At 48.0% G+C, this 46,203-nt stretch carries 46 protein-coding genes and 1 tRNA gene (1 of these 47 running past the window's edge); 22 read left to right on the forward strand and 25 right to left on the reverse strand.

The features are described from left to right. The 5 genes from AC27IB_RS08685 to AC27IB_RS08705 form a co-directional block, all read right to left on the reverse strand. A protein-coding gene (locus AC27IB_RS08685; RefSeq protein ID WP_487120336.1) for an FtsK/SpoIIIE domain-containing protein crosses the window boundary here: on the reverse strand, positions 1 to 499 show its start. Its footprint begins 4,619 nt before the window's first position; 499 of the gene's 5,118 nt are visible here — the first part of the coding sequence; it begins with the start codon at positions 497 to 499; the stop codon falls past the left edge of the window. A gap of 2 nt (positions 500 to 501) precedes the next feature. Next, complete coding sequence (locus AC27IB_RS08690) at positions 502 to 1,821, reverse strand: hypothetical protein (RefSeq protein WP_487120338.1); 1,320 nt, start codon at positions 1,819 to 1,821, stop codon at positions 502 to 504. Then, positions 1,805 to 3,673, reverse strand: coding sequence for a hypothetical protein (locus AC27IB_RS08695; protein WP_487120340.1), 1,869 nt, complete (start codon positions 3,671 to 3,673; stop codon positions 1,805 to 1,807). The genes AC27IB_RS08690 and AC27IB_RS08695 overlap by 17 nt, the downstream gene beginning before the upstream one ends. 409 nt (positions 3,674 to 4,082) lie before the next feature. Then, positions 4,083 to 4,976 (reverse strand): hypothetical protein, encoded by an 894-nt coding sequence (locus tag AC27IB_RS08700; protein ID WP_487120342.1) that lies wholly within the window; start codon positions 4,974 to 4,976, stop codon positions 4,083 to 4,085. Further along, on the reverse strand, positions 4,960 to 5,100 hold the full coding sequence (locus AC27IB_RS08705; RefSeq protein WP_487120344.1) for a hypothetical protein: 141 nt from the start codon (positions 5,098 to 5,100) through the stop codon (positions 4,960 to 4,962). Before AC27IB_RS08705 ends, AC27IB_RS08700 begins: the two co-directional genes overlap by 17 nt. A 74-nt stretch (positions 5,101 to 5,174) precedes the next feature. Between AC27IB_RS08705 and AC27IB_RS08710 the strand changes: the two genes are divergently transcribed. From AC27IB_RS08710 to AC27IB_RS08725, 4 genes are all read left to right on the forward strand, one after another. Then, entirely contained in the window at positions 5,175 to 5,480 is a 306-nt protein-coding gene (locus AC27IB_RS08710; protein ID WP_487120346.1) for a hypothetical protein, read from the forward strand. 174 nt (positions 5,481 to 5,654) lie between these two features. Further along, positions 5,655 to 6,104 (forward strand): SLATT domain-containing protein, encoded by a 450-nt coding sequence (locus tag AC27IB_RS08715; protein ID WP_487120347.1) that lies wholly within the window; start codon positions 5,655 to 5,657, stop codon positions 6,102 to 6,104. 6 nt (positions 6,105 to 6,110) lie between these two features. Next, positions 6,111 to 7,205 carry a nucleoid-associated protein gene (locus tag AC27IB_RS08720; protein ID WP_487120349.1) on the forward strand — a complete coding sequence of 365 codons (1,095 nt, stop codon included), beginning with the start codon at positions 6,111 to 6,113 and terminating at the stop codon, positions 7,203 to 7,205. After that, on the forward strand, positions 7,202 to 8,191 hold the full coding sequence (locus AC27IB_RS08725) for a GTP pyrophosphokinase (RefSeq protein ID WP_487120351.1): 990 nt from the start codon (positions 7,202 to 7,204) through the stop codon (positions 8,189 to 8,191). Before AC27IB_RS08720 ends, AC27IB_RS08725 begins: the two co-directional genes overlap by 4 nt. Before the next feature lie 116 nt (positions 8,192 to 8,307). Here the strand turns inward: AC27IB_RS08725 and AC27IB_RS08730 are convergent. Further along, positions 8,308 to 8,384 (reverse strand) — tRNA-Arg (locus tag AC27IB_RS08730). Positions 8,385 to 8,561: 177 nt separating this feature from the next. On the opposite strand from AC27IB_RS08730, the gene AC27IB_RS08735 reads away from it, so the two are divergent. The 3 genes from AC27IB_RS08735 (at position 8,562) to AC27IB_RS08745 (ending at position 13,227) form a co-directional block, all read left to right on the forward strand. Continuing rightward, complete coding sequence (locus AC27IB_RS08735) at positions 8,562 to 9,893, forward strand: hypothetical protein (RefSeq protein ID WP_487120353.1); 1,332 nt, start codon at positions 8,562 to 8,564, stop codon at positions 9,891 to 9,893. Between the two features lie 164 nt (positions 9,894 to 10,057). Then, positions 10,058 to 10,450: a c-type cytochrome gene (locus AC27IB_RS08740; protein ID WP_296047305.1), complete on the forward strand. Its 393-nt coding sequence runs from the start codon at positions 10,058 to 10,060 to the stop codon at positions 10,448 to 10,450. A 167-nt stretch (positions 10,451 to 10,617) separates the two neighbouring features. Beyond that, positions 10,618 to 13,227 (forward strand): EAL domain-containing protein, encoded by a 2,610-nt coding sequence (locus tag AC27IB_RS08745; protein WP_487120355.1) that lies wholly within the window; start codon positions 10,618 to 10,620, stop codon positions 13,225 to 13,227. Here the strand turns inward: AC27IB_RS08745 and rep are convergent. Continuing rightward, a complete protein-coding gene (rep, locus tag AC27IB_RS08750; protein WP_487120357.1) occupies positions 13,224 to 15,239 on the reverse strand; it encodes a DNA helicase Rep in 2,016 nt (671 codons plus the stop codon). The two genes, AC27IB_RS08745 and rep, sit on opposite strands and share 4 nt — an antisense overlap. Before the next feature lie 153 nt (positions 15,240 to 15,392). Here rep and ubiK point away from each other — a divergent pair, with 153 nt between their 5' ends. Continuing rightward, positions 15,393 to 15,653: a ubiquinone biosynthesis accessory factor UbiK gene (gene ubiK / locus AC27IB_RS08755; protein ID WP_296047312.1), complete on the forward strand. Its 261-nt coding sequence runs from the start codon at positions 15,393 to 15,395 to the stop codon at positions 15,651 to 15,653. Here the strand turns inward: ubiK and ubiA are convergent. Beyond that, complete coding sequence (ubiA, locus tag AC27IB_RS08760; RefSeq protein WP_487120400.1) at positions 15,650 to 16,519, reverse strand: 4-hydroxybenzoate octaprenyltransferase; 870 nt, start codon at positions 16,517 to 16,519, stop codon at positions 15,650 to 15,652. The two genes, ubiK and ubiA, sit on opposite strands and share 4 nt — an antisense overlap. A 153-nt stretch (positions 16,520 to 16,672) precedes the next feature. On the opposite strand from ubiA, the gene AC27IB_RS08765 reads away from it, so the two are divergent. Continuing rightward, positions 16,673 to 17,077: a flagellar basal body-associated protein FliL gene (locus tag AC27IB_RS08765; protein WP_487120359.1), complete on the forward strand. Its 405-nt coding sequence runs from the start codon at positions 16,673 to 16,675 to the stop codon at positions 17,075 to 17,077. 24 nt (positions 17,078 to 17,101) lie between these two features. Here the strand turns inward: AC27IB_RS08765 and glpG are convergent, their stop codons facing one another. The 8 genes from glpG to AC27IB_RS08805 form a co-directional block, all read right to left on the reverse strand. Beyond that, positions 17,102 to 17,965 (reverse strand): rhomboid family intramembrane serine protease GlpG, encoded by an 864-nt coding sequence (glpG, locus tag AC27IB_RS08770; protein WP_487120361.1) that lies wholly within the window; start codon positions 17,963 to 17,965, stop codon positions 17,102 to 17,104. A gap of 2 nt (positions 17,966 to 17,967) precedes the next feature. Beyond that, positions 17,968 to 18,279 (reverse strand): thiosulfate sulfurtransferase GlpE, encoded by a 312-nt coding sequence (gene glpE / locus AC27IB_RS08775; protein WP_487120363.1) that lies wholly within the window; start codon positions 18,277 to 18,279, stop codon positions 17,968 to 17,970. A gap of 7 nt (positions 18,280 to 18,286) precedes the next feature. Further along, positions 18,287 to 19,312, reverse strand: coding sequence for an L-threonine 3-dehydrogenase (gene tdh / locus AC27IB_RS08780; protein WP_296047321.1), 1,026 nt, complete (start codon positions 19,310 to 19,312; stop codon positions 18,287 to 18,289). Beyond that, positions 19,309 to 20,505: a glycine C-acetyltransferase gene (locus AC27IB_RS08785; protein WP_487120365.1), complete on the reverse strand. Its 1,197-nt coding sequence runs from the start codon at positions 20,503 to 20,505 to the stop codon at positions 19,309 to 19,311. The genes tdh and AC27IB_RS08785 overlap by 4 nt, the downstream gene beginning before the upstream one ends. A gap of 158 nt (positions 20,506 to 20,663) precedes the next feature. Further along, complete coding sequence (locus tag AC27IB_RS08790) at positions 20,664 to 23,114, reverse strand: bifunctional diguanylate cyclase/phosphodiesterase (protein WP_487120367.1); 2,451 nt, start codon at positions 23,112 to 23,114, stop codon at positions 20,664 to 20,666. 4 nt (positions 23,115 to 23,118) lie between these two features. Then, positions 23,119 to 24,306 carry a hypothetical protein gene (locus AC27IB_RS08795; RefSeq protein ID WP_487120369.1) on the reverse strand — a complete coding sequence of 396 codons (1,188 nt, stop codon included), beginning with the start codon at positions 24,304 to 24,306 and terminating at the stop codon, positions 23,119 to 23,121. After that, on the reverse strand, positions 24,303 to 24,770 hold the full coding sequence (locus AC27IB_RS08800) for a substrate-binding domain-containing protein (RefSeq protein WP_296047329.1): 468 nt from the start codon (positions 24,768 to 24,770) through the stop codon (positions 24,303 to 24,305). Before AC27IB_RS08800 ends, AC27IB_RS08795 begins: the two co-directional genes overlap by 4 nt. A gap of 156 nt (positions 24,771 to 24,926) precedes the next feature. Further along, positions 24,927 to 25,991, reverse strand: coding sequence for a glycosyltransferase family 9 protein (locus AC27IB_RS08805; RefSeq protein WP_296047332.1), 1,065 nt, complete (start codon positions 25,989 to 25,991; stop codon positions 24,927 to 24,929). Between the two features lie 85 nt (positions 25,992 to 26,076). Between AC27IB_RS08805 and AC27IB_RS08810 the strand changes: the two genes are divergently transcribed. Together AC27IB_RS08810 and coaD are read left to right on the forward strand one after the other, a co-directional pair. Then, positions 26,077 to 26,799, forward strand: coding sequence for a 3-deoxy-D-manno-octulosonic acid kinase (locus tag AC27IB_RS08810; RefSeq protein WP_296047334.1), 723 nt, complete (start codon positions 26,077 to 26,079; stop codon positions 26,797 to 26,799). 69 nt (positions 26,800 to 26,868) lie between these two features. Next, entirely contained in the window at positions 26,869 to 27,351 is a 483-nt protein-coding gene (gene coaD / locus AC27IB_RS08815; protein ID WP_296047335.1) for a pantetheine-phosphate adenylyltransferase, read from the forward strand. 10 nt (positions 27,352 to 27,361) lie between these two features. On the opposite strand, the gene mutM is transcribed toward coaD, so the two are convergent. The 9 genes from mutM to radC form a co-directional block, all read right to left on the reverse strand. Beyond that, complete coding sequence (gene mutM / locus AC27IB_RS08820; RefSeq protein ID WP_296047337.1) at positions 27,362 to 28,177, reverse strand: bifunctional DNA-formamidopyrimidine glycosylase/DNA-(apurinic or apyrimidinic site) lyase; 816 nt, start codon at positions 28,175 to 28,177, stop codon at positions 27,362 to 27,364. After that, positions 28,177 to 28,653 carry a hypothetical protein gene (locus tag AC27IB_RS08825; RefSeq protein WP_487120373.1) on the reverse strand — a complete coding sequence of 159 codons (477 nt, stop codon included), beginning with the start codon at positions 28,651 to 28,653 and terminating at the stop codon, positions 28,177 to 28,179. The genes mutM and AC27IB_RS08825 overlap by 1 nt, the downstream gene beginning before the upstream one ends. 89 nt (positions 28,654 to 28,742) lie before the next feature. Then, on the reverse strand, positions 28,743 to 28,898 hold the full coding sequence (gene rpmG / locus AC27IB_RS08830; protein ID WP_012516577.1) for a 50S ribosomal protein L33: 156 nt from the start codon (positions 28,896 to 28,898) through the stop codon (positions 28,743 to 28,745). A 12-nt stretch (positions 28,899 to 28,910) separates the two neighbouring features. Next, a complete protein-coding gene (gene rpmB, locus AC27IB_RS08835; RefSeq protein WP_265608356.1) occupies positions 28,911 to 29,147 on the reverse strand; it encodes a 50S ribosomal protein L28 in 237 nt (78 codons plus the stop codon). 215 nt (positions 29,148 to 29,362) lie between these two features. Further along, positions 29,363 to 31,480, reverse strand: a complete 2,118-nt coding sequence (locus tag AC27IB_RS08840; protein WP_487120375.1) for a YjbH domain-containing protein — start codon at positions 31,478 to 31,480, stop codon at positions 29,363 to 29,365. A gap of 2 nt (positions 31,481 to 31,482) precedes the next feature. After that, positions 31,483 to 32,211 (reverse strand): capsule biosynthesis GfcC family protein, encoded by a 729-nt coding sequence (locus AC27IB_RS08845; RefSeq protein ID WP_487120377.1) that lies wholly within the window; start codon positions 32,209 to 32,211, stop codon positions 31,483 to 31,485. Beyond that, the gene (locus tag AC27IB_RS08850; RefSeq protein ID WP_487120379.1) at positions 32,211 to 32,906 is read right to left on the reverse strand and encodes a YjbF family lipoprotein; all 696 of its coding nucleotides are present in this window, start codon (positions 32,904 to 32,906) and stop codon (positions 32,211 to 32,213) included. Before AC27IB_RS08850 ends, AC27IB_RS08845 begins: the two co-directional genes overlap by 1 nt. 81 nt (positions 32,907 to 32,987) lie before the next feature. Next, positions 32,988 to 33,353 (reverse strand): hypothetical protein, encoded by a 366-nt coding sequence (locus AC27IB_RS08855; protein ID WP_296047383.1) that lies wholly within the window; start codon positions 33,351 to 33,353, stop codon positions 32,988 to 32,990. 172 nt (positions 33,354 to 33,525) lie between these two features. Then, on the reverse strand, positions 33,526 to 34,206 hold the full coding sequence (radC, locus tag AC27IB_RS08860; protein ID WP_487120382.1) for a RadC family protein: 681 nt from the start codon (positions 34,204 to 34,206) through the stop codon (positions 33,526 to 33,528). Between the two features lie 147 nt (positions 34,207 to 34,353). On the opposite strand from radC, the gene coaBC reads away from it, so the two are divergent. The 11 genes from coaBC (at position 34,354) to AC27IB_RS08915 (ending at position 45,663) form a co-directional block, all read left to right on the forward strand. Then, on the forward strand, positions 34,354 to 35,571 hold the full coding sequence (gene coaBC, locus AC27IB_RS08865; protein ID WP_296047390.1) for a bifunctional phosphopantothenoylcysteine decarboxylase/phosphopantothenate--cysteine ligase CoaBC: 1,218 nt from the start codon (positions 34,354 to 34,356) through the stop codon (positions 35,569 to 35,571). A gap of 59 nt (positions 35,572 to 35,630) precedes the next feature. Further along, positions 35,631 to 36,221, forward strand: coding sequence for a nucleoid occlusion factor SlmA (slmA, locus tag AC27IB_RS08870; RefSeq protein WP_296047392.1), 591 nt, complete (start codon positions 35,631 to 35,633; stop codon positions 36,219 to 36,221). A gap of 95 nt (positions 36,222 to 36,316) precedes the next feature. After that, positions 36,317 to 36,886, forward strand: coding sequence for a TetR/AcrR family transcriptional regulator (locus tag AC27IB_RS08875; RefSeq protein WP_487120385.1), 570 nt, complete (start codon positions 36,317 to 36,319; stop codon positions 36,884 to 36,886). A 94-nt stretch (positions 36,887 to 36,980) separates the two neighbouring features. Beyond that, positions 36,981 to 37,307, forward strand: a complete 327-nt coding sequence (locus AC27IB_RS08880) for a DUF1820 family protein (protein WP_296047396.1) — start codon at positions 36,981 to 36,983, stop codon at positions 37,305 to 37,307. 37 nt (positions 37,308 to 37,344) lie between these two features. Beyond that, entirely contained in the window at positions 37,345 to 37,836 is a 492-nt protein-coding gene (locus AC27IB_RS08885) for a hypothetical protein (RefSeq protein WP_487120387.1), read from the forward strand. A gap of 77 nt (positions 37,837 to 37,913) precedes the next feature. Next, positions 37,914 to 38,612 carry a hypothetical protein gene (locus AC27IB_RS08890; RefSeq protein WP_487120389.1) on the forward strand — a complete coding sequence of 233 codons (699 nt, stop codon included), beginning with the start codon at positions 37,914 to 37,916 and terminating at the stop codon, positions 38,610 to 38,612. 4 nt (positions 38,613 to 38,616) lie between these two features. Next, the gene (locus AC27IB_RS08895; protein ID WP_487120391.1) at positions 38,617 to 40,020 is read left to right on the forward strand and encodes a Y-family DNA polymerase; all 1,404 of its coding nucleotides are present in this window, start codon (positions 38,617 to 38,619) and stop codon (positions 40,018 to 40,020) included. A gap of 2 nt (positions 40,021 to 40,022) precedes the next feature. Then, complete coding sequence (locus tag AC27IB_RS08900; RefSeq protein ID WP_487120393.1) at positions 40,023 to 43,082, forward strand: error-prone DNA polymerase; 3,060 nt, start codon at positions 40,023 to 40,025, stop codon at positions 43,080 to 43,082. A gap of 112 nt (positions 43,083 to 43,194) precedes the next feature. Beyond that, positions 43,195 to 43,989 (forward strand): type 2 periplasmic-binding domain-containing protein, encoded by a 795-nt coding sequence (locus AC27IB_RS08905; protein WP_487120395.1) that lies wholly within the window; start codon positions 43,195 to 43,197, stop codon positions 43,987 to 43,989. Between the two features lie 137 nt (positions 43,990 to 44,126). Continuing rightward, positions 44,127 to 44,672, forward strand: a complete 546-nt coding sequence (locus tag AC27IB_RS08910) for an acyloxyacyl hydrolase (RefSeq protein ID WP_296047416.1) — start codon at positions 44,127 to 44,129, stop codon at positions 44,670 to 44,672. 193 nt (positions 44,673 to 44,865) lie between these two features. After that, on the forward strand, positions 44,866 to 45,663 hold the full coding sequence (locus AC27IB_RS08915; protein WP_296047419.1) for a type 2 periplasmic-binding domain-containing protein: 798 nt from the start codon (positions 44,866 to 44,868) through the stop codon (positions 45,661 to 45,663). Positions 45,664 to 46,203 lie beyond the last annotated feature (540 nt).

The following is a 46,203-nucleotide window of genomic DNA, read 5'->3' on the forward strand; positions in this document are numbered from 1 at the left end:
ACAATTCATGTAAGCACTCGATGAGTAATTTATCAGCCAGTGAGAGTGAGCTACACTCCTCTGCCGAATAATGAACCATGTATTCGACAACTTTCGCACTTTGGTCTTGTCCACCTGCACTGTGTAAAAAATCGGCGTCGCGAATAGTGTAAAAGTCTTTCGTGCTCTGAGAGTCACTTCCTTCGCGAGTCTCAAGGTAGATCAACTTTCGGATCGATTGGTCGTTTCTTGCTAGTGTAATAGTGCTTTTTTCAGCAATCCGGTAGGACTCATTACAAGCAAGTTCGGCGTCAAAAGGCACAAGAAGGGATACATCCTCGAGCTTTCCCTTACTTCTAAAGTGATCAAATGCGTCAATAAACTCTTGGTATACCTCAAGACTAAAATTCTTTAAACGCAATGTTTGACGTGCATCTTCAGCATTATCTAATCGCTCGCTAACTACTCGAAGGCAGGTTTTTGCTAATATTTTTGAAACTATTGAAGAAGATACCTTCATTCTTACCCCCTGAAACTAATCATCTGCGTTGCATCAGAATAAGTCGTCAACAACCCTGAAGCTTTCATTTGTATCGCCAATCCTTGCTCATTTTCTTCAAATATAGTGCCGTCAAAATCTTCCAGAAGACCGCTACTTTTTGCAGCGCCTCTTGAAACAACAATTCCTAATTTCTGATAAATAGTTTTATCTACAAAGTCATAAAAAGGGATTTCATCCTCGTGGGGTACAAGAGCGGCTACAATCGTTTCAAATGCAGTCACTTTCAGCGTGAAATATCTACTACCGGTATAGGCATTAATAAGACCAACAGCAGTTGCTGTGCTTGGAAAAAAACCTCGAATATTACTTTTCTGGCCTGCACTCAATCCTGAATACCCAGGTTGTTCATCAAGTGCATTCTTTATAGTATTAAAAGCAAATTGAAACTGGCGCCTGGCGAGTCTTCTAACCGAAGTTGCGGACACTGCGCAGTCACACACAATTGGTTCCGGTTGTTCCTTACCTGAAGCAACACAGCTTCTGCGATACTGCATTATCGCTAACCACAATGCAGACCAATTTACCAATGCTTCAACCTTTCCTACTGTGGTCAATTTCGAATGTTCTAGAATATTCAAAAGCCCATCACGATAGACATCTTCAAAATCATCAATGTTAGCTCTGCTGGCTGATTCAACATCATCTTGTTTTGATTTTACTGAGTAGATAGCGTCTTGCTCCTTGCCCTTGACCTCTTTCTTAATCCCACGAAAGAAACCTGCAAGTTTATGCAATGCCGAATTACTAGCTAGCGAATATAGATTTCTAAAGCCATCTCTGATGCGACTCAGACGTGCGTCATCCGGGTCTTCTCTCAGTATCTTATGCAGCAATGAACCGCCACCTCGCATCCAAACGCGCTCTATACTCTTGCTCGATTTTTTTATATCCCAGTGAATCAAAGTTTCAGTAAAGGGAAAGAAAGGCTTTCTTGTCCAGCCTGAGTCAGTTGTTTTTTTAACATTGGGAGGCTGAATTTGAAGGCTGGAGAATAGTTTTCCTAGCACTTCGTATGCTTCATCTCCCTGAAGAATGCTGGCTATTTTGTCTTTGAATTCTTCGTTTACGCCGTATGCAAGCTGGCGTGCGATATGATGTCCAAATTTTTCAGGCTCTGGCACGCGGTCTTTCGACAACATATCGTCCTTATTTACACCATAGATAAAATTCAGAAGCTCGACGCCAGCGGATGAACCGGCATTATCTATATTCAAAATTCCACCGAAAATTTCGTAACTTAAATTTGTTCCTTTCAATTTCGACTCATTTGCGCTCGACATAAACAACACTCTCCTTTTCATCCAAGATTACTGCATAAGTGCCTGACTCACTTACAACATGGATAACATCCTCTTCAGCATCGATGCTTTCTGCCAGTTCACCAAGAAAATCAAGAATCATACGAATATCATTTTGATAAAAAACTGATGGAACATGCCCTTCCGATGCTCGCATCAGACAATCAAACATGGACAAATCCATTATCAGCTTCTTAGGCTCATCTGAACCATGTAAACGAATCAATAGAACAATTGACCTCGAAAGCCAATCAACTGATTTGTAGAGGGCATCAGCATCATCGTTGAGATTCCATTGCTTTTCCAAGGGTTTTAAATCAATGTACTGTGGGGAAATGGCACCGGCTAGAATCCCCCCATTTGCGCCCATTCTGCCAAACGCAGGATCCAGTAACTCTAAGGTACTTTTTGTCTCTCCGACCCGAATTCCCTGAATATGCCTGAGCCCTGCGACAACGCGTGTTTTCAGCCTTCCAAATTCGATTCCGGTAATTTCCTCATTGATGATTTTGTTAAATAAATCTCCAAATCGAAAACCCAGTTTTTCTAACGGATTTTGCTCGTAGCCAATACCATAGAAAAAAGCTCTTCTTCTTAACGTTCGAATAATCTCTCGAGAAAGATTAGCTTCTCTGACTCGATCATTTTTGGAAGTCGCATTCATTATGACCTGGTCTATACCCTGAGCCGCATCGATATTTGCCGTAACACCTTTTTCCAGCTTCGCGCTGAATTCCAAGTCAATCTGATGGGGTTCAAATATTCCTATTTCATTTATAAGTAGATCGTCTGTTGATCTTGTTGCACAAAGGCCCGGATCAATTTTGGTTAACTTCTTAAGAGTTTTTATAGAACTTAGCTGCTCTTTCGATAGTGATTCAGGGCGTTCAAACAGTAAGTTATAAAATGAATAACCACGAGCCCAGCCATACTTTCCAGACTTCTGGTGAACCGTATTACAATTCAATCCGCCAGTAAGCATATAAGCAACTATCATCAGCATTTCTCTGATCGTAATTACTGTATCTGCCCTCTCTAAAGTTTTGAAAAGTAAATTGACTTGCTCAAGAGGAAGCTGCTTATTTTTTTCACTTCGATCATCAAGAAGGTTGCGGTTGTGCAGAATCGGGCAACGCTGTTTACTTTCACAATTCTCACAACTCCTCCAACGTCGCATGTCCAACCAGAACTTAAACGCTTTCTTAAATAACGAATCGTCAGCAGATTCACCAGCAACCGATTGATAGTTAAGATTAACAACGTGAATATCATTATCGTTGGAGCACAAGCCATCGTGAAATGAGCTTTCAAAACGCTCCCGAATGGATTTCCCCCTAACCCCGGAGCCAGCCGTTGCGAGCGCAGCCCTTAACCTACCCTCATTAGCACAAAGAACAGTAATTGAAGAGTCATCCTCAAGCGCCTCTTCAAGCCTGGAAGCAGCCACATCAATAGCCAGCTCAGAAAAATCTTTGAAAATGCGGAATTTATTTCTGGTGCCAGAAAGGCTGGTTTCGATTTGTTGTAAGCCATCACATTTTTCATTAATGAGCTTTCGAGACTCATCTTCTTTTTGTTCTTTTGCTAAAGATTCCTCAACGCAAAAGTGTTCAAGAAGGCGTCTGCACAAATGTGTTTTACCGTGTCCCGCATCACCGGTCAGGACAATGGCGTTTGCACCATCTTTACAAGCTTTTACAAGGTAAGAGAAAGCTTTCGTTTCAATATTGAAAGAATCGTTTGAAGATGCATGTTCTTCATAAATCTGGTCATGTCCCGGATCAAAAGGCAAATAGCGATTTAGCCGGGCTACCAGCTTATTAGTTGTTGGCATGTAACTTCCTTATACACAGATACTGAATCTACCTGAACTATGATAAACACTAGGACGGCAAACTTACCAGCAAAGATGGTTAATTGACTGATTTAATAGACTAATTACTTTAATTTTTCACTTTAAGGCTCTCTACTTTTTATGGATATTTACAGCCGTTCGTTATATTTAAAGGATTGGTTCAGATAAACATTTTCACTGGAAAAATAGAAGTGTAAGATTTTCATCTTTATCAAATACTCTACCCGTTGCGAGTGAGATTTCTTTCGCTTGAGTGCATTTAAACAACTTAGACAAGCTTAGTATGTTTCTCCAGTCGGCAAAGTAGCGCATAAACACAAGGTCGCGAGAATTGAATCTGATATCAATTTAACTTTTTGTGAAGATAATAATAAATGATCGCAGTTCCCTAACTTCGTTCGTCATTTTGTCCATCAAATGGGATCAACCATTGACAACCAGTTATCTCCCTGAACACAGACATTGTAAGCACTGCATAAACCAGTTTGAACCCTTCTAGCTCGTAAGGCCCATATTCACTCATTCGATTTTCAAACGCTGTCTTCAGGTGGCCAATTCCTTCAGCCTCTCTCATGGCTGAGTTAATCCGTTTTGAAAAATTAACGATAAGTTCTTGGTTACCTTCCGAGATGCGAGGTTCCGCTGATTCTATCATTTCGATCAGACTAAAATTTTCAATCTTTTCTGGTTCGCTACATGCTTGCGAGTAAGTGCCTGCCTTAATGTAAGTGTTTTTGTGATGTCCATCCAACTCGCTAGCGCGCCTGAAGTTAGTGTTAGCAATTATTGAGCCTGCCCTTTTGAGATTCACCAATTCGCTAACATCTACGATAGAAGGAGCTGCGTAAAGAACTAAAACACAATTCCCAAATTTTTTTTCTATATGAGAAAGCAAAGCATGTTGTTGCTCGTACAGCTCATAACGAAAGTACTTTTGATTCCACAAGTGCCACTCAGAGCCTGTTGACTTCGTAATATATTCCGGGCGTTTATACTGAAATAACAAATTAACTCTCATTGCAGGTATATTCTTTACCTGTCGGCAAAGATGTACCTCCATTTCATTGGCGACATGCCTTAACTGAACTCCTGAAAATTTGGGGGTAATCCAGAATGGATATCCCAAGGCGCGCCACATAAACCAATTTCTAGAATAGGCAACGGAATCCGTCCCTAAAACTCCTTCTTGTACTTGGCCGAGAGGAAAGTAGATAGATGTTTTTCTATCAAGCTCATTATTGAAATAACTTTCAAAAGTCTTTTCTTCATATTTTGCATCCATTCAATCGTTCTCCATTTGCGTTTTGAATATGTATAACGCCATGTTTGATGGCGACTTGTGCGTGAGGTGTGCCATCAACCTTTTTGTTCATTTTAAAAGCTTTTATTTCTTTCATTTTACTCATTAGGCTAACTGAACATAACCCATCCAAGGAAGCGTTCGCAAGTCCCTACATGACCATTAACACCAAGAATTCTAATGGTGACCTTCCCCCTGAATCATCGCCAATTTCAGCAAATTGGTGGGGCAGTGATCACGCCCTGGCGTGAATTACGCCGTTTGAAGCTTGTTGATGACAACAAGCCAGAACTGGCAGCGATCCACTCAGCCGCCGATAACGGCAATTTTGCTGATTACCTAGAGCTGATGGGCGGATTATTCGTAAAACGCACTGATCAAGACATCAGGCCGTTATATAAGGAGGAAGTGAACCCAGAAACGGGCCAGATTAAGCAAAGCTGGAATCGGACTCATAACCAAAAAATTGAAGGGAATCATCCATAAAGGGCAAGAAATACTCACACGCTTGCATACCTGGCAAGTTGAATATGTGAGCCAGCGACGCTGGCGGCGAATTAGCTTTTACTTGGAGTTCTGTAAATAAGTGTACTGGATAGACTTTTATCGTTCATTCAAAGTACTGTATGATGGAATTTAAGGAAGGAATACCAATTCAATATGATGGAAAATATGTCAGAGCTAGAATATTTAGAATCAGAAATCGGATGCAAGATTCAAATAATTAAAGACAAAGTAAAAGCTCAGAAATACCTCAATATCTTATTTAAATCCTTAGCAATAGCGCTAGGAGCTGCTGTAACGATATCAATCGGTCTTGATGTTTCAGAAGAAAGCAAAAGCCTACAAAAAAATTTCGCCCTAATTGTAGGAGGCATTCTGACTTTTGTGACAGGCTGCGACTCAGCGTTCAATTTCAAGGGCCTTTGGATAAGGCATAAAACAACACTTCTTTCGTTATACCAACTAAAAAATGAGCTTGACTACCTAAAAGCAAAAGGCGAAATCCCTGATATTGACGAATTATTTGATAAATACCAGAAAATCTGGGAACAGGGCAGTTCAGATTGGCTTAAGGTTGTACGTGAAAAAGTAAAAAATACAAAATAGGCATAAATGAGCGTGAAATTAATAAATCTCAAAATAACTAAAATTGCTATACATCAGATCTTTAGACGAAATGAATTGGTCGAAAAAGTTGAACCTATAAAAGGCGAAGAGCTAATACGATTTGATGATGAAGCTTTGGGTACTTTTAAAGATCGAGTAACTTCGGCACTTGGTGAAGACTCTAAAGCTGTAGAAATGGCCATTGTTGATGATGGCCCGACTTCAGTGGTGCAGGTAATTGACACATTAATCACGGCTGCTGATAATGAGTTCATCAACGAATCTTATAAAATTGCGCATCAACTTGCAGACGCTCAGACGCAACGCAGGTACACTGGAGGAATAGTAGTAGTATTCAAAGGTTCGTATGGCACTTCCGAATTACCTTTCATTGGGATTATGAAAGCCGACTTACATAGCGCATATGAAAAGATACAGGATCCCCATACTAGGCAAATAACATTATCGTATGTTACAGAAGCTCTTCTTACACCAGCAACTAAGTTATATAAAACTGCAGGTTTCTTTCAACTGCCTAATACCCCACCAACAGGTCAACTCAAAGATAAATATAAGGTTTTAATATGTGATACACAAATTTCACAAATTGATGGAAAGGTTGCAGCTCAGTATTTCTATTCGGGTTTCTTAGGGTGCGGATATCCTGACTCTAGCGCAAAAACCACAAAGAAATTTTTTGATATTACACGTGAATTTATTTCAGAACTGGATATCGACCAAGAGAGGAGAAGCTCACTTCTAAATTCACTTAACTCGTACCTCAAATATGAGAATAAATCTGTCGTTGATCCTAATGAGTTTTCTACAAGGTATTTCGAAAATGAGGAACGAGCTGCATATACAGAAACTTTAGAAGTAAAAAAACTGCCCGCAGCAGCCTTTACAAAGGATACTTTGCATATTGAAAGCAAATTAAAAGTGCGAAAGTTAGAGTTTAAAAAACAGGTTAAGATAATCGCCCCAGCAAAAGACTTTGGAGAACTAGTAATTTTTGAAGAATTCAAACAAGAACCAGAAGATGCATCCTCGCCTATTTGGACTAAAGTAATTATTAAAGATCAAATCACTACACAAGAATGACCGAAGAAGAGTTTTTACAGCAGTGGAACGAAGATAAACCATCATTCGTTGAATGGGGAAATTTCGTCGTATCTGAAATATGTGAAGCTCTAAAATCTGATGCTCCAAATTATGATACTTTTTTGAAACAGCCTTGCTCACCTCGCATAAAAGACGATGCATCTCTTATCGATAAGGCCTTTTACAGAGAAAATAAAAATTACACGACCCCATATGAGCAAATAGAGGACAAGGTTGGCTGTAGATTTGTTGTCTTACTTATAGAAGACATATATCTAATAACCGACATTATTGAGCGCTCCACGATGTGGTCAGCAATTCAATGCAGAAACTTTGGCATCGAAAGAGATAAATCACCTCTTCTTTTTACCTATCAATCAGTTCATTATATTCTTCGACCAAGAGAGGACATGTCTTTAAATGGTATCCATATAAGCGCAAATATTGCTTGTGAAGTTCAAATCAGGACGTTACTGCAGCATGCTTATGCCGAGCTAACCCATGATGCAGTTTACAAAGCTAAAACAGTAGTCAATCCAACTGTACATAGAACCGTAGCTAAGAGCATGGCTCTAATCGAAACTACCGATGAGTTTTTTTCGACTGTCAACCGTGAGCTGCATTCTACTCCTGTTGAACAGCTTAATTTTCAGAGTTCCCTAGATACACTATATGAACTTTTAACCGGGTTGGCTTCCACCCCTGCCCAAAAATCTTCATTAACAGTTCTTGATGAGTTCAGTGATTTCTTGAGCCAAGACTTAATAGACAAAATAGACTCATTCTTCAAAACTAATAAAGAATTGTTGGATTTAATAACCATTAAGCGAGAACGTTATCCGTTATTTTCTCAATCTATAGTGTTGTTTATCATGTGGTTAATTAAGCGACACAAACATAAAGCAATCGATCATTGGCCAATAGATAAAAGAGTATTGGAAACTCTAGCTTCAGACATGGGTCAATCGCTAGACATCTACCCCTAATATTCTATTTAAGCCCGTCAAATTAAACACAAACAAATATTGGTCCGCGTCGCATGCTACATATTTCAAAAAGAGAATTTTTAGAAGAAGAGAATCGGGCTGAAGCCATTTAAAAATGGCGCACCCGATAGGATTCGAACCTATGACCTTTGCCTCCGGAGGGCAACGCTCTATCCAGCTGAGCTACGGGTGCGTACTTTGCAAACGGCAAGGAACCGTCTTGAGTGGCGCATTATAGGAGTTCATCTGGTTAATTTACAGTAAAAAATGAAAATGCTGGTGTTGATGTTTAAAAAACCGCCAAATTTGGCTTTTGCTTCACGTTCTGAATTGGCTTAGTCTGGTTTTAACAATAAAGGATGTTAAGTGTATGTCTCGAATTTGGCGGGTTATTTTGTGTGGTTGTCTAAGCGCTGTGGTTTCACTTTGTGCGCTGGCTGATGAGCAAAGTGATTTGGATTTTTACCATAACGTATTTAGCGCCCCGCCGCTATTACCACAGCCCTTTGAGCCAGGCTGCGTTAAACCCGATTGTAATGCCTGGTTGATGCCCGGTAGGTCGATGACTCGTGCTGAGCCTAACCCGGCGTATTTTACTGTTGCGCAATCTGGCACTTCTGCCGGTTGGGAAGAACGGGTCGCGAGCAACTGGCATTATTTTACTATCCCTGCCTCACTGGGCAAAATTACCCTGATTGATTTTGGCGCTACGCCCGATGGCACGGGTTACCGTTATCTGGCTAACGCCAATACCCAGGATGTACTTTATGAGCCCTGGAGCTCTTCTAAAATTATGGCTTTTGCCGGGGCGCTGACAACGATTGGCCGGGCAGTGAGTGCTTCAACTCTGGTGGGTGATGTAAAGCTGGGCGATCTGATCACCAGTATTAACAGTTATGCGCCGTCGGGTAAGGCAGATGGCAACTCCAACGCTATAGCCACCTACTTTGCGAATATTGCCGGGCGGGAATTTTTAACCGGCTTGTTTCATGATAAATGGCTTAATATGAATAATCCGGCTATTCGCTTTCGGGGTGCCTATGGCCCTACTGCGTTTGCTCCGAGTTCAGCTGCCTGGCGGTTCGATTTACGAGAAAAGCTGACGGTGGAGTCGTTTGAAGAAGCCAGTGACGATCCTTTTTATCAGGCTTACCGCTGTGATGAGTGCGGCTTAACCGGCAATAAGCCGATGACAACGCTAGCTCAGGCCGAGTTTTTAAAACGCCTGGTTACCCATAATTCAGAGCCACAGACCCGCTTACCGGGCTTTATGCCTTCTCACCTTGAAATGCTGTTATACGGTGATGGCCACAGTAATTCGGTGGTCGATGCTGGCGGTATGCAGGCCGGTATCGGCGTTCTGTTGGCCCGGGCCATTGCTGATGCGCTGGCACCAGGCTCTAATGCCTCGGCAAATGAGGTTCTGGATGAACAGACTGGCGGCAGATGGCGCATTTTTCAGAAAATTGGCGCCGGGCCCAGCGAAACACGCGGCCAAAGCGAAACCGTATTACTGGCTCATGTGGTGCTGCTATTTAATGAAAGCCCCGCGCGGGAGTTTACCCTGGCGGTTCAAACTGAGGTAGAAGGTAACAGTGAAGCCGGTGTTGGCCGCGCTGGCAAAAAAATGCAACAGTTGCTGAATATTGCCATGGCGCAATTACTGGGCGAAAAGTCATCTGAATTGCCCGCCACTCAGTAAAAATGGATGCACGTAAGCGACAAACCGGCCAAAACAGCGCTTTTTATTAGCTTTTTGTCGGATAAGGACTAATCAATTAGTCTCAAACAGTTGTCGCGGCTGGATTAACCTTTATAATCATGCGGATTATTTATTTTTCAGACCAAAATTGCCTGGAGACGATTGTGAAATTAAAAACGTGGTTAGGTATGGGCGCTGTAGTACTGGCAGCTTTTGCGGTAAACGCTCAGGAAATGTCAGACGAGGCGATCAAAGAGCGTATTAAGCCAGTTGGCTCTGTGCACGTTGCAGGCGCTGCGGCCGCTGCACCAGCGGGTGCATTGTCGGGTGAAGACGTATTTAACAAAGCTTGTGTTGCTTGTCACGCTGCTGGTGTACTGGGTGCACCTCGTGTAAACAACGCGGCTGACTGGGCACCTCGCCTGGAAAAAGGTTTAGACGCTGTATTAGCTAATGCGATTAACGGCTTCAATGCAATGCCGCCTCGTGGTACCTGTGCCAGCTGTAGCGATGACGATATCAAAGCAGCCATTGAGTACATGACCGAAGAGCTATAACGCTCGGTAACACTAACAACCTGCATGTTTTGCGCAACTTCGGCGCATTTCGATACCAAAACAGCAGGTTGTTGGTGAGTACATTCCCTCCAAAGCTCTGGCAAAATTAGCCACAATAGAGTAAGTTATTCGTTTTACTCTAGCGGATTGCCGGCTGCTGTTTTTTTATGTCATCTGAGTCCACAAAATATGAGTTGTCAGAAGCGGAATTAAGAGAGCTTATCCCGCAGCTGCAGCAATTAACTGATAAATACAAACGTGCTGAGAGAGTTCAAAAAGCGCTGTTTAATATATCAGAGCTGGCCAGTTCCGTTAGCAACCTGTCACGCCTCTACCCTGCTATTCATGAAATCATTGCCGACTTTATGGATGCGGAAAACTTCTTTGTTGCCTTTTACTCGCCTGATACCACTATGGTGGACATGGCCTATTTTGTTGATGAGTTCGACGAACAGGTCGTTAAACAACTGCCCGCCGAAGAACTGAAGAAAGGCCTTACCGGTTATATTCTTGAGTCGGGTAATCATGTTTTCTATCGAAATGAAAACCAGGACGAGTTTGATAAAGACGTTAAAGTTGAGCTGATTGGCAGTCAGCCCCACCAGCTGTTAGGTGTACCGTTAAAGCGCGGTAGCCAGGTCATTGGGGCCATGGTAGTACAAACCTACGACGATAACGTAAGTTACACCCAGGAAGATCTGGAAGTGTTGCTGTTTGTCTCCCAGCATATTGTTACCACCGTCGACCGGGTGAAAAACCGCGAGCTTACCGAGCGCACTATTCGTGAACGTACCCGCCAGTTACGCCAGATAAACGACGATCTACAAGAAGAAATTCTTGAGCGCCAGAAAGTGGAAGCGCTGCAGCAGGCACTGTTTGAAATCTCTGAGCTGTCGGCAAACGCCAGCCGCGATATGGACTCCTTTTATTCCAGCTTGCATGAAATTATTGCCCGGCTGATAAGTGCGCCTAACTGTTATATAGCCATTCTGGATGACACAAAGCAGTTCCTGAACTTCCCGTATTTCAGCGATACCCAGGACGAAGCGCCGGGTACCCGCCCCTTAGGCTTTGGCTTAACTGAATTTGTTATTCGCCGGGGTCAGGCAGAACTGATTGATCCGTCGCGTATTTTATCGCTTACCGAAGACGGCGAAATCGACGTGACGGTTGCTCAGCGTATATTAAAACAGGCTAACTCCTGGCTGGGCTCGCCGCTGATTATCGATGGCGAGGTTTACGGTGTTATCGCTGTACAAACCTATGGTAAGTCGGCCAAATACACGCCTCGTGACTTAGAGCTGATGCGCTTTGTGTCGCACCATATTGCCGTGGCACTGGAGCGTAAATTCCGGGCTGAAGCCATGCATGCCTACAGCGAGCAGTTGGAAGAACGGGTAAAAGAGCGCACTACCGAACTTAACCGGGCCAATGATGTGCTGCGTCAGCAAATAGAAGAGCGTAAGGAAATTGAGCTTAAGCTGATCCACGACGCGCACCACGATACCCTCACCGACCTGCCCAACCGTTCGATGTTTGCCAGCCGCCTGGAACTGGCCATTGCCAATAAGCAGCGCCGTCCGGAAAACCTGTTTGCCGTACTGTTTATCGACTTAGACCGGTTTAAAATTATTAACGATACCCTTGGTCACCATGCCGGCGATGAGTTTTTAATTGAGGTGTCGAAACGTATTACCAAGTGTATCCGGGGCCACGACTTACTGGCCAGACACGGTGGCGACGAATTCGTGCTGCTGCTGGATAACTTTGATTTTACTTCTGATGTGGAAGAGATTTCTGCGCGCATTATCGACTCTATCTCAGAGCCGTTTATTCTGGACGACAAAGAAATGTATTCCGGGGCGAGTATCGGTATTGCCCATGTGGAAACCTACTACCGCAGCGCCGATGAGGTGATCCGCGATGCCGATGCTGCCATGTATCAGGCCAAGTCGCTGGGCCGTGGCCGACTGGTGATATTCGACAAGAGTATGCGTGAGCGCCTGCTGGAAGAACTGGAGCTGGAAAACGAGTTTCGCCGTTCACTGCGCGACAGGGAGTTTGAGTGCTATCTGCAACCGGTTATCAACCTCAATACCAAGCAGCCGCTGTATCACGAGATTTACGTGCGCTGGATCCACCCAACACTGGGCAAAATCTCCCGCGAACAGTTCCGTCAGGTAGCGGAGCAAAGTGGTTTGATTCTGGAGCTTGATCTCTACCAGTTACGTGCGGCCTGTGAATTACTCGGCAACTGGCCGGATGCCGGGCTGGTTGACTACGAGCCGAAAATTGCCGTAAATGTGTCGATTAACCATTTGTTGCAAAGCTCGCTGGTACAGAAAATTCTGAATGTCATCAGCGAAGCGGGCGTCTCGCCTGCCGCATTGGTATTTGAGTTTGATGAAAACGATCTGAACCGGCGCTCACAGTACATTTTACCCGCCATTAAAAAGCTTAAACGTGCCGGTGTCACACTGGTGCTGGATAACTTTGGTAGCGGCCTGGCCTCGCTGAGCTATTTGTTTTCTTACCCGTTTGATTACATCAAGATTGATCACCGGTTTATTAAGTCGCTGCCGCGCTCACTGCGCAACTTAAAGCTTATTCAGTCGGTCATGCTGATTTCCGGTCACCTCAAGTTCGATGTGATTGCCGAAGGGATCGACAGCTATTCGCAGCTTGAGGCATTAACCGAAATTGAATGTATTTACGGCCAGGGCAAGTACCTGGAAAGCTCGCAGTTACTGCCGGCACTCAATCAGTCGAGCGCCTAAGACTTACCCAGCATCTCGCGGATATTGGCAATGCTGGCCTGGCCTTTTTGCTGGCGCTCCTCAGCCGTTGCCTTGCGTTTTTTCTCTTCCCATTCCAGATCGTCGGTAGGTAATTCATACAGAAAACGGCTGGGCTCAGGCTGAATAATTTCGCCAAACTGACGGCGCTCTTTCGACAAGGTAAAAATCAGCTCGCGCTGGGCACGGGTGATCCCAACATAGGCCAGGCGGCGCTCTTCTTCTACGTTGTCTTCATCAATGCTGCTCTGGTGCGGCAGCAGGCCTTCTTCCATGCCCACCAGAAACACAATGGGAAACTCCAGACCTTTTGAGGCGTGCAGTGTCATTAGCTGCACCTGGTCGGCTTCGGCTTCTTCTTCGCCGCGCTCCATCATGTCGCGTAAGATTAGGCGGTTGACCACCTCTGGCAAGGTCATGGGCGCATTCAGCTCGTCGCCTTCGAGCATGTCGGTTACCCAGCCAAACAGGGTACTCACGTTGGCCATGCCCATTTCAGCGGCTTTGGGGCTGGTGCTGTGCTCATATAACCACTCTTCGTAGCTCATGGCGCGGATCATGTTTCTGAGTACCGCTGTTGTATCGCCACGTACCGCTTCGTCGGAGAGTGACACAATCCAGCGCGCAAAGTTATGCACCGCTAAATAGCCTTTACCGCTCAGCACCGAATTAAGGTTGTCGTGGCAGGCCGCCTCAAACATCGACACACCCAGCTCGTTAGCGAAGTTACCGAGTTTTTCCAGCGTGGCGCGGCCAATCCCCCGGCTGGGCGTATTGATCACCCTTAGCAGGGCGTTGTCATCATCCTGATTTACCAGCAGTCGCAGGTAAGCCATGATGTCTTTTACCTCGGTACGGCCAAAGAACGACATACCACCGCTGATTTTGTAAGGAATACGGTTACTCATGAGTAGCTTTTCAAACAAGCGGCTCTGGTGGTTACCCCGGTACAATATCGCGTAATCTTTAAATTGCGTTCGCTTGGTAAATTTATGGGCCAGCAGTTCGGCTACTACCCGTTCGGCTTCGTGTTCTTCGTTTTTCGCCATTAACACCCGCAACGGCTCACCGTATTCCAGCGCCGAAAACAGGGTTTTGTCGAACATGTGCGGGTTGTTCTGAATAAGAATGTTAGCGCAGTGCAGAATACGCCCGGAGGAACGGTAGTTTTGCTCCAGCTTGATCACTCTTAAACGGGGAAAGTCTTCCTGCAATAAGCTCAGGTTTTGCGGCCGGGCACCACGCCAGGAGTAAATCGACTGGTCGTCATCGCCTACCACGGTGAACCGCGCACGTTCGCCCACCAGCAGTTTTACCAGCTCGTACTGACTGGTGTTGGTATCCTGATATTCATCCACCAGCAGATAGCGAATTTTGTTTTGCCATTTGCTGCGGGCTTTTTCATCCACTTTGAGAAGCAGGGTGGGCAGCATAATTAAATCATCAAAATCCAGCGCATTGTAGGCACGCAGATGGTTCTGATACTGCTGATAATACTCGGCAAATTCTTTTTCCCCCTGGCTAACCGCGCTTTTCAGCAACAGCTCCGGGGTTAACAAATCGTTTTTCCAGTTAGAAATACAACTTTGCAGTAACTTGAGCTGATCTTTGTCGCCGTCGAGGGTGTCGGCGGTCAGGTCGTTTAGCAGTGCCATACTGTCTTTGTCGTCAAACAACGAAAAACCGGCTTTTAAGCCCAGCGCCTTTACTTCCGACTTGATGATATTTAAGCCCAGCGTATGGAACGTTGACACCTTCAGGCCACGGGCTTCCACTTTACCCAACGTTTGCGCTACCCGCTCTTTCATTTCCCGCGCCGCTTTATTGGTAAAGGTAACCGCCGCTATGTAGCGCGCCGGCATATCGCACTGGCGCACCAGGTGCGCTATTTTGTTGGTGATCACCCGGGTTTTGCCACTGCCGGCACCGGCGAGTACCAGGCAGGGGCCGGATACAAAGGTAACAGCAGATTCTTGGGCGGGATTAAGCTTCATTAATGGGTATTCTCAACAACAAAAGGGATTGGCAACGGTAAAAGCGGTATTGTAATCGACCCATGCCCAGAATCCGAGTACTGATTGTATTGCATCGCGGTGGAAGTGTTTTAGAATAACCCGGCCAATTTATGTATTTGCCAAGGAAAAGCCATGTTAGATCCTAAAAAACTTGAAGATATTGCACGCCAGATTGCCGATTCGGTTCCCCCCGGCGTAAAAAACATGGCCGAAGAAGCCGAAGGTAAAATTAAGCAGGTCCTGCAGGCGCAATTATCCAAGCTCGATCTGGTTACCCGTGAAGAGTTTGACATTCAAACCCAGGTACTAATCAAAACCCGTGAAAAGCTGGAAGCCATGGAAGTCCGCCTGGCGGCTTTGGAAGCCGAACAAGCGGCCAGTAAAGACGCTTAGTTCAGCAGAATTAAATCCACAATCAGCCCCAGCGCAACCACTAAGCCAACATAGTGATTATCTAAAAAGGCCTTAAAACAGGCCTCGCGCTGGCGGTGACGAATATTGTAATGCTGATGAATAAACAACGCAGCCGCGCCCACCAGGCCTAAATAGGCAAACAGCCCGAGGTTGTTGAGCATAAACACGGCTGCCAGCAGCAGCAGGGTTATCACCTCCAGCAGTGCCACAATCAGTTTATCCATGCGGCCAAACAAAATGGCACTCGACTTAACGCCAATAATCACGTCGTCATCGCGGTCTACCATGGCGTACATGGTGTCGTAAGCAATAGTCCATAGCAGGTTGGCAATGAATAACAGCCAGCCCCACTGGGGGATATCGCCTCTTACCGCCATTACTGCCATGGGAATGGCCCAGCCATAGGCAGCGCCCAACACAGCCTGAGGCAAATAAGTATAACGCTTCATAAACGGGTAAGCCGATGCCAGCAGCAGCGCCACCGCAGACAATAAAATAGTCGGCCAGCTCAGCTGCAGCACAATTAAAAACGCCACGAGGATTAGCGCGCCAAACAGCTGTAAAGCTTCTCGTTCGGTGACATGCCCGGCTACCAGCGGGCGCTCATTGGTGCGCTTTACTGCACCGTCGACATGCCGGTCGGCGTAATCGTTAATAACGCAGCCTGCCGAACGCATCACCACTACCCCCAGCGCAAATAACATCAGTTCTTTTACCGGCGGCATACCACCTGCGGCGAGCATTAATGCCCACAGCGTTGGCCACAGGAGTAAATAGATCCCAATGGGCTTATCGAGCCGCATGAGTTTGGCGTAGTGAGGAAAATTTTGCAGGGTCAGCGTCATGTTTTGGCATACCAGCGCGCAGTGAAGACGCCGGAAGTTTAGCATTTGCAGCATTGCCGAGACAATCCACCGTGGGCCTTTAGTCTAAAGTAGGTTGTGCGCAATGGTTGTCTCAACTAGAATTTAGCTAATTGAATTTTATGGATAACCTTAATGAAGCAGTTTTTTCGGCTGATTGTGTTGCTTGGCATTCTTTCGCCTTTTTCAAATGCTACAGCACAAGAGCAACCGTCTTATGCCTACATTGGTATTGAGCCTGAGATTGTCACGAACTATCTGGGTCCGAATGCCACCAAACTGGGCTATGTACGGGTGATGATCGAAATTATGGTGTCTGATGTTGACCAGCTCGAACTGGTAGAGCACCACATGCCGCTGTTGCGTGCGACTGCCATTGAGATTTTTGGCCGCCAGCCGGAAGAGAAGGTGAAATCACTCACCGGCCGCGAAGATATTCGCCGCGCGGTGCTGGCCGCCCTGCAGGATCATATGCTGCAGGAAACCGGCGCCAAGGTGATTAAAGAGATCATCTTTACCAAGTACCTGCATCAAAAATAACGGCCTGATTGGATGGTTGGTGAATTACCGGGAAGTCGGTTTACCGCTTCCCAGGGTAAGCAGCCAGGCCATCACGCAGCCAGAGATCAGGCCGGCAGTATGCGCTGCGTTGGCCATATTAACCCATAGCACATCGGCAAAGCCTAACACCAGCCAGACCAGCATAAAGCCAACAATGGCTTTGGGCAGATAGAGCCCCCACTGCGGTCGTAACCAGCCGGTTATCCACACAAAGCCCACCAGGCCATACACCACACCAGAAAGCCCGCCGAAATTAGGCCCCGACACGAGTAGCTGTGCCAGATTACTCACCAGTGCGGTCACCACAAACAAAATAATGATAAAGCTGCTGCCAAACTGTCGCTCTACCTGCGAGCCGAGCATACTCCACCACAGCAGGTTAAAAATGAAATGCAGCACACTAAAATGGATAAAGGCAGGCCCTAGCAGGCGCCACCATTCATGATTCTGCAACAGATTGCCAAGCGGCATAATCATCAGTGCGGCAGCAATAGGCTGGAATAATCCAACCAGTGACGCCGCGAAAATGAGGGTACACAGAATAAGAATAATGCCGGTCACCGGTGCCCGGCGCAATGACACCAGCCAGCGGCGTATACTGTTGCCTTTGCCCTGCTCTACCGGTACGTCGGTGCGATCAGAATGCTGCCAGGCCGCCTGCTGATAAATGGGATCATTGGGGGTTTGAATAAACGCCTGGCAAATTTCCATGGCGCGCGCGTGATCAGCGTCGTTATCCAGCACCAGCAGATACTGGTCTTCCTCAGGGACATGATGAACCTGCACCGGGATCTGCTGGGATTTCAGGTAACTGGCCAGCGAGTCAGCATAGCGTAGCTGACTGATTGCAATCAGTGGTTTTGCCACAACTAGTCGTTAACCACCGGTTGGCCCAGACGCCAGCTCTCAAAGCCACCGTCCATGCTGTATACCTTTTCGTAGCCCTGCCCCGCCAGAAACTGCGCGGCTTGCTGGCTGCTTACGCCGTGGTAACACACCACCACGACCGGCGCCGTTTTAGGCGTGGCTTCCATAAACGCAGCCAGATTGTCGTTCGACAGGTTTATCGCGCCTGCCATGTGAGCTGCCTGAAAGGATCCGGCATCGCGGATATCCGCGATAACCAAATCGTCTTTCTGTTCGGCAACGTCAGCAATAGAAATGTGTTGGAATGGTTGCATAATACTCTTATTGCCAGTTAAGAATGACTTTTCCTGACTCTCCGGAGCCCATTACATCGAAGCCTTGCTGAAAATCATCAATAGCAAACTGATGCGTAATAATGGGGGAAATGTCCAGGCCACTTTGCAGTAAACTCGCCATCTTATACCAGGTTTCAAACATTTCCCGGCCGTATATTCCTTTGATCACCAGGCCTTTAAAAATAACCTGATTCCAGTCGATGGCGACGTCCTGCGGCGGAATACCAAGCATGGCAATTTTACCGCCGTTGTTCATGTTATTGAGCATATCGCGAAAGGCAACCGGGACTCCAGACATTTCTAGGCCGATGTCAAAGCCTTCGGTCATGCCCAGTGACTGCATCACGTCTTTGAGTGACTCCTCGGCAACGTTTACCGCGCGGCTAACGCCCATTTGCTCCGCCAGCTTAAGCCGGTAAGGGTTTACATCGGTGATCACCACATGTCGCGCGCCTACGTGACGGGCAACGGCAGCCGCCATAATGCCAATGGGGCCGGCGCCGGTAATCAGCACATCTTCGCCCACCAAATCAAACGATAGCGCGGTGTGCACGGCGTTACCAAAGGGGTCAAAAATAGACGCCAGGTCGTCTGAAATATTGTCTGGAATTTTAAACGCATTAAACGCCGGGATCACCAGATACTCGGCAAAAGCCCCGGCACGGTTTACGCCCACACCTTCGGTATTGCGGCACAGGTGACGTCGGCCTGCCCGGCAGTTGCGGCAATGACCGCAGGTAATATGGCCTTCGCCAGATACCCGGTCGCCTACTTTAAAGCCTTGTACTTCCTGGCCCATGTCGACCACTTCGCCCACATATTCATGGCCAACCACCATGGGTACCGGAATGGTTTTCTGCGCCCAGTCATCCCACTGATAGATATGCATATCGGTACCGCAAATAGCGGTTTTACGAATTTTGATCAGCAGGTCGTTATGCCCCATTACCGGCTTATCGGTATCCAGCATCCAGATACCACGGGTTGGCTGCTGTTTTACCAACGACTTCATGCAATGACTCCCAGTTCACGACCCACTTCAATAAATGCCTCAACGGCTTTATCAACATGCGCCAGCGTATGAGCAGCCGACATCTGAGTACGAATACGCGCCTGGCCTTTAGGCACTACCGGGAAGGAGAAGCCAATAACATAAATGCCTTTTTCGAGCAGCTTTTCGGCCATCTGGTTGGCCAGTTTGGCATCCCCCAGCATGACCGGAATGATGGCGTGGTCTTTGCCTGCCAGGGTAAATCCGGCCTCGGTCATGCGGTTGCGGAAGTGTTCGGCGTTACGCCACAGCTGGGCACGCAAGTCGTGGCCATCGGCCATCATATCGAACACTTTCAGCGAAGCGGCCACAATAGGCGGCGCCACTGAGTTAGAAAACAGATACGGACGCGAACGCTGGCGTAACCATTCAATTGCCGCTTTACTGCCCGAAGTGTAACCACCTGAAGCACCGCCTAACGCTTTGCCTAAGGTACCGGTAAACAAATCAACCCGTCCCAGTACGTCACAGTATTCATGGCTGCCGCGGCCATTGTCACCCAGAAAGCCGGTAGCATGGCAATCATCTACCATTACCATGGCATCGTATTTATCGGCCAGGTCACAAACGCCTTTCAGGTTGGCAATGATACCGTCCATCGAAAATACGCCATCGGTTGCGATAAGGATAAACCGGGCGCCGTCTTCGCGAGCCTGCTTTAACTGTTCCTCCAGCGCCTGCATATCGTTGTTAGCATAGCGGTAACGTTTGGCTTTACTGAGGCGCACGCCGTCGATGATACTGGCGTGGTTAAGGGCATCCGAAACAATCGCATCTTCCGGGCCTAATAAGGTTTCGAATAAGCCGCCGTTGGCATCGAAGCACGACGGATACAAAATAGTGTCTTCAGTGCCCAGGAACTCACTGATTTTGGCTTCCAGTGCTTTGTGGATGTCTTGCGTACCGCAGATAAAACGCACAGAAGCCATACCAAAGCCGTGCGACTCTAACCCCGCCTTCGCCGCTTCAATCAGCGCCGGGTGATTTGCCAGGCCCAGATAGTTGTTGGCGCAAAAGTTAATCACGTGGTCACCGCTTTGCGTTGCTATGTCGGCTTGTTGCTGGGTGGTGATCACCCGCTCTACTTTGTACAGCCCATCCTCACGGGTGGCGTTAAGCTGTTGTTCGAGATGAGAAATAAAAGATGCTGACATGCGAGCACTCCTGGCCGAATGGGTTTGATAAAAGTGGCGTATTGTACCGAAGAGGCTGTGATACTGCCTATGCCGGGCCGCCTGGCCGGATGTTTCTCCCCACGCCAGGTGTAAACTTTTAAAGACGTTCTGCCACACATCCTAAACGTGAGGCTAACTTAGAGCTGCCAGCGCCCCATATAGACTTTGGTTTGCAGCACTTCCCACAATGCGGTTTCTTCTATGGGTTTACTGATGTAATAGCCCTGTCCGTACTGACAACTCATGTTGGCCAGCTGGAACAGCTGCTCCGGTTGCTCTATGCCTTCTGCGACGATCTCAAGCCCCATACTCCGTACCATACTAATGGTGGAACTAACGATATTGCGATCGCTTTCGGTTTCGAGCATGCCGGCGATAAAAGAACGGTCAATCTTAATAATGTCACTGGGGATCATTTTCAGATAGCTTAATGACGAGTAGCCGGTACCAAAGTCGTCTACGGCAATCTTGCAGCCCAGCGCTCGTATTTGCTGAATGACTTCCACTGCCCGTTCTATATCGGCCACCAGCACGGTTTCGGTAAGTTCCAGCTCAATATTGTGCGGATCCACCTTGTGCAGGTCGATAAGCTCCATCAGGTAAGGTTGCAGCGCACTGTTAGCAAATTGAGCGGCCGACAGGTTGATAGCAATTTTGACATTACGATAGCCATTTTTTTCCAGCCTCGACAATAATTCGATAGAGCGCTCCATCACCCAGAAATCCAGTTCAGACATCATGGAGGTATTTTCGAGCAGGGGCAAAAAGTCGCCCGGCGGCACCAGCCCTCTTACAGGGTGGTTCCAGCGTAGCAAGGCTTCAAAGCCGGTTAACCGTTTAGTGGCCAACTCTATTTGCGGTTGTAGCGCAATAAAGAACTGTTGTTCTTTTAAGGCAATCCGCGCTTCACTTTCTAACTCCACCTGCTTAACGATTTTCTGGTTCATCGACGGATTGAAGAAGCGGTAGCTTGAACCCCGCTCCAGTTTGGCTTCATACATGGCGGTGTCGGCCTGGCGCATAAGCTCCAGGGCCCGGGTTTTAGACGTGGTGGTGTAAGCCACACCAATACTGATACTGATATAGAAGGTCTGCTCACTAATGACCATGGGCTCAACGAACACTTCAATGAGCTTCTCGGCCACAATGTTAACCTGCTCTATTTTATCGAGGCCGGTTACCAGAATAACAAACTCATCGCCGCCAAAGCGGGCAATCAGATCATTCTCTCTTATGACGCTGGAAAGGCGCTCACCGGCGAGTTTGACCACTTCATCACCAAAGTGATGACCATGGCTGTCGTTAACCTTTTTAAAGTTATCCAGGTCGATAAATAATAAAGCCATACCGGCGTTTTGCCGATGCAGAGCCGCCAGTTGTTTGTTGATCTGAAACGTCATCATGTTGCGATTAGGCAAGCCGGTCAGGCTATCGAACATGGCCATTTTTTCCAGCTTGGCGGTATTCGCGGCCATCTGCTGATCGAGAGACTCCAGTTTATCGGAGAGCTCAACAGCCGCCTCGCCCAGGGTGTCGAGCTCATCGAGCAGCCACTTTTTGCGGGTAAAGCTCCGTTTTTGCTGCAGTTTAAATTCTTCGAACCGTTTTTGAGCCAGTAATGGCAGCATATTAGACAGCACAGAGAGCTTTTGTGCATAGCGCCGTAGCAGCACAAACATACACAACACAAAGGTTAGCACCAGTCCCACGCCACCAAAGAAAATAATCCGGTTCTGGCTTTTATACGCCCGTTTGCGTTCATCAATGTCGTGGGTAAACATTAAGTAATGCCCATTTGACTGATGCTGATACAACGGCAGCAGCGTAATTAAGTACGCCTTGCCTTTCACGTTTACTTCGTAACCATTGGTAATTAGCGTGGTTTTGCTGGCGGAAGGCGGAATGGCGGCGAGGATATCCCGCATAAATCGCTCCTGCTTCTCACTGACCATACTGTTTATAAAATACCGGTCTGATTGCGCTGTAGCGCCCCTGGAGTGCTTCACCAAAACCAGATCGGACTGGCTGGCGCCCTGGGTTGCCTCACTGAGCAAAGCCAGTAATTCCTGTAATGAAGTGCTCATCACCACCACATTGGTGGTTTGCCGGTTGATCATCACCGGGATGCTGACAATCTGCTCGCACATCACATGACAATGCACCCCGGCAATGGGCCGGGCTTCAGACAGGGTTTCTGCCACCATGGCCAGCACATCATCAGGTAAAAACTCGCCCTGTTGATACACCAGGTGCTGCTGACTGTTGAGCACCCACAAATTGTTGACATCCCACTGGAGCAGCAGGAAATCTTCGGCCCGCCGGAAGGTTTCCACCAGCTCCTGAGTGTTGCTTGCCGGTGAATCGTTAATATACTTAAGCCCCTCCACCCACACAGACAGTCGTTCATTAAGCAACGTAGACAACTGGTGGTAGCGGGTGACATCCCTGGACAAGATCGCCTGATTCAGCTGTTGCTCCTGATTTGCCGCCTGGTATAACAGTAAACTCACCACCAGCGAGCACACAAAGATGATCACCAACAGCATGATGGCCAGTACTTTGTAACTGAGTGAGACGGTTTTTTTCATCGGCTCAGAACCAATACATGAGTTGCACAGACCAGGCGTTCCAGTAAGGCTTTGCATACACCAGCGCATCCGGAAAAACCACTGCCGTCAGGCGGCCAGCGCCATGAGTACGGGAAAACTCGCCGCTGAGTCTGAGGTTAGACTTTATATCCCAGCTCAGGCCAAAGGTTAGTGTATCCATATACCCGTAATGCTCTGGAATGGCGCCAAAGGAGTTGAATGCCAGTTGTTCGCCGTGGCGATCCTTGCGGTCCACATCGTAGGTATCGAATCGCACCAGACCGGTAAGATTATTCTGCAAAAAGTAACGCCACTGGAGGTAGCCGCCCTCGCCGGTTTTATCGACATCCAGCGTGATGCCCTGAGTGAAGTCTCCCTCGTACATCAGGCGGTCGCGTAGCAGCTCCATGGTGAGTTCCCAGTTTTCACTGTCATAGCGAGCAGCCAGCGTGAGCCTGTCGATACCGGACTGGCCGTTGAGCAAAATATCCCGGGCGGCCGGTTCATAGGTGAATTCAGATTGCAGCAAACTGAAGCCAAGCTGCCACTGCATGGAATCCGGCTGCCAGTAGGTACTGAACTGATGCGTAAAATCCTGTTTTACTCGCCCCTGTGCCTGTGGGCTCAGTAGTTTCTTGGTATCTTCTTTGGCAAGCGGCGAACGCCCGTAGCTCCAGCGCACTTCCCAGGTGCCGCTACTGCTGGTTTTGGTGCTTTGCAGAGCAATACCGTCGCTGCTGAGTGCGAGGTCGCGGTTGCCATCGTAATAAATGGATTGCGGTAATGAGATAGATGGCCGGGTATGCGGCACATCCTGGGTGGCTGAATACCACCAGTGGCGGTTTTTATATCGGCCCAGGTGCACGTTGACCTGCCAGTCAAACAAACGTGTTAAACGCCAGTCTAAAAATAAATAGTCGAGGCGGGCTCCCTGACGAAAGCGGTTGCCGCCGTCGAGGTAAACAAACTGGCCGGATACACTCAAAGACGGGTTAATCACATACGAGCCGTTAATACCAATTTCGGTGAGCTCAGTGGTTATCTCATTGCCGGTAGTGATGTAATTGCTGTCGGTAGAGCTGGTCAGGCCCTGGGCAATAAAGCCATGCCAGGAGAAGTTGTCATGATTGGCCCGGGTATAACCGGAAAGGAGCAGTAATATGGCCCCAAAACTGAACGCACAAAGCTTCATAACGGCTCTCCCACGGTGATCACCCTGATATTATTATTGGTCTGGACAGGTTCTGGCAGATAGCCGATGGCCCCCGGCGTTTGCGCAATAATCGCTTGCAGTGCCTGCGCCGTATCAACGGTTTTCGGTGCTTCGCCCTGCCCGGAATACACTACGCGCTGCCAGATACGTTCGAGCTGGTAGGGATAAATATTGAGCAGGTGTCGGCAAAACTGCTGATGAGTGTCACTTTGTGGCGGCAGCACAAACACCCTGATCCGACTTCCGTCTGGCCAGAACTGGGTTCGCCCGGCAAAAATCATACGAAGTTGTGCGGGTGATAAAGTATTAATATCAACGGATTGATTAACCAGTACCGCAATGGGTTGCGCTGGTATATCGGCCCGAGCAGTGCCTGTCCCTAATGCTCCTATCCATAATAATAGGGCGCCGAAACAGAACGCTTTTAAAATCCAAACTTTCAAATGTACGCCTTAACTAATAGTGTAGTCATTTGCGTAGGTCCCTTCCTGCCGCGAAGTGCCTTTCCAGAGATGAAAAAGCCCAACTACAAGTTTAGAAAAGAATTGGATTTTTTAAAGTGTTTATTGCTATAACTTTAGTGCAATAAATAAGGCCCGTTATACCTTAGATACCGACTTGAGCAACTTGTCTATACTGGCATTGACCTGTTTGGCGCTGATCATCGTCATCAGGCTTTCCCCTTTGGCGCGGCGTCCCCATGGTAAAGATTGCCAGGACTTTCCAAACTGTTGTTCAATACACTGGTCGTAAACCGACACGACATCCGCGAGGTTGTTATAAGGGCCGGTGCGGCGCGGATTAGAATGGGCATACAAGCCAATTACCGGTGTATTCACCGCCGTGGCCATATGAGCGGGACCGGTATCAGGGGCGATAACCAAACAGGCCTCAGCGAGTACACCGGCCAGCTCTTTGAGGGTGGTTTTACCAATCAGATCGTCTTTTATAGGAGCGCCGGCAGCCAGGATAGCATCGCCGATGGTTCTGTCGAGCGGTCCCGGTCCGCCGCAAAGGAACACCGGTATGTTTTCATCCGCAAGATGCTTAGCAGCCGCTGCATAGCCTTCTGCAGTCCAGTTACGTTCTGCTTTAGACGCAGCCGGGCAGATAACGGCATAACGGCCATATTGTTGCTGCAACCGATGACCCGTAGCCAGGTCAGACTCGCTCAAAGGCAACTGCCAGGCAGGCTTATCCACCGGCTCTATGCCCATGGCATCGGCAAAGGCCATGAACCCTTCTAACACGTGGGGATGCTGCTGATGAGCAATCCGTTTATTAATAAACAGGCTATGGCCTTCCTTGCTGCGGGATTTATCGAATCCGAGGCGAACTTTTGCTCTGATAGCACGGGAAAGCAGGTTGGCGCGCAGGGCAATTTGCATTACGCAGAGCACATCAAAGCGTTGTGCTTTTAACTGCTGACGAATAGCCTGCATCCCTTTGCGGCCGGTTTTCTTGTCGTAGATAATAAACTCAACGCCATCCATGCCATTGAGCAAGTGATACTCTATCTTGCCGATGATCCAGGTAATATGAATGTCAGGCCGGCTTACGCGAATGCGATTAACCATCGCCGCAGCATGGCACACATCGCCAATGGCCGATAATCTAAGAATACATATTCTTGCATTTTGAGGGAGTTTTAATACGCCTGACAAAGAATCTTCCAACTAGCACTGATAAACCCCGCTAATTTGATTACAATCAGGATGAATTAACAAGTCTTAATGCTGAGAATTATCGTTGCAAGCCATAGAAACTTATACATCGGGCCGTGATACGTTATTGCTTTGTGCCAACCAGTGCGAAGCGGTAGGGATCCCCCTTCCTCCCCTGCAATGGCTACAGCAGTCGCACTGGCAGCAAGCGACGACGGCCAATAGTGGTCGGGGTCAGGCTGTGCTCATTGATGATCCGGCGCCAATGGTACTCAGGGATTATTGTCGCGGAGGATTGGTACGACACGTTTCTGAAAGACGGTTTGTGTTTGGCGGTTTAACCGCTACCCGCCCCTACCGGGAGTTAAGCCTGCTCAATAAAATGCACGCAGCGGGTTTACCGGTTCCCAGGGGGCTGGCCGGAAGAGTCAGTCGTTACGGGCTGTGTTATGAAGCCAGCATTCTCATGGAACGCATCCCCCACAGTTGTGAAGTTCACGAACACCTGCTTACTGCCCCGCTCTCAGCGCAACAGTGGCAGGAGGCCGGGCGCCTGATCAGGACGCTGCACGATAACCAGGTTTATCATCACGACCTGAATATTCACAATATCATGATCGACCGTAACAATAAGTTCTGGCTGATTGATTTTGACAAATGTGCCCACAAAGACGGCGATCAGTGGAAAGCCGGTAATCTAAGCCGCCTGAACCGTTCTTTGCATAAAGAGCAGGGCAAGTATGCCGGTTATCATTTTGCCCAGAGCAACTGGGATAGCCTGCAAAGCGGTTATAATCAGCCTGACTAACCGCTTGGTAATTGCATCCTTGACGAATTCTGGTTACTGTTTTCTTAACTCAAACAACACTTAAACATTATGCATACACGAGCTATTTATCCGGGCACTTTTGATCCCATCACCAATGGGCACGCCGATTTAATCGAACGGGCCTCACGCATGTTTGATGAAGTGATTGTTGGGATTGCCGCTAATCCCAGTAAAAAGCCATTATTCAGCCTGGAAGAGCGCGTTACGCTTATTTCTACGGTGACCCGTGAGCTGGACAATGTCACCGTTATTGGTTTTTCCGGTTTGCTGGCGGAGTTTGCCCGTACTGAGAATGCAACGATTCTGATTCGGGGCCTGCGCGCCGTGGCCGACTTTGAATATGAATTTCAGCTGGCCAATATGAACCGGCGGTTAAATCCGGATTTGGAAAGTGTTTTCCTTACCCCTTCGGAAGAGAACTCGTTTATTTCCTCAACCCTGGTGAAAGAGGTGGCTTTGCATCATGGCGATGTGGGTCAGTTTTGCCACCCGGCTGTCAAAGCGGCTCTGGAAAAACGCCTGCACGGATAGTGAATTGCGGTTAACGCTGGCACTGTGGGCAGTAAAACGTATTACGCTGCCCGATAGTCAGGTTTTTAATGGGGGTTTCGCAGGTAAGGCAAGGCTCACCAGAGCGCCCGTAAACGCTCAGAGACTGCTTGAAGTAGCCAGGGTTGCCATCGGTCTGGGTAAAGTCTTTAAGCGTGGTACCGCCCTGCTGAATGGCTTTTGCCAGCACGTCTTTAATAGCAGTGGTGAGCAGCTGATAACGCTTCGCACTGACCTTACCGGCTTTACGACGGGGGTCGATACCCGCCATGAACAGGGCTTCATTGGCATAAATGTTTCCTACGCCCACCACCACTGCGTTATCCATAATAAAATTCTTGATGGCTACCTGCTTATTGCGCGACAACGTCAGCAGACGCTCGGCATCGAAATCCGCCGTTAGCGGCTCGGGCCCAAGGTGTGCCAGTTGAACCGGCGCAGGTTCACCAGGCGGCTGCCATAAACAAGCCCCAAAACGTCTGGGATCGTTAAGCCGCAAACACTTACCGCTGGCAAGAACAATGTCTATATGATCATGCTTTACCGGTGCAACCGCCGCATCGAGCACCCGTAGTTTACCCGACATACCGAGATGCAAAATAATCTGGCCGCCATTCTCGAGTACAATCAGCAGGTATTTGGCACGGCGATTAACCGCACTGACCCGTTGGCCAACGGCGGCAGAAAGTGACTCAGGTACCGGCCAGCGCAAGCGCCGGTCGCGGACAATAATCTTTTCGATTAGCTGCCCTTCCAGAAACGGGGCAACGCCTAAGCGGCTGACTTCGACTTCAGGTAATTCAGGCATTACATTTCCTGCTCATCGCCCAGCCACGGCAATAGCTGCGACAGGCGGACATCATCAAGGGTATACCACTGCTGTTCAACCTGAACCCACAGGTTGTTATCTTTACTGACAAAAGCATAGACGAGCCCCTGGGAGGCCCCGGCAACCCACACTACCGCTATTAAGGGTTCAGTTTGGGTAATCTCGCGAGGCGGCTTCGCAGGCTGCATAACAGCACTTCGCCAGTGGTCGATTTGCGTTTCTGGTGTGCTGGTGAGGGTTTTGTTTACGCCTTTCCAGCGCCATTGCTGGCCAACCCGCTCAAGCTTGTAGGCACTTTGCTCAATTTTAAGCACGTGGGCGTTATCCGGCAGTAACGGTAAGCTGACCGGCTGCTGAGTTTCCGGTACAAAACGGTCGAGATTAAACAGAAAAATCATGCCTAACATGGCGAATATCACCACGTTATTGAATCCTCGTTTGGACAGTCTTGCCATCGCTTAATTACCTGATTGAATATGCTACAGACATTCACGCAAAAAACCCGGCAACGGCCGGGTTTTCGTGGAGACAAAAGCAAGTTTTATTACTTGATTTTGGCCTCTTTAAACATAACGTGCTTACGAACAACGGGATCATACTTTTTGATCTCCATTTTGCCCGGCATGTTACGCTTGTTTTTGTCAGTGGTGTAGAAGAAACCCGTACCAGCTGAAGAAACTAATTTAATTTTATCACGCATGATTTGGCTTCCTTAGATCTTTTCGCCACGGGCACGGATATCTGTTAATACAGAATCAATACCTTTCTTATCGATAATACGCATGCCTTTTGCAGACAGACGCAGTTTAACGAAGCGGTTTTCGCTCTCAACCCAAAAACGGTGAGATTGAAGGTTTGGTAAAAAGCGACGGCGAGTCGCGTTTCTAGCGTGAGAGCGGTTGTTACCTACCGCAGGACGCTTACCTGTTACTTGACATACTCTTGACATTATTTGTCTCCAGAACAACGAATTTTGTCTCGCCAATCGGTCCCACCAGCACTTTGGGTGTCGGGTCTGATGACGTCTTAACCTTTAAATAAGAGGGCGCATTTTATACAGCAAATCTGCGCCGAATTCAACACTAATCCAGAAAAACCTGCGATCCTGAGCAAAAAAACACCGACCGGATCCTTCAGATCGGCATTTATACCCTGTTTCAGCGCCTAATCCAAGAATGGCGATCGCATTTCTGTTACACCGATCAGCTGCACCGGACGGTTCAGCATCTGCCCGCCATCCCGGGCAATGGGTACCCACGGGAACTGCCCGCGACCCGTAGCTGGCTGCAGAATAAACAGATCCAGCGGCACGGATACATAAAAGCCTTTGGTAAAGCTGCCTTCACCGTATTCTTCCGACGAGACATTGGTAAATGAGGCGAATGCGCCTACCACAATGCCACTATCGAAGCGTTTGGCGAAATCGATATTGATACCGCGATCCTTGGCCAGGAACTGCCCTACACTGGCTCTGATGCGTGTATCAGGCAAAAACTCAGGCTGATAATAAGCCGAGGCAAAGCCGGTGACCGCGGAATAATCAATAAAGCCGGTAGTACTGTCGGGATCGCGCTGTTTTACGTAGTTAATATCCACACCGAAAGCAAAGTTACTGTCGATGGGGCGATACATAATTTCGCCGCCCACGCCGCCGAACATGGTTTCCAGATAGCCGCCATAGCCCTGGTAATACCAATTATCGGCCAGTCTGTCTGACCACTGCATAAACACCGTATCCAGGATTACCATTGGCCCGGAAACATACTCACGAACCCGGGTTCTTACCCGCGGCAAAAACGTTTCTTCGGCATCTACGGTAAAGTTAAATTTATCGAAGTTATCCAGCAGCGTAGTGCGGATCCCGCCGTAGATCCCAAGATGCTCATTAAACTTATACCCCACACTGCTCAGTAAGCCAATTTGGTATAAATAAAAATCTTCCGGGTTACCGAAGGTCTGCGTCCAGAAAAACTTGGTGGAGAAAAACGCACCAGTAGCGCGATGTGGCTCGTAGGCATCAACCTGTTGCTGGGTGGGTGAAACACGCCGATAGGTATCTTCTACACTACTCTCTGGCACGCTGTACGTGGCATGTTCGCGGAACTTAGCGGCATCAATAACGGTATCCACCATCGGCACATTATTGCTTTGTTCAACCAGGTGATATTGCTGAATTGATTCCGGCAGTTCAGAGGCCAGAATACGGCCAACCCGCTCGACACCTTCATTGCGGTCGCGATATCTCGTTTGTAGGCCATAAAATGTGGCCTGGTCATCGTCGATTTCAAGGTCGGTGATCACGTACCCCGCCTGACGGCGCAGATCGTTATAGAGCTTTTGCCGCTTTACGTCGGCAGCGTTTTCTGGCGGCTTAATGCCTTGAATTTCACGCGGTGGATTATCAATTTTGACCTGGCTAACGGTATGCATATTCAGCTTATAGCTCACGCCAAAGCCGATGGTATTACCGCGCTGATAATTGAGTGAAAAATCAAAGTTATTCCAGCGATAAACAGCACCAAAGTTCCAGCGGGAGTCCTGCTCCAGGGCGCCGGCGCGATCCTGCTGGTAGTTATTGCCTTCAAACTCGGCTTTCAGGCTGAGGCCTTCCAGCGGCGTTTGATACTCAATGCCCCCAAACACGGCCATGGGCCCTTTAAAGAAGTTCTGGTAATCAACCTTACCGCCGCGGCCGGAAAAGCCGTCAGGGCGCTCGCAGAAGCTCTCTCGGAGCTCACAGAAAGGGTTAGTAAAATCGTTTTGATAGCCCAGGTGCCCCCAGCCTAACCCCAGGTGGAAGTCGAATGGCCCCACGGCCTTACTGGCATTAACAAACTCGCTTTCAAAAAAGCCGGTGCCGCCAAAATCTCGGAAACCCACCGAAATATCCGGTAAATAAAAGCTTTCTTCCCACAGACGGAATTTAACGTCGAGGCCTTTGTCTTTCAGGGTTTGATCGCCACTGAAGTCGTCGACGTTGCTGTATAACCGGGTTCGCACATCGGTGTACCGAGCAGTAGCCTCCATCCAGGGGAACAACTGCAGGCTTACCGACATAAAGCGGTATTCCTGGTTGTCGGTGTAGCTCATCGACAGGGCGCCTTCCGGCATCATCCGGGCCGTTGGCGTTTGCCAGAGCCCTACACCGCCCTGCACCATCTGACTGGGCGTTACGGAATAAGTATTTGGCTGATCAGATTCGTCAGCCCGGGTCTGAGGCACGGCCGCCATGCAGGCCAGCGCCAGAGTCGACAAAGAGAAAGAAAAACGCGGAGCAGCCAAAGTTACATCCTATGCATCATAAGTTGGGCGATTTTGTCGTTGAGCGGACCAATACGGTCGAAAAACAGCTCATCCTGCAGCGGTATATATATTTCACTACCCGGCATCGGCTTTACATGCTGGCGATTCCAGTAAGCGATACCAAGCTTTTTCACGTCACCATCGGGTTCGAGCAAATAAGCGATATCCCGATGGGCATTGGCCGCCAAATCAACGCTGTCGATATAATCAGTCACGGTGAACCCGGTTTTAAACGGCAATGCCGTGGCTTGTTGCACCATGCCACTAAGCCGAACCACCTGTGAGCGTTGTTTAAAACGAATATAGTACTCACCGGTATTGAACTGCGGGTTAAGGGCAGGATTAAGCCGTGCCTGGTCATAATCAACAATCAATTTGAGACGGCGCATCAGCTGCCAGCTGCCTATTTCCTGGTATAACGCAGAGAGCTGGCGATATTCGGAACTACCCTTAGACTGCTCACGAATAAGCGCTGCCAGTTGTTGCAGGATATCTGCCCGTTGCTGCTCTATTTCAGGCGCATTTAACTGATAAACCGCTGCATTAGCCCAGTACTGAGTAGGCTTTCGTTCAACGATAGACAATACCGTGGCCAGGCGCACCGGGCGGTCGAAGGTATAAATCTGGCCCGCCACATTGAAGGTCACTGCAACGTCTGCAGTGGCTGAATAAGAAAGCAAACCGAGCATCATACAAAGTACACGCAACATCAGTTTGCCTCCCGGGCATTAATTAAACGGGCGATACGACTCACAAATGTCATTTTCATCAGATCGGAATTTGGTGTGGCTTTCTGTTCGCTATAAATAATCTGCCCGCTGGTCTGTTCCAGCCAGTAAACGTTCTGCCAGGTGGTCTCATGAGTCCAGTACGGTTTATCAATATCGATGGAAACCGTTTCGGTGACCGGAATAACGGTGAATTCCTTATCGTAAAACGTGACCTGCTGCGGGGCGCCGCGTTGCCACTGAGAATCCACAGGCAGGTCATAGTGGTGTTCTTCCACATCGATATAGTATTTCCAGCTAGCATCCGTTAGCTGCGTAGAGGCTCTGAGCGGATTGCCCTGGAGGTTATCGGTGTACTGCAGGTCGACATCCAGACCGGAGATACGGATAATTTTATCCTGATCCATAGCCACCACCACGTGGTCGGCCGACACCCATTTATTCTGCCCGTCTTCAATATAGGCCAGCGCCATGTACACGGGTAAACGCTCACCATGCAGGACTTTAAGGAAATCAACTTTACTTTCTCTGACCTGCTGCAGAGATAGCGAGGGGCCGTCTTCAAAAAATGCCAGACGCAGGGTTTCCAGGTACAACCTGTTAACATTAGAACAACCAGCCAGCATAACGCTGACGGCTACCATGATGAAAAATCGAAGAAATGTTGCAACAGACATGAAAGACTCGGTTCAGCCTAATGTAATTCCATAACCAATAAAAAAGCCGCCCAACAGGCGGCTTTCTAAAACTGTTTTCGCTTACTGAGGAACAGTAGGCAAATAAGTAGTAGTTACTGGAACAGTGATAGTAGTAGTTACACCGTTAGTAACAGTAGTAGTCAGGGTATTTGTTACGTTGTAGCAAATGCCGTCTACCAGGTCGTCACCAGCAGAACACTCCTCTTCAGGAGGAGTACCGCCACCACCAGTGCCGGTGTCAGTGTTAGTGTCGTTACTAGCGATAACTGAGCCAACTACTGCAGCGGCGATTACACCACCAGCAATACCAGCAGCACCGATGCCACCGATGCCAGCACCAGCTGAACCAGTACCACCCGCTTCTTGTGCATTCGCAGACATTGCCATAGCGGCAGTGATCAGCGTAATAAGCAATGATTTTTTCATGTTTAGTCCTTTCTATGGGATATCCGCCAAGTGATCATACTAAAGCATTTTTACCGGTAGATCACTAGGGGTGGCGTAAAAAAGTACAACTTTCGATAAAATATACCGGTATAAAAAAACAAACTAAAGTATAAATTTTCAAACCTTTATACCACATCAATGGCTCAGTTGATCACATTAAGCCCTGTTGAGCCAGAGAACACACCTGATTATCGGCCACAATAAAGTGGTCGAGCACCTCCACATCCACCAGCGCCATGGCGTGTTTAATATCCCGGGTTAAGCGAATATCCGCCTCGCTGGGCGTAGGATTGCCTGAAGGGTGATTATGCACCAGAATAATCGCCGCAGCATGGTCGGCAATCACCTGCTTAACAATTTCACGAGGGTAAACGGCTGCCGCATTAATGGTACCGGAAAACAGCTTTCTGAACGTTATCAGCTGATGCTGGCTGTCGAGCATCAGCACGCCAAACACTTCCCTTTTTAAGTCGCGCAGCTCTGCCCGCAAATAAAACTTGGCATCTTCGGCGCAATGAAATACCGAACGCTTAAACAAGGGCTCAGCCAGTTGGCGACGGCAGATTTCCATGGCGGCCTGCAGTTCACAGTAGCGGGCTTTGCCAATGCCGGGTATTGCACAAAGTTCATGACTGGAGGCTGAGATAACGCCACGCAAACTGCCAAAATGCGCCAGTAAGCTGCCGGCCAGCTCCAGCACGGTAAGCCCCCGGGTGCCACTACGCAGTATAATTGCCAGTAATTCGGTGTCTGACAGTTGTTGCGGGCCATTTTTGAGCAGTCGCTCACGGGGACGTTCCTGTAATGGCCAGTGGAGTAGTGTTAGCGTCATATCATCTCTCGGTAATCCAGCGTTGATAACCTGCTCAGACTAAGTGATAAAACGTGGAGTCACTACTGCACCTGAGCCGGGTTTTCGCTACACACTCAGTGCGGCGCATGCTAATCTTTCCCTGTTTAGCTGGTCGGACATATACACATGACGTTACAAGGTAAAAAAATAGTACTGGGCATCAGCGGCGGAATTGCGGCTTACAAAACCCCTGATTTGGTGCGTAAGTTAACCGCTCAGGGCGCTCAGGTGCGCGTTATCCTCAACCAATCCGGCGGGCATTTTGTTAGTGAACTGTCGCTGCAGGCAGTGTCTGGTTTTCCGGTCAGCACCGACCTGCTCGACCCCAGCGCTGAAGCGGCTATGGGCCATATTGAACTGGCTAAATGGGCGGATATTCTGCTTATCGCGCCAGCCACGGCCAACACCATGGCCAAACTTGCTCACGGCATTGCCGACGACTTGCTAACCACGGTTTATCTGGCTACCTCGGCCACGGTATGTATTGCGCCGGCCATGAATCAGCAAATGTGGAAAGCCAGACCAACCCAACACAATGTTCGGCTGTTGCGCAGTTATGACCATCACATTCTTGGCCCGGCTGATGGTGTCCAGGCCTGCGGCGATACAGGCCCCGGCCGGTTGCTTGAACCTGAAAAACTGGTTGAGTGTTTAATAGCTTTGGTCAATAAACCTTTGCCCTTAAGAGGTAAACGTCTGCTGATAACCGCGGGGCCAACCCGGGAAAGCCTCGACCCGGTTCGCTTTCTCTCCAATCACAGCTCAGGAAAAATGGGCTTTGCGATTGCGGAGCAAGCCAGACAGCTGGGAGCAGAAGTGACCCTGATTGCCGGGCCGGTTGCATTGCCTACCCCCGTTGGGGTAAGCCGCATTAATGTGGAGAGTGCCGTGCAAATGCTGGAAGCGGTTATGGCCAAGGTTAACAGTCAGGATATGTTTATTGCCACAGCCGCCGTTGCCGATTACCGGGCCGAAAATGTTGCCGACAATAAAATCAAAAAAAATGCCGATGAGTTAACACTTACTTTTGTAAAAAACCCTGATATCCTAAAAACAGTAGCAGGCTTGCCTAAGCCACCATTTTGCGTTGGTTTTGCTGCAGAGAGCCAGGATGTTGAAGCTTATGCAAAACGGAAACTGGCCGATAAGAAACTCGATATGATTGCGGCCAATGATATTACGGTTGCCGGATTGGGCTTTAACAGTGACGACAACGCGTTACATGTGTTCTGGCCGGACGGGCGCCGAGATTTACCCGCTCAGCCAAAAACAGAGCTCGCTTTGGAGTTGTTGAACGTAGTCATTGAACGATATCAAGAAAAACACGACACACTGTCATTATAATTCACAATAAAGTGGAAACTGTTGTCACTCAATAATATGGTGGAGGAAGCACTTTTATTATGCCTGCTGCAAAACGAACTAACCGTAGAGCGCAAATTCTACAGGCGCTCGCCGGAATGCTGGAAACCAGCCCGGGTCAGCGTATTACCACGGCGAAGCTTGCTGAAAAAGTAGGTGTATCGGAAGCCGCGCTGTATCGCCACTTTCCCAGCAAAGCCCGGATGTTTGAAGGCTTGATTGAGTTTATTGAGGAAACCCTGTTTTCGCGCATCAATAAAATTATCAATGAAGAGAAAGACGCGGCGGCCCGTTGTCAGCTTATCCTGCACCTTATTCTTGGCTTTGCAGAAAAAAATCCCGGTATCACCCGTATTTTAAACGGTGATGCGCTGATGGGCGAACAAGAACGCCTGAGGTTACGCATTGCCAAGCTGTTCGAACGTTTGGAAACTCAGTTAAAGCAGGTCCTGCGTGAGCGTCGTTTACGTGAAGGCAAAGAGTTGGCGGCCGATGAAGGGGTTATTGCTAACACGCTCATCTGCTTCACGGATGGTCGGATTAATCAGTTCATCCGCAGTGGCTTTCAACGTAAACCTACCGAGCACTTTAACGAGCACTGGGCGTGTTTTAAGCAGTCTTTTTTCATTTAAAAGACCCCTCCTGATGTGTGATCAGAGCCAACCGTTTATTTGCATTCCATGCGAGGCAAACTACAGTTAACTTAGACTAGAACGCTGACTATATTATGCCTCGCACATCGCTTTACAATCTGGATGACATTCTCTGCGAAGCAGAAGATATCTTTATTGAACACAGTTATAACGGTGCCGTAATGGATGAAATTATTGCCCGGACTGAGTTTAATCGCAGAGGATTTTATCTGGAGTTTGGCAGCAAGCTTAAATTTCTTTATGCCGCTCTGGACTATTACGATACCCACAAACTGTCGCCCATTCTTGCTCACCTCGAAGATCATCAGGGGCTGGCGTCTATCGAGCACTTTTTTACTGCTTACATCGAACATATTTACGGCCGGGGCTGTTTACTTATAAACATGGTCACGGAATTGGGCAGTGAAGATGATCACATTCGCTCGCTCGGTCGGCATTACCTCGACAAACTGCAACTGGCTTTTATTGGCTGTCTGGAACAGGCACAACGGCAGCAGACCGTGCGAAACAATATCAATGTTGAAGCCGTCGCATTACAACTCACCAGTTTCGTGCAAGGGTTTGCCATTAACAGTATCCTGGCTGAGAGCGAAGAAGAGTTACATATTGCCACCCGGGCTTTGCTGCAACCTATCTCGCAATAACAATTGTCATTTCTCCGCTTGGAGAGTCTGTCCATCTCGCTTTATAATCTGCCCGGTGAACCATATCTTCAGTCGTAACAAAAGAGAACATTAAATGGCCGACAATAAAATGCTCTACCGGGTACAGTTTGTGAGTAATGGCGAACATTACGAGCTTTATGTGCGGGAAGTATCACAGGGCGGATTATTCGGCTTTGTCGAAATTGGCGATTTCGTTTGGGATAACCATACGCATATTGTGGTGGATCCTTCCCACGAAAAACTCAAAACAGAATTTGCTGATGTCACCAGCACTTTTATTCCTATGCATAATGTGCTTAGAATCGACCAGGTAAAAAAACAGGGGACAGCCAAGATCACCGAATTATCGGATAAGGTAACGGCGTTTCCTGGCCCTATTTATACTCCTAACAAAGATTAACCCTGCGAGCCTGTACTGACACAAGGATTATTCTGACATGCTGATTTTCGCAAGCTTTGCTGCGCTGGTTCTGTTACTGATATTTTTTGGCCTGAAAATTCAGAACTTACAAAAACAACTTCAACTGTGCCAGAACAGTCTCAAAGCCACATCGCGGCGGATCAGCGATGCCAACGGCAGCATGATAGTGCTTTCACAACAGATCCAAAGCTTTTTGGCCGAGCGCCTCGATGCCTCACATAAGCGTGGTTTAGTGAACAGTAAACACTATGAAACGCTGCAACCGATGTTTGAAAAAATCAGTGCGGTTGCCGTGTACTGTATGGAAAAAGGGATGTCTGTTGAAGAAGCGCTTAATGCCGCTCTTCAGGATGCAGAAGTCACTCTGGAACAAATTCGTGAAGTCATAAAAGTACAAGCCAGTGACATCCGTATGGCCTGGAGTAAAAATACGCTGGATGGCTTTATTATTGCCTGTAAGGGCCTGAGTTTCCCCCCCACAAAAACAGAAACCAGCAAAGCCGAATAATCAAACAAACTACACGCGCCTCTTGCAGAGGCGTTTTTTTTGACTAAAATACTGTATAAATAAACAGTATTTTTATTATGTCAGCATCCATTAGTTCGCTTATTAAACACCCTATGGTTTTTCGGGGCCGGGACCATCGCCACCGCGCAGATGGCGGGGAGTTGCGGCTGCCTTTCGGCCACACCAGTCTGGATAAAGCCTGCGCCGGCGGTGTACCGGCTGCGGGGGCTCTGAGTGTGAGAGCCCTTCCCGGACAGGGTGAGATCCAGTTGCTAAACAATATACTGGTGCAAAAAGCTGACTCGAAAAAACGCATTATCTGGCTGCCCAATCAGGTACACCTGAACCCAAACTGGTTATCCCAAACGCCCTATCAGCAGCAGTCCTGGGTATTAACCGCAGCAAACGATACCGATGCGCTGTGGGCGTGCGAACAGTCCGTACGCAGTCAGGCATGTTGTTGTATTGTGTTATACCTCTCCCACATAGTCCCTAAGGCCGCCCGGCGGCTACAGGTGCTGGCTAAACAATATGACTGCCTGGTGGTGCTGGTGCACAGGGGGGAAGTAAGCCCCGGGGCACTGCCAGTGAACATAGATATGGAACTCACTTACGATGCCGGGCAATGGTACGTCCATTTACACCGCGTAACGGGGGCATGGCCGCAGCACCATATTAAGATTGAGCATCCGCTCCCGGCCACTAACAGTGCGATTGTAAAGGCGTTCAGGCAGTACAACCAACGTCAGTCAACGCCTATTCACGAAGTCAGTTAATCTTATGCACTGGCTCTACTTGCATTTCCCACGCCTGCAGCTTGATCAATTTGAGCAGCTTCACCCTGAGCAAACCGGGCCGACGGTGATTATTGATACAACCAGCAACACAGTGCGTCAACGCTCCAAAGCAGCCGCCACTTGCGGCATTAAGCCTGGTATGGGTTTGGCAGAAGTCACCGCTATCAATGCCCAAACCTGGATTATTGAATATTCCGCCAGCAGCGAAAGCAGTCAGTTGGAACAGCTGGCGACCACGCTTTACCACATAGCCTCAGACATCGTTTGTGTGGCAGGTAATGGTATTGCGATAAATCTCGGCCCGTTGATACGCTACTATCAGGGCCTGGATAACTTTATGGCACTCTGTCGGCGTACCCTGTTAGCTGAACGAGTCCATTTTCATTATGGTTTTGGGGCCACCATTGACATTGCACAGGTTCTGGCCCGAAGTAAGATTAACCGCACAGAGGCAGATCCCAAACACGCCAACCAGTACCTGAGTCAGTGTTCATTGCAAGTCAGTGAGCTTTCGCCGAAGGACACCGAACAGCTAAACCGCTCCGGTATCCGCACGCTGGGACAATTGATTCAGCTACCGCTGGAAGAAATTGGCAAGCGTTTTAATAACGAGGTAATCACTTACCTGTTAGCACTTAAAGGCGTAAAACAACCGCCTTACAGTTTGTTCCACCCTCGCAAGGTATTCCGTCAGTTTCTGGAGCTTCCCTATGCAGTAGAATCTGCGCCGCGGCTAAGCCGCTATATTGCCATGCCGTTGGCTAATAACTGTCAGTATCTGCAAAAGCGAAATCTGGCTACCGACACATTGCATTTTGACCTGCACCAGCGAGAACACGAAAATATTGAGCTGGTGGTTAACGCCGGTACGCCTCATCACCACCTTAGTGAATGGCAATTACTGATCGATTTAAAACTCGAGCAGCTAAAGCTCGACTCTCCGGTGATCGCTATTGCCCTCACCTGTGATCGGCTGGTTGAATTTGCCCCGGAAAACCTGTCTTTGCTGCAAAGCAATTATTCCCGGCATGCTGAGAATATGCTACTGGGCAAGCTGTTGGCGAGGTTGGGCAGCGAAAATGTTAAAACGCTACAGCAGGTCAATGAACACCGGCTTGATTATGCGGTACAGGAGGCATACTCGCCGCATCAAAAGCGCCCGGGAGGTGAACTTAGCGGGCAGCAACCTGCCTGGCTGCTTAGCCGGCCACAACCGTTAACCGAACAGACGCAAATTCTTTATGGTCCGGAAAGGATCCATACCGGTTGGTGGGATGTTCATTCTGTAAAGCGCGATTACTTTATGGCAGTGACACCTCATGGCCAACGGCTTTGGGTGTTCCGGGATGAACAGCAGTACTGGTATGTGCATGGGTACTTTGGCTGAGCATGTTTGCTGAATTGGTTTGCCAAAGTAACTTTTCCTTTTTAGAAGGGGCTTCTCATCCCGAAGAGCTGGTTAATACCGCCGCGTTTCTGGGTTACGAGGCCATTGCTATTAGCGATGAATGCTCGGTGGCCGGGGTAGTCAGGGCGCATGCAGAAATTAAAGCCAATGGTTTACCGGTAAAACTGATTGTTGGCAGCGTGTTTCAGTTAGGTCCGGATCTTAGGGTGTGTTTACTGTGTCCGGATAAAACCGCCTACGCGGAGTTATGCCGCATTATTACCAATGCACGAAGGCGCAGTGAAAAAGGCCACTACGCCTTATCAGAATGGGATTTAAAATCGGTTAAGTCCTGCCTGGCCATTTGGTTACCAGCTTATAGCGACCACGACAGCGCATGGGCAGAGTTCTTTGCTAAGTTTTTCAGTAACCGCTGCTGGCTGGGCATTTCACGATTATTAAACGGCAATGATAACGATCACTTCGCCGCGGCTATGGCGCTGAGTGAAAAGTACGCGTTTCCACTGGTAGCCACCAATCAGGCCCTTTTCCATCACCCCGACAGGCAACACATGCAACATATTCTGCACGCTATAAGAACCCGTAAAACGGTGGCTGATTTAGGCACACAAGCAGTCCAAAATCAGGAGCGAAGCCTTAAAACACTCACCAAACTAACCCGTCTGTATCCTCAGGCGTGGTTAACCGAGAGTCAGCGAATCGCCAGGCTTTGTCAGTTTAATCTGGATGAACTTAAGTACCAGTACCCCAGTGAACTGGTACCCGCTGGCTACACCGCGACGTCCTATTTACGCCATTGCGTGGAAGCGGGCATTAAGAAACGGTTTAAGCATGGGCTGCCTCCGTCTATCAGAGAGACGATTGAAAAAGAACTGTCGCTTATCCACTCTGAACAGTTTGAATATTTTTTTCTGACCATTTATGACATTGTGCAATTTGCCAAACAACGGGGCATTCTTTATCAGGGGCGAGGCTCAGCGGCAAATTCTATTGTGTGTTACTGCCTCGAAATAACCGCCGTGGATCCACGCCAGATAAATGTGCTGTTTGAACGCTTTATTTCCAAAGAGCGCAATGAGCCTCCCGACATAGATGTGGATTTCGAACATGAACGCCGTGAAGAGGTTATTCAGTATATCTATGCCAAGTACGGCCGTGAGCGCACTGCGCTGGCCGCCAGTGTTGCTACTTTCAGATTTAAAAGTGCTTTTCGTGAGGTGGGCAAGGCCCTGGGTATCCCTGACAGCTTGCTGGGTTATTGGTTAAAGCAGTTTAACCTTCGCGACCGTACGCTTGGCTGGCAAAGCCAGTTACAGGAATCCGGTATCGATCAGGACAGCAAAACCATAAAGCAACTGATTAGCTTAACCGAAGAGCTCATTGGCTTTCCCCGGCATTTATCTCAGCATGTGGGAGGCTTTGTTATTTCCGCCGGCCCCTTGTACGAACTGGTGCCCGTTGAAAATGCCGCGATGGCTGACAGGAGTGTGATTCAATGGGACAAGGACGATCTGGAGTCATTGGGCTTGCTTAAAGTGGATGTTCTGGCTCTGGGGATGCTGACCGCTATTCGTAAAGCCTTTTCACTGATCAAGGAACGTTATCAATGGGATATTACTATTCCGTTGATTTCTGCCCACGGCAGTGACCAGCAGGTGTTTAAGGCAATCTGCAAAGCCGATACCGTTGGCGTTTTTCAGATTGAATCAAGAGCACAAATGACCATGTTACCCAGGCTGAAACCCGTATCCTATTATGATTTGGTGGTGCAGATTGCCATTGTTCGCCCCGGCCCGATCCAGGGTGACATGGTGCATCCTTATTTACTAAGAAGACACGGTAAAGAACCCGTCAGCTACCCTTCAGACGAAGTGAAATCGGTGTTGAGCCGCACCATGGGCGTCCCCATCTTCCAGGAGCAGGTGATCCAGTTAGCCATGGTGGCAGCCGGCTTTACCGGCGGGGAAGCAGATCAACTCAGAAGAGCCATGGCCAGCTGGAAGAAAAACGGCAAGCTACGACAGTTCAGAACAAAATTGATTGATGGCATGACGAACAGGGGCTATCAATCACATTTTGCAGAGCAATTATTTGAACAAATATGTGGCTTTGGAGAGTATGGCTTTCCGGAGTCTCATTCTGCTTCGTTTGCCGTGCTGGCCTATAGCTCGGCATGGCTTAAATACTATTTTCCGGTTGAGTTTTATGTAGGCCTGCTTAACAGTTGGCCTATGGGATTCTACACACCTGCACAACTTATTCAGGATGCAGCCAGACACCAGGTTTATGCATTACCGGTTGATATCAATAAAAGCCAGATTGACCATACTGTGATTGACGATCAGCATTTCAGACTGGGCCTGAGGCAAGTTAACGGCTTGTCGGATAAAGCCATGCAAACGCTGATTACACACAGACCGGAAAACGGTTTCACCAGTCTGAGCGAGATTAAATCGCTCGACCTCAACCGCAATGATCTCTCGGCTTTAGCCAGTGCCAATGCACTAAAAACCCTGGCCAACAACAGGTTTAATACCCGTTGGCAGCTGATGGATTCACAAATGACATTGCCTTTACTAAAAAATCATTCTGACAGCGCAGCGCCTATGTTGGCACCTACGGCCGTTGAAGATCTTATCGAAGATTTCGCCTCGCTTAACCTGTCTCTGGACCAGCACCCCATCAAGTTACTGCTAAACCAATACCCCCTGCCACATCTGACACATGCTAATGCGGTGTCAGATAAAGCGCATAAGTCGCCTATCCGGGTCATTGGCTGTGTGGTTGGCCGTCAGGCGCCAGGGACCGCCGGCGGAGTGACGTTTATGACACTGGAGGATCATACTGGCAACCTCAATGTAGTCGTTTGGCAAAGTACCGCCAGACTGCAGAAGAAAGCATTTATTAGCAGCAAGATCCTGGAAGTCAGAGGGATATTAGAACGCTCTGAAGAAGGCGTGACCCATATTATTGCTGGTAAGCTTATCGATCACAGCGATAAGTTTGATCAACTATTAATGCGTTCCAGAGACTTTCATTAGAAGAATTGCACCATTCACATAAGAAAATACGTATATACCCTCAAAAACGTATATAAAATACACAAACTTTGCCGTAATCTAAGGCTATGGATGCACACATTCACTCTTTGTTATGTATAGTCTGAAAGGTATAGCTTCTGTTGTATGCCGCCTGGCAGTATTTCTTTTTCTCACGGCGGGAAGTTATTGCCGTGCCGAAACAATTGTTATTGGGACCCAGAACTTTCATTATTTCCCTCACTACGACTTTACGTCAGACACCGATAAAGGGCTTGCCTGGGCAATCTTTGAGGCGTTTAAAGCCACCACTGAGCACGAGTTCGTTTACATTTCCATGCCGGTACTACGCCTGCAAAAAGAGTTGGCCAAGGGCAGTGTTGATTTTATCTATCCGGATAACCCCAAATGGTACAACCCGATTATCAGTAATAGCCGTAAAAGCTTCAGCCAACCGGTGACCCGGGCATTAGGTGGCACTATTATGCGCCCGGATAAACTAGGCGGAGGCATCTCAACAATCCGCCGCCTGGCGATGCCGTTGGGATTCACTCCGGTTAACTGGCAGGAAAGAGTTGATCAACAACTCACACATCTTATCCGGGTAACCGATACACTGAATGCGCTGGAACTCATTGCTATGAACAGAGCCGATGCAGCCAATCTCGAATTTCATGTTGCTCAACATATTGCGTCACAACAGCCCGGACTTGGCAATTTTACACTGGACCCAATGTTGCCCCACGACGGCGTAGCATTCAGTTTAGCAACAATCCGACATACACCATTACTCGCCGAATTTAATGCCTTTCTGGCCTCACATCAGGAATTGATTAAGCAGCTTCATGCCCAGTATAAAATTCGCCCGCCAGAGGATATTCTCAACTCCTTGAAGGCGAAATACTACTAACGTGTTCGTGTAATATTTTCCTTCGGGCTTAAAAACTTACCACTCTTCGTTACACAACCCCTCATAAAACACATAAAAATCAAAATCTTACAATTGGCTAACTATTTGCTTTGGTAGTTTTCAAAGGAGTAAATGTTATGCCAAAATCGTATTTTCTTTGTATTTTCTTGTTTTGTTTTTCGTGTTTTTCTCGTGCTGACGATCAGGCTGTGTCTGTTGGATACCTAAATGGCTTCGATGATATTCAAGGATTGAGGGTCGCCTGGCGTCCGACAACTCTGGATATTGATACCACATGGCTCGGCGACGTTAATGTTTACTTAGAAGGGAGTGTTAACTTCTGGCGCTATTCACAAAACGGCGATCGTGAAACGGACAGCAATTTTACAGTTGCTCTCACTCCTGTGATTATCAAGCGTCTGGGCGCAATTAACGACCGCTATCCCGTGTACCTGGAAGCGGGTATTGGCCTGAGTGTGGTGAGCGATCAACATTTTGCCGGTAAGGACATTGGTTCGCATTACCAGTTTGAAGATAAGCTGGGCCTGATTGTCGATCTCGATGAGAGTGAGAAGCTGACTCAGCAAATTGCGGTAAGACTCATCCATTATTCAAATGGCGGACTGAATAATGACAATCCTGGGCTGGATTTCCTCAACCTCGCTTATATCGCTCACTTTTAGGTTAGTTGCAGTTGATGGCGCTCTGCTGGTTTGTGACAGCGTAGAGCGCCGAAGCAACAATACCGGTAAGAACGCCTATGAATACTAGCCCTTTGCATTGATTATTCATTGGCACACCTGACTATAACAAATGTCATTGGTATCTTCATTTCACAATGTACTATAGTAAGCATATTACTCACGGTATTAAGTAATGATGAAACTCTCTTTCTTTCCCAAACTGCTAAGTTCGGCTTCGTTGCTGTTATCGGCAGCATTATCCTCTAACTCGGCCTGCGCTGAGACCTATGTCGTTGCCTCACAAAATATCGCTTACTACCCACACTATGAATTTTCAGCAGTTAAGGACAGAGGTTATGCCTGGGCGTTGCTGGAGGCTTTTGCAGCTGAGCGTGGGATTACGTTTGAGTATGTAAGTATGCCGGTACTACGCCTGCAAATAGAGCTAGAGAAAGGCAATGTGGACTTTGTTTATCCGGATCATCCAACCTGGACCAACCCGGTTAATGATAATGCTACCAAGCATTTTAGTGTTCCACTGACCGAAAGTCTTGTAGGTACCTTTGTAAAACCAGAACGTTACGGTCAGGGCATTTCTTCTATCCGCAAAGTATCAATTGTACTGGGTTTTTCACCACTGTACTGGCAAGACCGTATTGAGAGCGGGCAAACCAAGCTTATCTCTGTGGCCGATAACAAATCAGCCATTTATATGGCGCAATGGGACAGAGCGGATGCTTTTGACATGGACTATTACGTAGCCAGGTATCTGATGGACAAACTGGATGACGTCGATGAATTCAAGCTCGATCCTGATTTACCGGTTACTGTTGTGGAGTTTTGCTTATCTACCGTGAGAAAACCTGAGTTATTGTTGGAATTGAATGAGTTTATTACCAATAACCCTGGCTTAATCGCTATGTTGAAAACCCGTTATAACATTGGTAACGCTCATTACCGTCTTGAATCGATTCAGGCAGGGCTCCAATAGGCTTTTTAGTAAATCCTTCCTGTGCTTATTCTATGCTCATTACCGTGCTTTTTTGATTCTACGCTTCTGCAATGCGTACGATCCGCTTCTTAACTCTACGGTTATACGATGGGGGCACTGCGTGCTTTCCGGGATGACGGTTCTTTGTTTGATTAGCGATGGGTACGGTGCGCTGTTTAACTCTACCGTTGTACGAATGGAGACCCCGGATAAGTAACGCGTACTTTCCGGGATGACGGTTCTTTGTTTTATTAGCGATGAGTACGGTGCGTTTTTTAACTCTACAGTTGTACGAGGGAGGTCCCGGATAAGCACTGCGTGCTTTCCGGGATGACGGTTCTATGTTTTATCAGCGATTCGTAAGATGCGTTTTTTAACTCTACGGTTGTACGAAGGGGATCCCGGATAAGTACTGCGTGCTTTCCGGGATGACGGTTCTTTGTTTTATTAGCGCTGTATTCGGTGCGTTTTTTAACTCTACGGTTGCACGATGGGGGTCCCGGATAAGTACTGCGTGCTTTCCGGGATGACGGTTCTTTC

This window comes from Alteromonas sp. 4NH20-0104 (assembly GCF_057547795.1).

Excerpts from the sequence above, each read along its gene's own strand:
- coaD (WP_296047335.1), top strand. The coding sequence starts at position 26,869 with ATGCATACACGAGCTATTTATCCGGGCACTTTTGATCCCATCACCAAT.
- AC27IB_RS08690 (WP_487120338.1), bottom strand. The coding sequence starts at position 1,821 with ATGTCGAGCGCAAATGAGTCGAAATTGAAAGGAACAAATTTAAGTTAC.
- AC27IB_RS08915 (WP_296047419.1), top strand. The coding sequence starts at position 44,866 with ATGATGAAACTCTCTTTCTTTCCCAAACTGCTAAGTTCGGCTTCGTTG.
- tdh (WP_296047321.1), bottom strand. The coding sequence starts at position 19,312 with ATGAAGTCGTTGGTAAAACAGCAGCCAACCCGTGGTATCTGGATGCTG.
- AC27IB_RS08825 (WP_487120373.1), bottom strand. The coding sequence starts at position 28,653 with ATGGCAAGACTGTCCAAACGAGGATTCAATAACGTGGTGATATTCGCC.
- AC27IB_RS08890 (WP_487120389.1), top strand. The coding sequence starts at position 37,914 with ATGTCAGCATCCATTAGTTCGCTTATTAAACACCCTATGGTTTTTCGG.
- ubiK (WP_296047312.1), top strand. The coding sequence starts at position 15,393 with ATGTTAGATCCTAAAAAACTTGAAGATATTGCACGCCAGATTGCCGAT.
- AC27IB_RS08855 (WP_296047383.1), bottom strand. The coding sequence starts at position 33,353 with ATGAAAAAATCATTGCTTATTACGCTGATCACTGCCGCTATGGCAATG.
- coaBC (WP_296047390.1), top strand. The coding sequence starts at position 34,354 with ATGACGTTACAAGGTAAAAAAATAGTACTGGGCATCAGCGGCGGAATT.
- slmA (WP_296047392.1), top strand. The coding sequence starts at position 35,631 with ATGCCTGCTGCAAAACGAACTAACCGTAGAGCGCAAATTCTACAGGCG.
- AC27IB_RS08850 (WP_487120379.1), bottom strand. The coding sequence starts at position 32,906 with ATGTCTGTTGCAACATTTCTTCGATTTTTCATCATGGTAGCCGTCAGC.
- ubiA (WP_487120400.1), bottom strand. The coding sequence starts at position 16,519 with ATGACGCTGACCCTGCAAAATTTTCCTCACTACGCCAAACTCATGCGG.
- AC27IB_RS08745 (WP_487120355.1), top strand. The coding sequence starts at position 10,618 with ATGTCATCTGAGTCCACAAAATATGAGTTGTCAGAAGCGGAATTAAGA.
- AC27IB_RS08885 (WP_487120387.1), top strand. The coding sequence starts at position 37,345 with ATGCTGATTTTCGCAAGCTTTGCTGCGCTGGTTCTGTTACTGATATTT.
- AC27IB_RS08790 (WP_487120367.1), bottom strand. The coding sequence starts at position 23,114 with ATGAAAAAAACCGTCTCACTCAGTTACAAAGTACTGGCCATCATGCTG.
- AC27IB_RS08705 (WP_487120344.1), bottom strand. The coding sequence starts at position 5,100 with ATGAGTAAAATGAAAGAAATAAAAGCTTTTAAAATGAACAAAAAGGTT.
- AC27IB_RS08795 (WP_487120369.1), bottom strand. The coding sequence starts at position 24,306 with ATGAAGCTTTGTGCGTTCAGTTTTGGGGCCATATTACTGCTCCTTTCC.
- glpE (WP_487120363.1), bottom strand. The coding sequence starts at position 18,279 with ATGCAACCATTCCAACACATTTCTATTGCTGACGTTGCCGAACAGAAA.
- AC27IB_RS08735 (WP_487120353.1), top strand. The coding sequence starts at position 8,562 with ATGTCTCGAATTTGGCGGGTTATTTTGTGTGGTTGTCTAAGCGCTGTG.
- AC27IB_RS08905 (WP_487120395.1), top strand. The coding sequence starts at position 43,195 with ATGTATAGTCTGAAAGGTATAGCTTCTGTTGTATGCCGCCTGGCAGTA.
- AC27IB_RS08720 (WP_487120349.1), top strand. The coding sequence starts at position 6,111 with ATGAGCGTGAAATTAATAAATCTCAAAATAACTAAAATTGCTATACAT.
- AC27IB_RS08845 (WP_487120377.1), bottom strand. The coding sequence starts at position 32,211 with ATGTTGCGTGTACTTTGTATGATGCTCGGTTTGCTTTCTTATTCAGCC.
- radC (WP_487120382.1), bottom strand. The coding sequence starts at position 34,206 with ATGACGCTAACACTACTCCACTGGCCATTACAGGAACGTCCCCGTGAG.
- AC27IB_RS08725 (WP_487120351.1), top strand. The coding sequence starts at position 7,202 with ATGACCGAAGAAGAGTTTTTACAGCAGTGGAACGAAGATAAACCATCA.
- rpmG (WP_012516577.1), bottom strand. The coding sequence starts at position 28,898 with ATGCGTGATAAAATTAAATTAGTTTCTTCAGCTGGTACGGGTTTCTTC.
- AC27IB_RS08900 (WP_487120393.1), top strand. The coding sequence starts at position 40,023 with ATGTTTGCTGAATTGGTTTGCCAAAGTAACTTTTCCTTTTTAGAAGGG.
- AC27IB_RS08895 (WP_487120391.1), top strand. The coding sequence starts at position 38,617 with ATGCACTGGCTCTACTTGCATTTCCCACGCCTGCAGCTTGATCAATTT.
- AC27IB_RS08880 (WP_296047396.1), top strand. The coding sequence starts at position 36,981 with ATGGCCGACAATAAAATGCTCTACCGGGTACAGTTTGTGAGTAATGGC.
- AC27IB_RS08765 (WP_487120359.1), top strand. The coding sequence starts at position 16,673 with ATGAAGCAGTTTTTTCGGCTGATTGTGTTGCTTGGCATTCTTTCGCCT.
- AC27IB_RS08700 (WP_487120342.1), bottom strand. The coding sequence starts at position 4,976 with ATGGATGCAAAATATGAAGAAAAGACTTTTGAAAGTTATTTCAATAAT.
- rpmB (WP_265608356.1), bottom strand. The coding sequence starts at position 29,147 with ATGTCAAGAGTATGTCAAGTAACAGGTAAGCGTCCTGCGGTAGGTAAC.
- AC27IB_RS08785 (WP_487120365.1), bottom strand. The coding sequence starts at position 20,505 with ATGTCAGCATCTTTTATTTCTCATCTCGAACAACAGCTTAACGCCACC.
- AC27IB_RS08715 (WP_487120347.1), top strand. The coding sequence starts at position 5,655 with ATGATGGAAAATATGTCAGAGCTAGAATATTTAGAATCAGAAATCGGA.
- AC27IB_RS08910 (WP_296047416.1), top strand. The coding sequence starts at position 44,127 with ATGCCAAAATCGTATTTTCTTTGTATTTTCTTGTTTTGTTTTTCGTGT.
- AC27IB_RS08710 (WP_487120346.1), top strand. The coding sequence starts at position 5,175 with ATGGTGACCTTCCCCCTGAATCATCGCCAATTTCAGCAAATTGGTGGG.
- rep (WP_487120357.1), bottom strand. The coding sequence starts at position 15,239 with ATGAAGCTTAATCCCGCCCAAGAATCTGCTGTTACCTTTGTATCCGGC.
- AC27IB_RS08875 (WP_487120385.1), top strand. The coding sequence starts at position 36,317 with ATGCCTCGCACATCGCTTTACAATCTGGATGACATTCTCTGCGAAGCA.
- AC27IB_RS08695 (WP_487120340.1), bottom strand. The coding sequence starts at position 3,673 with ATGCCAACAACTAATAAGCTGGTAGCCCGGCTAAATCGCTATTTGCCT.
- mutM (WP_296047337.1), bottom strand. The coding sequence starts at position 28,177 with ATGCCTGAATTACCTGAAGTCGAAGTCAGCCGCTTAGGCGTTGCCCCG.